The organism is Bdellovibrio sp. (assembly GCF_036384735.1).
In the GTDB taxonomy this organism is placed as follows: Bacteria; Bdellovibrionota; Bdellovibrionia; order Bdellovibrionales; family Bdellovibrionaceae; genus Bdellovibrio.
The window spans coordinates 1-57,671 of record NZ_DASVLT010000047.1 but is presented as its reverse complement, the minus strand read 5'-3'; the positions used below and the strand labels follow the sequence as shown (position 1 = coordinate 57,671).

General features: G+C 44.9%; 62 protein-coding genes and 5 tRNA genes (1 of these 67 running past the window's edge). 2 read left to right on the top strand and 65 right to left on the bottom strand.

Going from position 1 to position 57,671, the window contains the following annotated elements; translation table 11 throughout:
- The 54 genes from rpsD to purF form a co-directional block, all read right to left on the bottom strand.
- On the bottom strand, positions 1-404 hold the 5' portion of the coding sequence (gene rpsD / locus VF412_RS13475; protein WP_331339766.1) for a 30S ribosomal protein S4. The gene continues 223 nt to the left of window position 1, outside the view; the window shows 404 of its 627 coding nt (coding positions 1-404); the start codon lies at positions 402-404; its stop codon lies beyond the left edge, outside the window.
- Positions 405-414: 10 nt separating this feature from the next.
- Positions 415-813, bottom strand: coding sequence for a 30S ribosomal protein S11 (rpsK, locus tag VF412_RS13470; protein WP_331339765.1), 399 nt, complete (start codon positions 811-813; stop codon positions 415-417).
- A gap of 16 nt (positions 814-829) precedes the next feature.
- The gene (gene rpsM, locus VF412_RS13465; protein WP_331339764.1) at positions 830-1,204 is read right to left on the bottom strand and encodes a 30S ribosomal protein S13; all 375 of its coding nucleotides are present in this window, start codon (positions 1,202-1,204) and stop codon (positions 830-832) included.
- A gap of 2 nt (positions 1,205-1,206) precedes the next feature.
- Positions 1,207-1,320: a 50S ribosomal protein L36 gene (gene rpmJ, locus VF412_RS13460; RefSeq protein ID WP_011165332.1), complete on the bottom strand. Its 114-nt coding sequence runs from the start codon at positions 1,318-1,320 to the stop codon at positions 1,207-1,209.
- 128 nt (positions 1,321-1,448) lie between these two features.
- Positions 1,449-2,084 carry an adenylate kinase gene (locus tag VF412_RS13455; RefSeq protein WP_331339763.1) on the bottom strand — a complete coding sequence of 212 codons (636 nt, stop codon included), beginning with the start codon at positions 2,082-2,084 and terminating at the stop codon, positions 1,449-1,451.
- Entirely contained in the window at positions 2,084-3,412 is a 1,329-nt protein-coding gene (gene secY, locus VF412_RS13450) for a preprotein translocase subunit SecY (protein WP_331339762.1), read from the bottom strand. The genes VF412_RS13455 and secY overlap by 1 nt, the downstream gene beginning before the upstream one ends.
- Positions 3,412-3,849 (bottom strand): 50S ribosomal protein L15, encoded by a 438-nt coding sequence (gene rplO / locus VF412_RS13445; RefSeq protein WP_331339761.1) that lies wholly within the window; start codon positions 3,847-3,849, stop codon positions 3,412-3,414. The genes secY and rplO overlap by 1 nt, the downstream gene beginning before the upstream one ends.
- A gap of 3 nt (positions 3,850-3,852) precedes the next feature.
- Complete coding sequence (gene rpmD / locus VF412_RS13440; RefSeq protein ID WP_331339760.1) at positions 3,853-4,038, bottom strand: 50S ribosomal protein L30; 186 nt, start codon at positions 4,036-4,038, stop codon at positions 3,853-3,855.
- A gap of 12 nt (positions 4,039-4,050) precedes the next feature.
- On the bottom strand, positions 4,051-4,512 hold the full coding sequence (gene rpsE, locus VF412_RS13435) for a 30S ribosomal protein S5 (RefSeq protein WP_142697338.1): 462 nt from the start codon (positions 4,510-4,512) through the stop codon (positions 4,051-4,053).
- 10 nt (positions 4,513-4,522) lie between these two features.
- Positions 4,523-4,888, bottom strand: coding sequence for a 50S ribosomal protein L18 (rplR, locus tag VF412_RS13430; protein ID WP_331339759.1), 366 nt, complete (start codon positions 4,886-4,888; stop codon positions 4,523-4,525).
- 9 nt (positions 4,889-4,897) lie between these two features.
- Complete coding sequence (rplF, locus tag VF412_RS13425) at positions 4,898-5,440, bottom strand: 50S ribosomal protein L6 (RefSeq protein ID WP_331339758.1); 543 nt, start codon at positions 5,438-5,440, stop codon at positions 4,898-4,900.
- 7 nt (positions 5,441-5,447) lie between these two features.
- Positions 5,448-5,837 (bottom strand): 30S ribosomal protein S8, encoded by a 390-nt coding sequence (rpsH, locus tag VF412_RS13420; RefSeq protein ID WP_331339757.1) that lies wholly within the window; start codon positions 5,835-5,837, stop codon positions 5,448-5,450.
- 10 nt (positions 5,838-5,847) lie between these two features.
- The gene (rpsN, locus tag VF412_RS13415) at positions 5,848-6,153 is read right to left on the bottom strand and encodes a 30S ribosomal protein S14 (protein ID WP_331339756.1); all 306 of its coding nucleotides are present in this window, start codon (positions 6,151-6,153) and stop codon (positions 5,848-5,850) included.
- 8 nt (positions 6,154-6,161) lie between these two features.
- Complete coding sequence (gene rplE, locus VF412_RS13410) at positions 6,162-6,701, bottom strand: 50S ribosomal protein L5 (RefSeq protein WP_331339755.1); 540 nt, start codon at positions 6,699-6,701, stop codon at positions 6,162-6,164.
- Between the two features lie 12 nt (positions 6,702-6,713).
- On the bottom strand, positions 6,714-7,082 hold the full coding sequence (rplN, locus tag VF412_RS13405; RefSeq protein ID WP_063204852.1) for a 50S ribosomal protein L14: 369 nt from the start codon (positions 7,080-7,082) through the stop codon (positions 6,714-6,716).
- A gap of 10 nt (positions 7,083-7,092) precedes the next feature.
- Positions 7,093-7,365: a 30S ribosomal protein S17 gene (gene rpsQ, locus VF412_RS13400; protein ID WP_331339754.1), complete on the bottom strand. Its 273-nt coding sequence runs from the start codon at positions 7,363-7,365 to the stop codon at positions 7,093-7,095.
- Between the two features lie 4 nt (positions 7,366-7,369).
- Complete coding sequence (gene rpmC, locus VF412_RS13395; protein ID WP_331339753.1) at positions 7,370-7,561, bottom strand: 50S ribosomal protein L29; 192 nt, start codon at positions 7,559-7,561, stop codon at positions 7,370-7,372.
- A gap of 2 nt (positions 7,562-7,563) precedes the next feature.
- Positions 7,564-7,971 (bottom strand): 50S ribosomal protein L16, encoded by a 408-nt coding sequence (gene rplP, locus VF412_RS13390; RefSeq protein ID WP_041577922.1) that lies wholly within the window; start codon positions 7,969-7,971, stop codon positions 7,564-7,566.
- On the bottom strand, positions 7,958-8,623 hold the full coding sequence (gene rpsC / locus VF412_RS13385) for a 30S ribosomal protein S3 (protein WP_331339752.1): 666 nt from the start codon (positions 8,621-8,623) through the stop codon (positions 7,958-7,960). Before rpsC ends, rplP begins: the two co-directional genes overlap by 14 nt.
- A gap of 2 nt (positions 8,624-8,625) precedes the next feature.
- On the bottom strand, positions 8,626-8,958 hold the full coding sequence (gene rplV / locus VF412_RS13380) for a 50S ribosomal protein L22 (RefSeq protein WP_331339751.1): 333 nt from the start codon (positions 8,956-8,958) through the stop codon (positions 8,626-8,628).
- A 12-nt stretch (positions 8,959-8,970) separates the two neighbouring features.
- Complete coding sequence (rpsS, locus tag VF412_RS13375) at positions 8,971-9,261, bottom strand: 30S ribosomal protein S19 (protein ID WP_142697349.1); 291 nt, start codon at positions 9,259-9,261, stop codon at positions 8,971-8,973.
- A 9-nt stretch (positions 9,262-9,270) separates the two neighbouring features.
- Positions 9,271-10,089, bottom strand: coding sequence for a 50S ribosomal protein L2 (rplB, locus tag VF412_RS13370; protein WP_331339750.1), 819 nt, complete (start codon positions 10,087-10,089; stop codon positions 9,271-9,273).
- Between the two features lie 2 nt (positions 10,090-10,091).
- Positions 10,092-10,370 carry a 50S ribosomal protein L23 gene (gene rplW, locus VF412_RS13365; RefSeq protein ID WP_331339749.1) on the bottom strand — a complete coding sequence of 93 codons (279 nt, stop codon included), beginning with the start codon at positions 10,368-10,370 and terminating at the stop codon, positions 10,092-10,094.
- Between the two features lies 1 nt (position 10,371).
- Positions 10,372-11,001, bottom strand: coding sequence for a 50S ribosomal protein L4 (gene rplD, locus VF412_RS13360; RefSeq protein WP_331339748.1), 630 nt, complete (start codon positions 10,999-11,001; stop codon positions 10,372-10,374).
- 1 nt (position 11,002) lies between these two features.
- Positions 11,003-11,665, bottom strand: a complete 663-nt coding sequence (rplC, locus tag VF412_RS13355; protein ID WP_142697353.1) for a 50S ribosomal protein L3 — start codon at positions 11,663-11,665, stop codon at positions 11,003-11,005.
- A gap of 9 nt (positions 11,666-11,674) precedes the next feature.
- Positions 11,675-11,992 (bottom strand): 30S ribosomal protein S10, encoded by a 318-nt coding sequence (gene rpsJ / locus VF412_RS13350; RefSeq protein ID WP_025308875.1) that lies wholly within the window; start codon positions 11,990-11,992, stop codon positions 11,675-11,677.
- 209 nt (positions 11,993-12,201) lie between these two features.
- A complete protein-coding gene (gene fusA, locus VF412_RS13345) occupies positions 12,202-14,307 on the bottom strand; it encodes an elongation factor G (RefSeq protein ID WP_331339747.1) in 2,106 nt (701 codons plus the stop codon).
- Positions 14,308-14,316: 9 nt separating this feature from the next.
- A complete protein-coding gene (rpsG, locus tag VF412_RS13340) occupies positions 14,317-14,790 on the bottom strand; it encodes a 30S ribosomal protein S7 (protein WP_331339746.1) in 474 nt (157 codons plus the stop codon).
- Between the two features lie 10 nt (positions 14,791-14,800).
- The gene (gene rpsL / locus VF412_RS13335) at positions 14,801-15,175 is read right to left on the bottom strand and encodes a 30S ribosomal protein S12 (RefSeq protein WP_331339745.1); all 375 of its coding nucleotides are present in this window, start codon (positions 15,173-15,175) and stop codon (positions 14,801-14,803) included.
- A 279-nt stretch (positions 15,176-15,454) separates the two neighbouring features.
- Positions 15,455-19,585 carry a DNA-directed RNA polymerase subunit beta' gene (gene rpoC, locus VF412_RS13330; protein ID WP_331339744.1) on the bottom strand — a complete coding sequence of 1,377 codons (4,131 nt, stop codon included), beginning with the start codon at positions 19,583-19,585 and terminating at the stop codon, positions 15,455-15,457.
- Between the two features lie 27 nt (positions 19,586-19,612).
- Positions 19,613-23,821 carry a DNA-directed RNA polymerase subunit beta gene (gene rpoB, locus VF412_RS13325; protein WP_331339743.1) on the bottom strand — a complete coding sequence of 1,403 codons (4,209 nt, stop codon included), beginning with the start codon at positions 23,819-23,821 and terminating at the stop codon, positions 19,613-19,615.
- Between the two features lie 871 nt (positions 23,822-24,692).
- Entirely contained in the window at positions 24,693-25,061 is a 369-nt protein-coding gene (gene rplL / locus VF412_RS13320; RefSeq protein WP_331339742.1) for a 50S ribosomal protein L7/L12, read from the bottom strand.
- Between the two features lie 82 nt (positions 25,062-25,143).
- A complete protein-coding gene (gene rplJ / locus VF412_RS13315) occupies positions 25,144-25,671 on the bottom strand; it encodes a 50S ribosomal protein L10 (protein WP_331339741.1) in 528 nt (175 codons plus the stop codon).
- A gap of 291 nt (positions 25,672-25,962) precedes the next feature.
- Positions 25,963-26,673, bottom strand: coding sequence for a 50S ribosomal protein L1 (gene rplA / locus VF412_RS13310; RefSeq protein ID WP_331339740.1), 711 nt, complete (start codon positions 26,671-26,673; stop codon positions 25,963-25,965).
- 12 nt (positions 26,674-26,685) lie between these two features.
- Positions 26,686-27,111: a 50S ribosomal protein L11 gene (gene rplK, locus VF412_RS13305; protein WP_142697360.1), complete on the bottom strand. Its 426-nt coding sequence runs from the start codon at positions 27,109-27,111 to the stop codon at positions 26,686-26,688.
- A gap of 63 nt (positions 27,112-27,174) precedes the next feature.
- The gene (gene nusG, locus VF412_RS13300; RefSeq protein WP_331339739.1) at positions 27,175-27,708 is read right to left on the bottom strand and encodes a transcription termination/antitermination protein NusG; all 534 of its coding nucleotides are present in this window, start codon (positions 27,706-27,708) and stop codon (positions 27,175-27,177) included.
- 10 nt (positions 27,709-27,718) lie between these two features.
- Positions 27,719-28,096, bottom strand: coding sequence for a preprotein translocase subunit SecE (gene secE, locus VF412_RS13295; RefSeq protein ID WP_331339738.1), 378 nt, complete (start codon positions 28,094-28,096; stop codon positions 27,719-27,721).
- Between the two features lie 31 nt (positions 28,097-28,127).
- A tRNA-Trp gene (locus VF412_RS13290) sits at positions 28,128-28,203 on the bottom strand.
- 293 nt (positions 28,204-28,496) lie between these two features.
- The gene (gene tuf / locus VF412_RS13285) at positions 28,497-29,687 is read right to left on the bottom strand and encodes an elongation factor Tu (RefSeq protein WP_331339737.1); all 1,191 of its coding nucleotides are present in this window, start codon (positions 29,685-29,687) and stop codon (positions 28,497-28,499) included.
- A 76-nt stretch (positions 29,688-29,763) separates the two neighbouring features.
- Positions 29,764-29,838, bottom strand: a tRNA-Thr gene (locus VF412_RS13280).
- A gap of 28 nt (positions 29,839-29,866) precedes the next feature.
- A tRNA-Gly gene (locus VF412_RS13275) sits at positions 29,867-29,943 on the bottom strand.
- A 47-nt stretch (positions 29,944-29,990) separates the two neighbouring features.
- A tRNA-Tyr gene (locus VF412_RS13270) sits at positions 29,991-30,076 on the bottom strand.
- A gap of 28 nt (positions 30,077-30,104) precedes the next feature.
- Positions 30,105-30,180, bottom strand: a tRNA-Thr gene (locus tag VF412_RS13265).
- A gap of 56 nt (positions 30,181-30,236) precedes the next feature.
- Positions 30,237-31,127 carry a 23S rRNA (guanosine(2251)-2'-O)-methyltransferase RlmB gene (gene rlmB / locus VF412_RS13260; RefSeq protein ID WP_331339736.1) on the bottom strand — a complete coding sequence of 297 codons (891 nt, stop codon included), beginning with the start codon at positions 31,125-31,127 and terminating at the stop codon, positions 30,237-30,239.
- Positions 31,114-31,833, bottom strand: coding sequence for an orotidine-5'-phosphate decarboxylase (gene pyrF / locus VF412_RS13255; protein WP_331339735.1), 720 nt, complete (start codon positions 31,831-31,833; stop codon positions 31,114-31,116). The genes rlmB and pyrF overlap by 14 nt, the downstream gene beginning before the upstream one ends.
- Before the next feature lie 70 nt (positions 31,834-31,903).
- Positions 31,904-32,899, bottom strand: a complete 996-nt coding sequence (gene purM / locus VF412_RS13250) for a phosphoribosylformylglycinamidine cyclo-ligase (protein ID WP_331339734.1) — start codon at positions 32,897-32,899, stop codon at positions 31,904-31,906.
- 137 nt (positions 32,900-33,036) lie between these two features.
- Positions 33,037-34,560, bottom strand: coding sequence for a bifunctional phosphoribosylaminoimidazolecarboxamide formyltransferase/IMP cyclohydrolase (purH, locus tag VF412_RS13245; protein ID WP_331339733.1), 1,524 nt, complete (start codon positions 34,558-34,560; stop codon positions 33,037-33,039).
- Positions 34,557-35,291 (bottom strand): phosphoribosylformylglycinamidine synthase subunit PurQ, encoded by a 735-nt coding sequence (locus tag VF412_RS13240; protein ID WP_331339732.1) that lies wholly within the window; start codon positions 35,289-35,291, stop codon positions 34,557-34,559. Before VF412_RS13240 ends, purH begins: the two co-directional genes overlap by 4 nt.
- A complete protein-coding gene (locus VF412_RS13235; RefSeq protein WP_331339731.1) occupies positions 35,275-38,310 on the bottom strand; it encodes a phosphoribosylformylglycinamidine synthase subunit PurL in 3,036 nt (1,011 codons plus the stop codon). Before VF412_RS13235 ends, VF412_RS13240 begins: the two co-directional genes overlap by 17 nt.
- Complete coding sequence (locus VF412_RS13230; RefSeq protein ID WP_331339730.1) at positions 38,304-38,921, bottom strand: formyltransferase family protein; 618 nt, start codon at positions 38,919-38,921, stop codon at positions 38,304-38,306. The genes VF412_RS13235 and VF412_RS13230 overlap by 7 nt, the downstream gene beginning before the upstream one ends.
- Positions 38,918-40,156, bottom strand: a complete 1,239-nt coding sequence (purD, locus tag VF412_RS13225; RefSeq protein WP_331339729.1) for a phosphoribosylamine--glycine ligase — start codon at positions 40,154-40,156, stop codon at positions 38,918-38,920. Before purD ends, VF412_RS13230 begins: the two co-directional genes overlap by 4 nt.
- A complete protein-coding gene (locus tag VF412_RS13220; protein WP_331339728.1) occupies positions 40,138-41,166 on the bottom strand; it encodes a phosphoribosylaminoimidazolesuccinocarboxamide synthase in 1,029 nt (342 codons plus the stop codon). Before VF412_RS13220 ends, purD begins: the two co-directional genes overlap by 19 nt.
- Positions 41,163-41,870, bottom strand: coding sequence for an AIR carboxylase family protein (locus tag VF412_RS13215; protein WP_331339727.1), 708 nt, complete (start codon positions 41,868-41,870; stop codon positions 41,163-41,165). Before VF412_RS13215 ends, VF412_RS13220 begins: the two co-directional genes overlap by 4 nt.
- The gene (gene purF / locus VF412_RS13210) at positions 41,867-43,342 is read right to left on the bottom strand and encodes an amidophosphoribosyltransferase (protein ID WP_331339726.1); all 1,476 of its coding nucleotides are present in this window, start codon (positions 43,340-43,342) and stop codon (positions 41,867-41,869) included. Before purF ends, VF412_RS13215 begins: the two co-directional genes overlap by 4 nt.
- A 398-nt stretch (positions 43,343-43,740) precedes the next feature.
- Here purF and VF412_RS13205 point away from each other — a divergent pair, with 398 nt between their 5' ends.
- Complete coding sequence (locus VF412_RS13205) at positions 43,741-45,015, top strand: hypothetical protein (RefSeq protein ID WP_331339725.1); 1,275 nt, start codon at positions 43,741-43,743, stop codon at positions 45,013-45,015.
- 252 nt (positions 45,016-45,267) lie between these two features.
- Here VF412_RS13205 and VF412_RS13200 read toward each other — a convergent pair whose 3' ends face one another.
- The 10 genes from VF412_RS13200 to VF412_RS13155 all read right to left on the bottom strand — a co-directional run bounded on the left by VF412_RS13200 (position 45,268) and on the right by VF412_RS13155 (position 56,644).
- Complete coding sequence (locus tag VF412_RS13200) at positions 45,268-46,065, bottom strand: substrate-binding periplasmic protein (protein WP_331339844.1); 798 nt, start codon at positions 46,063-46,065, stop codon at positions 45,268-45,270.
- A gap of 83 nt (positions 46,066-46,148) precedes the next feature.
- Positions 46,149-46,841 (bottom strand): L,D-transpeptidase, encoded by a 693-nt coding sequence (locus VF412_RS13195; protein ID WP_331339724.1) that lies wholly within the window; start codon positions 46,839-46,841, stop codon positions 46,149-46,151.
- Positions 46,842-47,016: 175 nt separating this feature from the next.
- Positions 47,017-48,516, bottom strand: coding sequence for a proline--tRNA ligase (gene proS, locus VF412_RS13190; RefSeq protein WP_331339723.1), 1,500 nt, complete (start codon positions 48,514-48,516; stop codon positions 47,017-47,019).
- Between the two features lie 12 nt (positions 48,517-48,528).
- A complete protein-coding gene (locus VF412_RS13185; protein ID WP_331339722.1) occupies positions 48,529-49,905 on the bottom strand; it encodes a sigma-54 dependent transcriptional regulator in 1,377 nt (458 codons plus the stop codon).
- Between the two features lie 39 nt (positions 49,906-49,944).
- Positions 49,945-52,155 carry a sensor histidine kinase gene (locus tag VF412_RS13180; protein ID WP_331339721.1) on the bottom strand — a complete coding sequence of 737 codons (2,211 nt, stop codon included), beginning with the start codon at positions 52,153-52,155 and terminating at the stop codon, positions 49,945-49,947.
- Positions 52,156-52,244: 89 nt separating this feature from the next.
- Entirely contained in the window at positions 52,245-52,793 is a 549-nt protein-coding gene (gene ribH / locus VF412_RS13175; protein WP_331339720.1) for a 6,7-dimethyl-8-ribityllumazine synthase, read from the bottom strand.
- A complete protein-coding gene (gene ribB, locus VF412_RS13170; RefSeq protein WP_331339719.1) occupies positions 52,793-53,923 on the bottom strand; it encodes a 3,4-dihydroxy-2-butanone-4-phosphate synthase in 1,131 nt (376 codons plus the stop codon). Before ribB ends, ribH begins: the two co-directional genes overlap by 1 nt.
- Before the next feature lies 1 nt (position 53,924).
- Positions 53,925-54,524, bottom strand: a complete 600-nt coding sequence (locus VF412_RS13165) for a riboflavin synthase (protein ID WP_331339718.1) — start codon at positions 54,522-54,524, stop codon at positions 53,925-53,927.
- A gap of 128 nt (positions 54,525-54,652) precedes the next feature.
- Positions 54,653-55,822: a hypothetical protein gene (locus tag VF412_RS13160; RefSeq protein ID WP_331339717.1), complete on the bottom strand. Its 1,170-nt coding sequence runs from the start codon at positions 55,820-55,822 to the stop codon at positions 54,653-54,655.
- Between the two features lie 297 nt (positions 55,823-56,119).
- Positions 56,120-56,644, bottom strand: coding sequence for a hypothetical protein (locus VF412_RS13155; RefSeq protein WP_331339716.1), 525 nt, complete (start codon positions 56,642-56,644; stop codon positions 56,120-56,122).
- Between the two features lie 174 nt (positions 56,645-56,818).
- On the opposite strand from VF412_RS13155, the gene VF412_RS13150 reads away from it, so the two are divergent.
- The gene (locus VF412_RS13150; RefSeq protein WP_331339715.1) at positions 56,819-57,367 is read left to right on the top strand and encodes an OmpA family protein; all 549 of its coding nucleotides are present in this window, start codon (positions 56,819-56,821) and stop codon (positions 57,365-57,367) included.
- On the opposite strand, the gene VF412_RS13145 is transcribed toward VF412_RS13150, so the two are convergent.
- Positions 57,348-57,671 (bottom strand): helix-turn-helix domain-containing protein (locus tag VF412_RS13145; RefSeq protein ID WP_331339714.1); only part of this gene is annotated, 324 nt, incomplete at its 5' end. The genes VF412_RS13150 and VF412_RS13145 overlap by 20 nt on opposite strands.

Below are 57,671 nucleotides of genomic sequence, written 5' to 3'. Positions count from 1 at the left end.
GGAATGTTAGCTCTCTTACCATTCAACAAGAAATGGTTATGCTTAACAAGCTGTCTTGCTTCGCGGCGAGAGTTAGCAAATCCCAAAGAGTAGACAACGTTATCAAGTCTCATCTCAAGATTTTTAAGAAGCTCAGTACCAGTCAATCCTTTTGAACGGTTCGCTTCTTGTACATATTTTACGAATTGTTTCTCGGAAACACCGTAATATCTTTTAGTTTTTTGTTTTTCACGCAATTGAAGTGCAAATTCAGAGAACTTCAAACGAGATTGACCGTGTTGTCCTGGAGGATAAGGTCTTCTTTCGAAAGAACACTTATCTGTGTAACAACGATCACCCTTCAAGAAAAGTTTCACGTTTTCGCGACGGCAAAGCTTACAAACGCTTTCGTTAATGCAGCTCACGATATACTCCTTAGATTCTTCTACGCTTAGGTGGACGGCAACCGTTATGTGGAACTGGTGTGATATCTTTAAGAGTCAAGATTCTCATGCCAGTAGCAGCCAACGCACGGATAGCTGGTTCACGACCAGCGCCTGGTCCTTTAAGATAAACGTCCACAGATTTCATACCTGCTTCCATAGCTTTTTTTGCAGCGTCTTCTGCCGCGACTTGAGCTGCAAATGGAGTTCCCTTACGAGAACCTTTGAAACCAAGGTGACCAGCAGAGGACCAAGACACCGTAGCTCCATTCGGATCTGTCATCGTTACGATAACATTGCCGAAACCAGCTGAGATATAGCAGTTTCCTTGAGGAACGTTTCTTTTAACTTTTTTCTTAGCAACTGTTTTTGCTTTATTTTCAGTATTCATCGCTAATTCCCTTTAACTACACGGCTTTTTTCTTGTTAGCTACCGTCTTCTTAGGACCTTTACGAGTGCGTGCATTAGAACGAGTGTTCTGACCACGAACTGGCAAGCCTTTACGATGGCGGATACCACGATAGCAGTTAAGGTCCATCAAACGTTTGATAGACAAACCGATTTCACGACGCAAATCACCTTCTACTTTGAAGTTTGATTCGATGATAGAGCGGATTTTAGCGATGTGCTCGTCTGTTAGACCTTCAGTTCTCAAAGATGAAGGAATACCAACTTGCTTCACAATCATAGCCGCACGAGGACGTCCAATGCCATAGATGTATGTCAACGCGATTTCAACGCGCTTATTTCTAGGTAAGTCGACACCAAGAATACGTGCCATGATTAACCCTGCCTTTGCTTATGTTTAGGGTTTTCGCAGATAACGCGAATAACGCCTTTTCTTTTAATAACTTTACACTTGTTACAAATTGCTTTTACTGATGGTCTTACTTTCATAATGTCTTCCCATACTTGCTAATATTCCGACTCAAAAATAAGTCGTAAATCCCAGCAAAAATACAAACGCGGTTCGGCACGCTAACACCAAGAACCATTGAAGTCTAGAGATAAAATAATACAGCAGCCTACTTTATTACTTTTTCGATCTCTTTATAAACTTCCTCGGTGTTTCTATTACCGTCCACTTCGATGTATTTTCCTGACGTTTTATAAAATTCTTTAAGTGGGCTTGTGAATTCCTGATAGGTCTTTAAGCGTGTCTCGATGACATCCGCTTTATCGTCATTACGTTGAATGACTTCCCCGCCGCAGTTATCACATACGCCTTCAACTTTTGAAGGCTTACTGACGATGTGGTAGACAGCCCCGCAATTTTTACAAACGCGTCTACCCGTCAAACGATCCATTAATATACTCATTGGAACTTCTAAAAAGATCGCTTTTCCAATGGAAAGATTCATTTTACTAAGTAAAGCATCCAATGCTTCTGCCTGGGCTACCGTTCTTGGAAAGCCGTCTAGGATAAAGTTCTTAACACCTTTAAGAAGAACTTCCTCAACCATACCGATAACGATGCTATCCGGCACAAGTTGACCTTTATCCATATATTCTTGAGCTTTTTTGCCGAGATCAGTCTGACCCTTGATCGCAGCTCTGAATAGATCGCCAGTGCTGATCTGTGTCATAGCGTGGCGTTTAATCAAAAGCTCAGACTGCGTACCTTTACCGGCCCCTGGGGCTCCAAACAGGATCAAGTTCATTAAAATTGAACCCTTCTGCTACGGACTTTAGCACCCTTCATGAAGCCTTCGTATTTTTGAGTGATAATGTGAGATTGGATTTGCTGAGCAGTATCCAAAGCAACACCTACCAAGATCAAAAGACTTGTTCCACCGAAATAGAACGGAACGTTCAATTGGCTCGCCAAAATACCCGGCAAAATACAGATAGTAGATAAGTATACACAACCAAGGACATTTACACGCTCAAGAACTTTCTGGATATAGTCAGAAGTACTCTTACCAGCGCGAACACCTGGGATAAAGCCACCGTACTTTTTCAAGTTGTCAGCAACTTCAGTTGGATTGAACACGATCTCTGTATAAAAGAACGAGAAGAACACGATCAATGCAACAAACATGATATTAAAGATCGTACCTGACGGATTCAAAGACTCTTGAAGAGCTTTCAACCAAGGAACATGTACGAATTGAGCCATTGTCGCAGGGAACATCAACAAAGAGCTCGCAAAGATTGGCGGAATAACGCCCGAGAAATTAATTTTAATTGGCAAATGGCTTGTCGGAGTTTGCATAGATTGCATTCCGCCGCCACCAGCACGTTGAGAGTACTGAACTGTGATCTTACGTTGAGCAACTTCCATATAAATAACAGCAGCGATGATCGCCACCATGAAAGCCAACAACACAAGGATCAAAGCAAATTTCATCTCACCAGATCTAACTAGTTCGAAAAGACGTTGCGCACCTGCAGGAATTGCGGCCGCGATGCCAGTGAAGATGATCAAAGAAGAACCGTTACCGATGCCTCTTTCAGTGATTTGTTCACCCAACCACATGATAAAACAAGTACCAGCAGTCAAAGTGATGATAGTCATGATTTGGAAAGGCATAAACGCCACAACTGGAGCAATCACAAGAGGACGTCCATCTGGGCTTGTAGAATTCATCAACCAGCTGCTGATACCGTAACCTTGAACCACGGCAAGAGCTACAGTCGCATAGCGAGTGTATTGATTGATCTTACGACGTCCCTGCTCCCCTTCCTTCTTAAGGCCTTCTAGAACTGGAACAGCAGAAGTCAAAAGTTGGAAAATGATAGAAGCAGAGATGTAAGGCATGATTCCCAATGCAAAAACACTGAATTGGGAAAGAGCACCACCTGTGAAGGTGTTAAAGAGTCCGAAGATCCCGCGGCTTTGTGCTTGGAAGAACGAAAGGACTGCAGTTCCATCCACACCTGGTGTTGGAACGTGCACGCCGATTCTGTAAATCGCTAACATAGCTAACGTGAAGAAAATACGTTTACGAAGATCCGAATTCTTTGCGATGCTCTCTAGTGCAGACACTACTTAATTACCTCGACTTTGCCGCCAGCAGCTTCAATAGCTTTCTTAGCGCTTTCTGAAAATTTGTGAGCTTTAACAGTCAAAGCTGTTTTTAGCTCGCCATTTCCCAAAATCTTAACCGCGCCGCCATTTACTAGGCCTGCTTGGTGAAGAGTTTCAGGATTTACCTCTCCAGAAAATTTAGCAAGTTGTCCGATATTGACAATCTCAAAGTTGTTAGCAAATGCGACGTTGCTAAAACCAAATTTAGGCAAACGACGATGCATAGGTGTTTGACCACCTTCGAAACCACGACGCACTTTGCCACCAGTACGAGCCAATTGACCCTTGTGACCTTTAGTAGACGTGCCGCCCATACCAGAACCGATACCACGACCGATTCTTTTTGGAGCGTGTTTTGATCCAGCTTTAGGAGCTAGTTGATTAAGCAAGCTCATGGATTACCCCTTAACTTCAACATTTACTAAATGTTGAACTTTCATGATCTGACCACGGTTTGCAGGAGTATCATTCACTTCAGCAGTTGAATGAAGCTTCTTCAAACCAAGGCAACGAACTGCATCTTTTTGTTCTTGAGTGCAGCCGATAGTCGATTTTTTCAATGTAACAACAAATTTCTTAGCCATTTTTGCCTCCGACTATTTGCTCAACTGCTTAAGTTGATTCAAACCATCGATTGTTGCTCTTACCGCGTTGTGAGGGTTACGAGTACCAACACATTTAGTAAGAATATCTTTAACGCCAACTGACTCAAGAACGGCACGAACTGCACCACCCGCGATTACACCAGTACCTGGAGCTGCCGGTTTCATAATAACCTTTGCAGCGCCGAATTTACCGATAACTTCGTGAGGAATTGTACGACCTTCTTTAAGAGTCACAGATTTAGCTGATTTCTTAGCAGATCTGCTAGCTTTGCCGATAGCTTCAGGAACTTCGCCTGCTTTACCAGAACCAAAACCAACATCACCAGCTTTGTTACCAACAACTACTAGAGCTGCGAAAGAGAAGCGACGACCACCCTTAACAACTTTTGTTACGCGGTTGATCGCTACTACACGCTCTTCTAATTCAGCTGCTTGAGCTTGAACTTTCTCCACACTTCACTCCTTAGAAATTGAGGCCGCCCTCACGAGCGCCATCAGCTAGAGATTTAACACGGCCATGGTACAAGTAACCGTTACGGTCAAATACCACGCTCTTAATGTTTTTAGCGTTAGCAGCTTTCGCCACTTCCATACCAACAAGCTTAGCCATCTCAACACCAGACTTATCTTCTTTACCAAGAGAAGAAACTGAAACAACAGTGTGTCCAGTTACGTCATTGATAATTTGCGCGTACATATGCTTACCGCTTCTGTATACGCAAAGACGAGGTCTTTCTTCAGTTCCGTTAACAGTTTTACGGATTCTGATTTTCTTTTTGAGGCGATTTACTTTTCTATCACTTGTATGCTTAGACATTTTTAATTTCATACATTACCTCTATTTACCAGCTGACTTACCGGCTTTACGACGGATGTGCTCACCAGCGTAACGAACACCTTTACCCAAGTATGGCTCTGGTGGACGGAATGAACGGATTTTAGCAGCTACTTGACCAACAAGTTCTCTGCTAGCGCCAGTGATAGACAAGCTAGTTTGTTTTTCAACTTTAATTTCGATGCCTTCTGGGATGTCGAAAATCACAGGGTGAGAGAAGCCCAAAGAAAGCTCCAATTTTTTACCTGCAACGTTCGCACGATAACCGACACCTTGAAGTTCAAGACCTTTAGTGAAGCCTTTAGTAACGCCTACTACAGCGTTTTGAACTAGAGCTCTGTAAAGACCGTGCAATGCACGTGATTCTTTAGAGTCGTCTTTGCGAGTCAAGACAACTTTGTTGCCTTCAACTTTAGCTGTAACTTCAGGCTTCATACCAATCTTCAAAGAAGATTTAGCGCCTTTGATCACAACTTCGTTAGCAGGTGTAACATCTACTTTTACTGTGTTATCAAAAATAACGGGTGCTTTACCAATACGTGACATGTTTCACCTACCAAAGAGTCGCAAGCAATTCGCCGCCGAGATTTTGCTCAGCTGCTTGCTTACCGCTCATGATGCCCTTGCTTGTGCTGATGATGGACATACCCATACCAGAACGAACTTGAGGAATTTTATCGGATTTAACATAAACGCGACGGCCTGGACGGCTTACTTTGTCGATAGAGTTGATCACGTGGTGACCAGCTTCATCGTATTTCAAGTAAACGCGCATGATGCCTTGCTTGCTGTCTTTCGCAACTTTGAAGCTACGGATCAAACCTTCGTTAACAAGGATTTGAGCGATGCCCGCGCGAACTTTAGAAGCAGGAAGATCCACTTTTTCGTGTTTCGCTGCGCCTGCGTTTCTAATGATTGTAAGGAATTGAGAAATTGTATCCATAGTTTTCCTCTTACCAGCTAGCTTTCGTTACGCCTGGCAATTTACCGTCAAGCGCAAGTTGTCTGAAGGCGATACGAGACAAACCGAATTTTCTGTAGTTACCACGAGGGCGACCAGAAAGTTCACAACGCGTGATAACACGGTTGATGTTTGTGTTCTTAGGAAGAGCTTGAAGCTTCTTGCGAGCTTCGCCTCTTTCTTCTTCAGAAAGTTTCATGTCAACGGCTTTTGCTCTAAGCTCTGCTCTGTAAGCAGTGTAGCGCTTAGCAATTTCTTTTCTCTTGTTGTTTTTAACAATACTTGCTTTACGTGCCATTGTTCATCCTACTTTCTGAAAGGCATGCCAAGTGCTTCAAGAAGCGCTCTGCCTTCAGCGTCGTTTTTAGCAGTTGTACAGATTGTGATGTTCATACCACGAGTTTTATCAACTTTATCGAAGTTGATCTCTGGGAACACGATTTGTTCCTTAAGACCCATGTTGTAGTTACCACGGCCGTCGAAACCTTTGTTTGGCAAACCACGGAAGTCACGTACGCGTGGAAGAGCCAAAGTGTTCAAACGGTCAAGGAATGACCACATTCTTTCTCTTCTCAAAGTTACGCGAACACCCAATGGGATGCCTGCACGTAATTTGAAGTTAGAGATAGCTTTTTTAGCTTTAGTGATCACGGCTTTTTGACCAGTGATCGCTGTGATTTCATCAACAACAGTGTTCAAAATTTTTGGATTTTGAACAGCTTCGCTCAAGCACACGCTTAGAGTGATTTTCTCTAGGCGAGGTACTTGCATTACGTTCTTAACTCCCAATTGCTTTTGAAGAGCGGGAGAGATCTCTTTTTGATATTTTGCTTGTAAGCGATTCATCTCACACCCCAATTAAAGAACTTCAGGAGCCAAAGATACGATCTTAACGAACGACTTTGCTCTGAGCTCTCTTGCTACTGGTCCAAAGATACGAGTTCCGATTGGCTCTTTAGAAGCGTTGATCAAAACTGCAGAGTTATCATCGAAACGGATGTAAGATCCATCTGGACGACGAAGTTTTTGCACAGTTCTAACAACAACAGCTTTAGCCACGTCACCTTTTTTAACTTTAGCATTTGGCAAAGCTTCTTTGATAGAAACAACGATAACATCACCAATAGATGCTACACGACGTTTAGAACCACCAAGAACCTTTACGCACATAACTTCTTTTGCGCCAGAGTTATCAGCTACGTTTAGTCTAGTTTGCATTTGAATCATGGTGTGCCCCTTACGCTTTCGCAGCTTCAACGATTTCCGCTAAAGCCCAACGTTTAGTTTTGCTAAGAGGACGAGTTTCACGAATTTTAACGATGTCGCCAATTTTCGCTTCATTTTTCTCGTCGTGCGCTTTGAAAACAGAAGTTTTCTTAACGTACTTACCATACTTAGCGTGTTTCACCATGCGGTAGATTAGGACAGAGATAGTTTTATCCATCTTGTCGCTGATAACCTCACCAACTACTTCGATTTTACGACCACGAGTATTTGTTTCAGTTGTCATTTAACTACCTCGCTACTTTCTTTACGATTGCTGTATTGATTCTCGCAATGTTTTTGCGAAGATCACGAATTTCAATTGGGTTAGAAAGTTGACCAATTGAATTCTTGATACGAGCTTGGAACAACTCTTCAGAAAGAGCTGCTCTTTTCTTTTTCAATTCAGTTACAGAAAGATCTTTAATCTCTACGAACTTCATAACTACTCCCTAACCAAGAAACGAGTTTTGAAAGGAAGTTTGTGAGCTGCACGTTCGAAAGCTTCTTTAGCTTGCTCACGAGTCACACCGTTCATTTCGAAAAGAACTTTTCCAGGAAGAACACGGGCAACCCACAATTCTGGGTTACCTTTACCGCTACCCATACGAGTTTCAGCTGGCTTTTTTGTTACAGGAATATTTGGGAACACACGGCACCAAATTTTACCACCACGCTTAACTGAACGAGAGATAGCAATACGACCAGCTTCCAATTGACGAGCAGTCAAGCGGCCTTCCTCGATTGCTTGAAGACCGTAGTCTCCGAAATCAAGGTTAGCACCTCTTACTGCAAAGCCAGTTGCGCGGCCTACAAATTGTTTACGCCATTTTACTCTTTTAGGACTTAACACGACCTGCCTCCTCAACTTCGCGAGCAGATAAGATATCGCCTTTATAGATCCATACTTTCAATCCAATGATACCGTATGCTGTCGAAGCTTCTGCAGTACCGTAATCGATATCTGCACGCAATGTGTGAAGAGGAACACTCTTCTCATTGTACCACTCTGAACGAGCAATCTCTGCACCATCAAGACGTCCCGAAACACGGATCTTGATACCTCTCACGCCGCCTTTGATCGCAGCTGCAATAGATTTTTTAAGAGCTCTTCTCCAAGAGATACGTTTCTCAAGTTGTTGAGCAATGCTCTCAGCGACGAGCTGAGCATCGAGGTCTGGCTTGCGCACTTCTTGGATGCTCAAGAAAACTTCGTTGGGTGTAAGTTTTTGAACTTCCGCTTTAAGAGCGTCGATACCAGTACCTTTTTTACCAATGACAACACCTGGGCGAGCAGTCGAGATGATGATTTTGATCTTCTTCGCTGCACGTTCCATTTCGATCTTCGCAACACCCGCGTGCTTCAACTTGTTTTTCAAGTATTTGCGCAAACGGATATCTTCATGAAGATTTTCGAAATATTGGTTACCCTTCGCATACCAGCGAGAGTCCCAAGTTCTAATAACACCAACGCGTAAACCAATTGGATTAACCTTTTGTCCCACGATTATTTCTCCTCAAGTACTACGTTGATGTGGCTTGTTTTCTTACGAACACCGAACGCACGGCCTTGAGCGCGAGGACGGAATCTTTTAAGCACAGGACCTTGATCAACCCAGATAGATTTAACAACCAAGTTATCTACATCCATAACTTTTTTGTATTCAGCGTTAGCTACTGCTGATTCGATCAATTTCTTAACCATACCTGCAGTTTTTTTGTTCAAGAAAGTAAGAGTTTTGATTGCTTCATTCACGTCTTTACCGCGAACCAAATCAACAACAAGTCTTGCTTTTTGAGCACCTACTCTTGCGTATTTTAGACTAGCTTTAACTTCCATTATCAACCTCTACTACTTCTTAGCAGCAGCTGGAGCTGCAGCTTTCTTCTCAGCATGGCCTTGGAAAGTTCTTGTTGGCGCAAACTCACCGAGTTTGTGACCAATCATGTTCTCAGTGATGTACACTGGAACAAACTTACGACCGTTGTGTACGGCGAAAGTAAGACCGATAGCCTCAGGAAGGATTGTTGAGCGACGAGACCAAGTTTTAATAACTTTTTTGTCATTTTTTTCGATCGCATGATCAATCTTCTTTTGTACATGAAGATCAACGAATGGACCTTTTTTAATTGAGCGTGCCACGTGCTACTCCTACTTACGTCTCTTGATGATTGACGAGTTAGTTCTCTTGTTATGTCTCGTTTTGTAACCTTTGCATGGTTGACCCCATGGAGTTACAGGATGGTGACCTTTACCCACGCCTTCACCACCACCTAGTGGATGGTCAACTGGGTTCATCGCCATACCGCGAACAGTTGGACGGATACCTCTCCAACGAGAACGACCCGCTTTACCAAGAGCGATATTTTCATTGTCAGTGTTACCTACTTGGCCGATTGAAGCGCGGCATACAGAAAGAACCTGCTTCAATTCACCAGATGGCATACGAACTTGGCAGTACTTATCACCTTTACCAGCCAAAGTCGCGCTTGCACCTGCACCTCTGCAAATTTGACCACCTTTACCTGGGCGCAATTCGATATTGTGAATTACTGTACCAACAGGGATAGCAGACAAAGACAAAGCGTTACCAGGTTTGATGTCCGCTTTCTCAGAAGACAACACAGTATCGCCAACATTCAAGCCCACTGGAGCAATGATGTAAGCTTTCTCGCCGTCAGCATAAGAAAGAAGAGCAATACGAGAAGTTCTATTTGGATCGTACTCGATTGATACGACTTTTGCTGGAACTTCAAGTTTAGTACGTTTGAAATCAATCAAACGGTATTTACGTTTGTGTCCGCCACCTTGGTGACGAATAGTAATTTGACCGTGATTGTTACGAGCGCCTTTTTTAGTAAGAGGAGCTAGCAAAGACTTCTCTGGAGAAGTTTTTGTGATTTCAGAGAAATCAAAACCAGTCATTCCTCTACGACCATGAGAGCGTGGGGCGAAATTTCTGATACCCATCTTTATACTCCCTCAAATAGAGCGATTTTCTCACCTTCAGCAAGCTTTACGAAAGCTTTCTTCCAGTAAGGAACCTTTGTTAATCCAAATTTAGTGTACTTAGAGTGGCCGCGGCAGATGTTAGTTCTTACGCCAGCAACTTTAACTTTGAAGTTTTTCTCAACAGCAGCTTTGATCTCTGTTTTAGAAGCTTTCAAGTCTACTTCGAACACATAAACACCAGCAGCGTTATGATAAGTATTCTTCTCTGTAACTAGAGGAGCTTTAATTACTTGTTTCATGTTACGCCTTCTCCAATGAGCAACGATCTACGATCTTTGCAACAGATTCTTTAGTGATAACTGCCGCATCGTATTTCAATAGATCGAATACGTTCAAACCTTCAACTGGGAAGTATTTGAATGATTCAAGATTTTTAGAAGCACGGTTGAATTTGTCATCAACATTAGCATCCACCAATACAGCTTTTTTCAAACCAAACGCTTTAAGACGTTTGCTCAATTCAGCTGTTTTACCTTCAGATTGCATGCTGTCTACTACGAACAACTTGCCTTCTTTTTGAAGGTGAGAAAGAGCCATGCTCAAACCTAAGCGACGAACTTTTTTAGGAAGAACGAACGCGTAGCTGCGAGGTTGAGGACCGAAAGCAGTACCACCACCAGGCATCAAGATAGAACGGCTAGAACCTTGACGAGCTCCACCAGTACCTTTTTGTTTGAAAGGCTTCTTACCACCACCGCTCACAAGACCTTTTGTTTTAGTCATGTGAGTACCTTGGCGACGGCTAGCCAATTGCCATTGAACTACAGTGTGCAAAACTTCCTTTTTAACAGGAGTTTCGAAAACATCAGCTGCAAGATCAACAGATCCTACTTTTTCTTTTTTCCAGTTTAATACATTAACTGTAGCCATATTACTTCACCAACTTAACCAAAGTGTTTTTAGCACCTGGAACTGGACCCTTAACCAAAACAACGTTTTCAGCGTGGATGATCTCTACGATTTCAACGTTCTTTACAGTTACTGTTTCGTTACCCAAGTGACCTGGGAATTTCTTACCTGGCATAACACGGCCTGGCCATGTTCTGTTACCAGAAGAACCCGGACGACGGTGGAATTTAGAACCGTGGGCATCAGGACCACCGGCAAAGTTCCAACGTTTCATAACGCCCGCAAAACCTTTACCTTTAGACTTAGAAGTCATCTTAACGATGTCACCTTTAGCCAAAGAATCGATTGATACTTGCGCGCCAACAGTAAGACCTTCTGGAAGAGCTTGACGAATTTCTTTTACGAATTTCGCGCCATTCTCGAAACCAGCACCTTTAAGGTGGCCTTGTTCTGCTTTGTTTGAATTTTTAGCTTTTTTAGGTTCGCAAGCTACTTGAATAGCTTCGTAACCGTCAGCTTCGTTCGTTTTGATTTGAGATACAAACCAAGGCTCATAACGAAGAACTGTTACTGGAACCGCTTCACCTTGTTCATTGTAGATTGTAGCCATACCTTCTTTGAAGGCGAACAAGCCGTTCAGCTTTAGACCTGTAGACGTTTGTGTGTTTTCTTGTGTTTCGCTCACGTCTTACTCCTAGATTGCTGACAATTTGATTTCAACGTCAACACCAGCAGAAAGGTCCAACTTCATCAATTGGTCTACTGTTTGTTGAGTAGGTTCAAGGATATCAAGCATACGCTTGTGAGTTCTAACTTCGAATTGCTCACGAGATTTTTTATCTACGTGTGGAGAGCGAAGTACTGTGTAGCGATTGATGCGAGTAGGCAAGGGAATTGGACCCGCAACTTTTGCGCCTGTACGACGAGCAGTCTCAACGATTTCTTTCGTCGACTGATCAAGTAATTTGTGATCGAACGCCTTTAGGCGAATTCTAATCTTTTGACTTTGCATAAGGACACTTCTCTTCTTTATAAGGTAGCGTAATTACTAGCAAATTTGTTAATAACCGAACACCCAATCCCATCGAAAACTTGCCCCGAATTAGCCCTTGCGGCCTAGATAGTCCACCAAACGCGGGGGGTTTTTTGTAAATTTAGATGTCACGAGTGCGCGAGTATGCGCACATAAAAAATAATTGTCAAAGGGAAAAAATTAAATTTTTAGTATCTTCCCATTTTATGAAGAATTTCCGTTTTAGCCTTCACTGGGACAATTGCGTACTCCAGGAATTCCATCGAGAAACTTGCTCTCCCCTGGCTTAAACTGCGCACATCAGTCGCATAACCAAATAGAGAGGCCAACGGAGCTTCTGCAGAGATAACCTGCCCGCCCCCTTGCTTCACGTTCATTGTGAGGATTTTTCCACGACGTGAATTCAAATCACCCACAATATTGCCCACAAATTCATCAGGGCAAGTCACTTCAAGCTTAAAGATAGGCTCCATAAGCTCAACTTGCGCCTGTTTTACAGCATCTCTGAAGGCCAAAGACGCCGCAGCCTTGAATGCCATTTCAGTTGAAGCCTCTGGACGAACTTCAACCGCAGTCAAAGTGCCCTTAATACCCAACATTGAGTAGCTCGCCAAAGGCCCCACTTCAGCAGCTTCGCGAAAGCCACTTTCGATCGCCTTTAAAAACGGAGCCGTAAATTCTTTAGAAAGAGAAACTTTGTTAACGAACTGAATATGGTCGGCCTGATTGATCGGCTCAATCGTCAAAGAAACTGAGGCAAAATTTTGCTCGCCTGCGATTTCACGTTCATAGACATGAGTCGCACTTGCAGCTGCCGTGATAGTTTCTCTGTATGATACTTGTGGCTTACCGACGTTCGCCTGAACTTTATGTTCACGAAGAAGACGGTCCACCAAAATATCAAGATGAAGCTCACCCATACCAGACAATAGGATTTGTCCTGTTTCAGGATCCGTTCTTAATTTAGAAGAAGGATCTTCCTTCTGAAGCTTTTCCAAACCTTGAAGCATTTTTTCTTGGTCTGCCGAAGACTTCGCTTCGATAGCTACAGAGATAACAGGCTCTGGGAAAGTAATAGATTCAAGAACAACTGGATGAGACGTTTCGCAAAGAGTATCACCTGTACCTGTGAATTTCAGACCAATCACGGCACCGATATCACCGGCTTTAAGATGAGGAACTTCTTCACGAGAGTTCGCATGCATTTTCACAAGCTTTTGAATGCGCTCTTTTTTCTGAGTACGTGGATTCAAAAGTTGATCACCGACTTTTACTTCGCCCGAATAAACACGGATATAAGTCAAAGTGCCGGCAAATGGATCATTGGCAATTTTGAATGCCAAAGCTGCTACGTGAGCATCGAAATCAGTTTTACAAATGATCTCTTTATCTTCACGTTCAGGGTCATGACCTACAATATCTGGAACTTCGATTGGTGAAGGTAGATAGTCGATCACGCCATCAAGCAAAGGCTGAATACCTTTATTTTTAAAAGCGGCGCCACAGAATACTGGGAAGGCTTTCAATTCAAGAGTTCCTTTACGAAGAGCTGCTTTCAGCTCTGCGACGGAAACCTCTTCGCCATTGAGATATTTTTCTAATAGCGCATCGTCGAATTCAACGATCTTCTCAACGATTTCAGTGCGGAAGCGATTTACTTCCTCTTTCATGTCGTTAGGAACATCGGTAGTTTCGAAGTTGTCACCCATACCTGACGTCGTCCAGATATAAGCGCGGTTTTCAAGAAGGTCGACAACGCCACGGAAGGAATCTTCCATGCCGATTGGAACTTGAACTGGGATTGGATTCGCTAGCAAGCGATCTTTGATTGTCCCGTAAGACATCACAAAGTCAGCGCCTACGCGGTCCATTTTATTGATGAAGCAAATTCTTGGAACTTTATACTTGTCCGCTTGCTTCCAAACAGTTTCAGACTGAGGCTCAACACCGTTCACCCCGTCAAACACAGCTACAGCACCATCAAGAACGCGCAAAGAACGTTCAACCTCAATAGTGAAGTCAACGTGCCCCGGAGTATCGATGATGTTGATTCTGTGATCTTTCCAGAACGCCATAGTGGCAGCAGACGTGATAGTAATACCACGCTCTTGTTCTTGAACCATCCAGTCCATAGTGGCCTGGCCGTCGTGAACTTCACCAATTTTATGACTTTTTCCAGTGTAGTATAAGATACGTTCGGTGGTCGTCGTTTTACCGGCATCAATGTGAGCCATGATGCCGATATTACGAGTATACTTGAGATCAGCTACAACTTTAGGATCTTTAGCTGACATGAATACAGATTACCAATTGTAGTGAGAGAAAGCCTTATTCGCTTCAGCCATACGGTGAACGTCGTCTTTCTTCTTGATCGCGTTTCCACGATTGTTGTAAGCGTCGATGAACTCGCCAGCCAAACGCTTAGAGTAGTCTTTCTCACCGCGCTCGCGAGAGTATTCTACCAACCAACGCATAGCCAAAGCCAAACGACGAGAAGGACGAACATCTACTGGAACTTGGTAAGTAGCACCACCAACACGGCGTGAGCGTACTTCGATAGAAGGCTTAACGTTTTCCAAAGCTTTCTTGAAAACTGCCATTGGCTCTTCGCCTTGGATTTTTCCTTCAAGCTCTTTCAATGCTCCGTAAAAAAGCTTCTGTGCAGTAGCTTTTTTACCTTGGATCATCATTTTGTTCACGAATTTAGCAATAACAAGATCTTTGAAAACTGGATCTGGAATTACTTCTCTTTTAAAGGTCTTTTTACGACGTGACATCTCTCAATCCTTATTTCTTAGGTCTCTTAGTACCGTATTTAGAACGACCACGAAGACGGCCATTCACACCTTGAAGATCCAATACACCGCGAACGATGTGGTAACGAACACCCGGCAAGTCTTTAACACGACCGCCACGGATCAAGACAACGCTATGCTCTTGAAGGTTATGACCGATACCTGGGATGTAAGAGATAACTTCAAAACCATTAGAAAGACGTACTTTTGCTACTTTACGAAGAGCAGAGTTCGGTTTCTTTGGAGTTGTTGTATAAACACGAGTACAAACACCACGACGCTGAGGGCATGAAGCCAAAGCTGGTGATTTTGTTTGGTTCTTTTGAACTTTACGCTCACTTTTGATGAGCTGGTTAATTGTAGGCACTTTTAAAACCCCTTAAACAATTTATTCGAATCTTCGAACTCAGGACGCTGGAAATTACATTCCGAATCCGCCCTGGTCAAGACTTTGTTGTTAATTTTCTAAGCTAAAAAGAGGCGTGAGTTCCACTTTTTGAGCTTTTTACATCTTTTCGATGCATTCTCTCGTTAGCCAGCAGACAGAATAAGCGATCAACCTGTGAAGCTGATCGCTTTCTTGTTAGCTAGCACCGGTTTCCCGGCGCATTCAGAACTACTTCAGCGAGCTGAAGTGTAGACAAGTCTACCCCTGATGAGGCTGGGCCGAACCACCCATGCCTGGCAATGCTACGAAGTTTGTATCGTCGTCCTCAGCTACAGACACTTTCCAGCGTTTGTATGAAGTCAAACCAGTACCAGCAGGGATCAAACGACCCATGATGATGTTCTCTTTCAGGCCACGCAAATGGTCTGTACGAGAGTTGATGGCTGCTTCTGTAAGAACTTTTGTCGTCTCTTGGAAAGACGCTGCTGAAATCCAGCTGTCAGTGCTCAAAGAAACTTTCGTGATACCTAGAAGAAGCGGATTGCATGTAGCAGGTTGTCCGCCTTCACGGTTAATACGAGCATTTTCTTCATCGAAAGCATATCTTTCAACTTGTTCACCAGCCAAGAAACGGCTGTCGCCAGCATCCTTGATTTCCACTTTACGTAGCATTTGGCGAACAATCACTTCGATGTGCTTGTCATTGATACCAACACCTTGAAGTCTGTAAACTTCTTGGATTTCATCTACAAGGTATGCAGAAAGAGCTTTCGCACCCAAAACCGCCAAAATGTCGTGTGGATTTGTTGGGCCATCCATCAACGCTTCACCGGCTCTTACGTACTCACCCTCTCTCACAGCAACGTGTTTACCTTTAGGGATGAGGTATTCTTTTTGCTCACCCACTTCAGGAGTAACGATCACACGTTGTTTACCTTTAACGTCTTTACCGAATGTCACATAACCATCGATCTCAGAGATGATAGCTGCTTCTTTCGGTTTACGAGCTTCAAACAATTCAGCAACGCGCGGAAGACCGCCCGTGATATCCTTCGTTTTCGAAGTCTCACGATGCATTTTCGCGATAACGTCACCGGCGTGAACTTCCTGTTGGTCAGAAACTAGAAGTTGCGCACCCACTGGGATCAAATATCTCGCAGGGATGTCACGACCAGGAAGATTCAATGTTTTGCCAGAGCCATCTACTAGGAACACTGTTGGCTTAATGTCAGAAGATTTAGACTCCATGATAACTTTAGTCGCGAAACCAGTTACCGCGTCGACTTGCTCCTGCATTGTCGAACCTTCTTCGATGTCCTGATATTGGATCTTCGCAGAAACCTCTGCGATGATTGGATTCGAATATGGATCCCACTCAGCTACAGTTTGACCTTTAGTGACTTTGTCACCTTCTTTAAAGTTCAAAACAGCACCGTAAACGAGCTTGAAGTTTTCACGCTCACGACCACCCTCATCGATAACAAGAGCAGATCCGTTACGATTCATCACAGTTAACTTACCGTTACGGTTTGTTACTGCATGAACGTTTTGAAGTTTAATTGTACCGTCATAACGAGTTGTATGAACTGATTGCTCAACCGCACGAGAAGCCGCACCACCCAAGTGGAACGTACGCATCGTCAACTGAGTACCTGGCTCACCGATAGATTGTGCTGCGATGATACCAACTGTTTCACCAAGGTTCACAGTCGCACCACGAGACAAGTCACGGCCGTAACATTTTACGCACACGCCACGTTTAGATTGGCACACAAGAGCAGAACGGATGTCGACTTTGTCGATACCCAAGCTCTCGATAGTTTTAACATCAGTTTCAGTGATCTCTTGGTTTGCTCTAACAACAACGTTGTTAGTTGCAGGATCGACAACATCTTTCAATGCTGTACGGCCCAAGATACGGTCGCCGATGTTTTGGATGATCTCACCAGCTTCGTAAACTGGAGTGATTTCCAAACCGTCTTCGATACCGCAATCGATCTCAGAAACAACTACGTCTTGAGCAACGTCAACTAGACGACGAGTCAAGTAACCAGAGTTCGCAGTTTTCAAAGCTGTATCGGCAAGACCCTTACGAGCACCATGCGTAGAGATAAAGTATTGAATAACTGTCAAACCTTCACGGAAGTTCGCAGTGATCGGAGTTTCGATAATTTCACCAGAAGGTTTCGCCATCAAACCACGCATACCGCCCAACTGACGAATTTGCGCAGCGGAACCACGGGCACCAGAGTCAGCCATGATGTAGATCGGATTGAATGAAGGGCCAACGATTTCTTTGCCGTCGACTACGAACGTTTGTTTTTCAATCGCGTTCATACCTTCTTTAGCAATCTTATCTGCAGTTTGCGCCCAGATATCCACTACTTTATTGTAGCGCTCACCATCTGTGATCAAACCTTCATCGTACTGCTGTTGGATCTCTGTCACTTGTTTTTCAGCGTCAGCGATCATAGTCGCTTTCGCAGCTGGGATAACCATGTCATCGATACCGATAGACATACCTGCCGCAGTTGAATATTTGAAACCAAGTTCCATGATTTTATCAGCCAAGATACAAGTCGCTTTTGCACCAGCAAGACGGAAAGTCTTGTCGATCAAAGCTGCGATTTGTTTCTTATTCATCGGCACGTTCACTTCGTTGAATGGCACTTCTTTAGGAACGCTATCAGACAAGATCGAACGACCTACTGTAGTTTCCTGAACTTTACCATTGATACGAACTTTACAAGCCGCTTGCAAATCTACTAGGCCCGTTTCGTAAGCGTATTGCGCTTCTTGAACGCTAGAGAAGATTTTGCCAGTACCTTTTGCTCCAGGACGCATACGAGTCAACCAGTACAAGCCCAACACGATATCTTGTGATGGATTGATGATTGGTTTACCAGACGCCGGAGAAAGGATGTTGTTCGTAGACATCATCAAGACACGAGCTTCAACTTGAGATTCCACAGAAAGTGGAACGTGAACCGCCATTTGGTCACCGTCGAAGTCGGCATTGAACGCCGTACAAACCAAAGGATGCAATTGGATTGCTTTACCTTCGTGAAGTACCGGTTCGAAAGCTTGGATACCAAGTCTGTGAAGAGTTGGCGCACGATTTAGAAGAACTGGATGTTCTTTAACTACGTCTGCCAAGATATCCCAAACTTCTACTGTCTCTTGATCAACAAGTTTCTTAGCTTGTTTGATTGTCGTAGCTAGGCCTTTTTCTTCCAATTTGTTGTAAACAAATGGTTTGAAAAGTTCCAAAGCCATCTTCTTAGGAAGACCGCATTGGTGAAGTTTCAACGTTGGACCTACAGTGATAACCGAACGACCCGAGTAGTCCACACGTTTACCAAGTAGATTTTGACGGAAACGACCTTGCTTACCTTTCAACATATCAGAAAGAGAGCGAAGTGGACGTTTGTTTGGACCCGTGAACGTTTTACCGCGACGTCCGTTATCCAACAATGCATCAACCGCTTCTTGCAACATACGTTTTTCGTTGCGGATGATGATGTCTGGAGCGTTAAGCTCCTGAAGACGTTTCAAACGGTTGTTACGGTTGATAACACGACGGTAAAGATCATTTAGATCTGAAGTCGCGAAACGACCACCATCAAGTGGTACCAGAGGACGAAGATCAGGAGGCAGCACAGGAAGTGCTTCCAACATCATCCATTCTGGTTTGTTGATAGAGCCTTTGAAAGCTTCAACAACGCGCAAACGTTTAGTCAATTTTTTGATTTGAGCTTCAGATTTTGTATCTTTAACTTCCAAACGAAGTTTGCGAGACAAATATTCTGGGTCAATTTTTCTCAATAGGTCACGAACAGCTTCGCCGCCCATGCCGTATTTGAATGAAGGACCGAATTCGTTCAATGCAGCTTGCAATGCTTCTTCAGTCAATACTTGACCATCTTCCAATGAAGTTTCCATTGGATCGATAACCACGTGTGCTTCACAATACAAAACTTTCTCAACATCCTTAAGTGATAGGTTGAGAAGATTACCAATACGAGAAGGTAGCGAACGCAAGAACCAAATGTGCGCAACTGGAGTTGCAAGCTCAATGTGGCCCAAACGTTCACGACGAACTTTAGTTTGTGTTACTTCAACGCCGCACTTTTCACAGACGACGCCACGGTACTTCATACGTTTATACTTACCGCACAAGCACTCGTAATCCTTGATAGGACCGAAGATTTTCGCACAGAACAAACCATCACGCTCAGGTTTGAATGTACGATAGTTGATAGTCTCAGGCTTCTTAACTTCACCAAACGACCAATCACGAATCATTTCAGGTGACGCCAACGATACTCGTACGGCGTCAAACGAAAGTGGATCTTTTGGTTTATCGAAAAAATTCAACAAGTCTCTCAAAGAACACCCCTGTTGTTAAAGTATTAATTAGTGTTGGCCTGGCTCTGTTGGAGCCGAACCACCAGTTGTTTCACCACCCTCGATCACTTCGTCATCACCAAAATCTTCATCTTGGTCACGAAGGATATCGGACTCCATAAGCTCAACGTTCAAGGCAAGAGATTGAAGCTCTTTCACCAATACGTTGAATGACTCAGGAAGACCCGGTTCAAGGATGTTTTCACCTTTCACGATGCTTTCGTACATGCGTGTTCTACCTGCTACGTCATCTGACTTAACAGTTAGGAACTCTTGCAATGAGTAAGCGGCACCGTAGGCCTCGATCGCCCAAACTTCCATCTCCCCTAGACGCTGACCACCGAATTGAGCTTTACCGCCCAAAGGTTGCTGCGACACGAGAGAGTAAGGTCCGATAGAACGAGCGTGGATCTTCTCTTCCACGAGATGGTGAAGTTTCAACATGTACATGATACCCACAGTAACTGGGTTCGTGAACGGCTCACCAGTACGTCCGTCGAATAGGATAGACTTACCAGTCAAAGGAACTTGCGCTTTATCTAACAAGCCTTTTACGTCTGATTCACGAGCACCGTCGAAGACTGGCGTACCCACGTGGATACCGTTCTTCATACGAGTTACCATTGATTTCAATGAAGCTTCGTCTGCGCCATCAAGTTTCGCGCTGATATCAGAATCATTGAAGATGTCTTTCATTTCTTTACGAGCATTTTCTGCGTTCCACTTTTGCAAGTGTTCGCCAAGTTGTTTACCCAAGTTATGAGCAGCCCAACCCAAATGCACCTCAAGGATCTGACCGATATTCATACGAGAAGGAACGCCCAGTGGATTCAAAACCATGTCTACTGGAGTACCGTCTGCAAGATATGGCATATCTTCAAGAGGCAATACTTTAGAAACGACACCCTTATTACCGTGGCGGCCCGCGAATTTATCGCCGACTTGCATTTTACGTTTGATAGCAACGTAAACCTTAACCATTTTGATTACGCCAGGAGGCAATTCGTCACCTTTGCGCAAGCGATCGATCTTCTCATTGAAGACCAATTTAACTGCGTCAAGTTGGTTACGAGCATTGTCGATAATTTTATTAACTTGGAACTCAAGATCTTGCTCAAGAGGGATATAGTTCAACAACTCGAATGGAATTGTTTCGATATCCGCCACAGTGATGTTTTGACCTTTGTTCAATAGCTTTTGAGAACCGTCTTCGTTCAACAATACGCCAGTAGTGATTTTACCTACTAGGATGTCACGAAGCTTACCGATAGCGTTATTTTTGATAACGTTTTGCTCAACAGCCAAGTCTTTTTCTAGCTTACGTTTTTTCTCTTCGATGATTGAAGACAAACGCTCATCGCGGTCTGCGCCTTCACGAGAGTAAACTTGAGCATCGATAACTGTACCGTAAACGCCGGATGGAGCGCGAAGTGATGTATCACGTACGTCACCCGCTTTTTCACCGAAGATAGCTCTCAAAAGTTTTTCTTCAGGAGAAAGTTGCGTTTCACCTTTAGGAGTTACTTTACCAACCAAGATGAAGCCAGGGCGAACTTCCGCACCAATGCGAACGATACCAGAGCTGTCCAGGTCTTTAAGCGCTTCTTCGCCGACATTGGCGATATCGCGAGTGATCTCTTCTTTACCCAATTTTGTATCACGCGCTACGCACTCGAATTCTTCGATGTGGATAGATGTGTAAACGTCGTCTTTCAACAAACGTTCAGAGATCAAGATAGAATCCTCGAAGTTGTAACCTTGCCAAGGAGTGAACGCTACTAGGATGTTCTGACCTAGAGCCAACTCACCAAGCTCAGTTGAAGGACCATCGGCAACGATGTCGCCTTTAGAAACCTTATCACCAACTGTTACGATTGGCTTTTGATTGAAGCATGTGTTTTGGTTCGTACGTTGGTACTTAGTCAAATTGTAGATATCAACGTTCGCACCCAACTCGCCGCCTTTAGCGAAACGACGGATAACGATACGAGATGCATCGACTTCTTCAACGATACCGTCGTTTTGAACAACGACAGATGTACCAGAGTCACGAGCAACCAAACGCTCTACGCCTGTACCAACTAGTGGTGCGCGAGAACGCAACAATGGAACCGCTTGACGTTGCATGTTCGACCCCATCAAGGCACGGTTGGCGTCATCGTGCTCTAGGAATGGAATCAATGAAGCAGCGATAGAAACCAATTGCGATGGAGAAACGTCCATCAAAGCAACTTTATCTTTATCCACGATCTCGTACTCACCATCACGACGAGTGATAGTAGTAGCCGTTTGGATAGATTTGTTTCCAGCTTCGTCACGAGCCGCAGGAGCGATGTGGTGACCAGCTTCTTCCAATGCTGACAAGTAGTTGATGTCTTTCGAAACTTGACCTTGCTCAACTTTACGATACGGAGTCTCGATGAAACCGTAGTTGTTGATACGAGCGTAAGTCGCAAGAGAGGCGATCAAACCGATGTTTGGTCCCTCTGGAGTTTCGATTGGGCAGATACGACCGTAGTGCGTAGGATGTACGTCACGTACTTCGAAACCTGCACGGTCACGAGTCAAACCGCCGGGGCCAAGAGCTGACAAACGACGTTTGTGAGTGATCTCAGACAATGGATTTGTTTGGTCCATGAATTGTGACAATTGAGAAGAACCGAAGAATTCTTTAACAACCGCGTTCACTGGTTTCGCATTTACTAGATCGTGAGGCATCATTGTCTCAACATCTTGAAGAGACATACGTTCACGAATTGCGCGCTCCATACGAACTAGACCGATACGGTATTGGTTCTCAAGCAACTCACCAACTGAACGAACACGACGGTTACCCAAGTGATCGATATCGTCGATAACACCACGACCATTTTTCAAGTCGATCAAAGTTTTGATAGTGCTCAAGATATCTTTGTGAGTCAGTGTTCTGTGAGACGGCGGGCACTCTTCCATAGAGATACCGAATCTGTGATTGATCTTAATACGACCCACTTCAGACAAATCGTAAGTTTCTGGATCAAAGAACAAACGACCGAAGAATGTCGTAGCAGCTTCCAAAGTTGGAGGCTCACCAGGACGAAGACGTTTGTAGATCTCTACAAGAGATTCTTCTTTGTTAGAAACTTTATCTACCAACAATGTGTTGCGAAGGTAAGGACCTACAGTCAAACCGTCGAAGAAGATCATGAAGAAAGAATCAATACCAGCTTCAATCGCACGACGGATGATTGCAGAGTTCAACTCGGCGTTCGCATCAGCAATGATCTCACCAGTAGATTCGTCGATAAGTGGCTTAGCCAAAACTTTGCCATCAAGATCGTTCGGCTCAACTTCAAGCTCAGTGATATTAAGATCTTTAATTTTCTTAACGATCGCACGAGTGATACGACGACCCGATTTAACCAAAGCTTCGCCAGATTTTGGATCAACGATATCAGTCAATGCTCTTTGACCTGACATGCGCTCGATATCCAACTTACGGAATAGTTTTCCGCCTTTTACGTAAACTTCGTCTAGGTCGTAGAAGTATTCAAGAAGTTGCTCAGAGTTGTAACCCAAAGCCTTCAACAAGATTGTCACTGGGAACTTACGACGACGGTCGATACGTACGTGGATAAGATCTTTTTGGTCAAACTCAGCATCCAACCAAGAACCACGGTAAGGAATCACACGTGCAGAGTAAATCAATTTACCAGAAGCATTGTTCTTACCACCATCGTGATCGAAGAACACACCTGGAGAACGATGTAACTGAGATACAACAACACGCTCAGTACCGTTGATGATGAAAGAACCATTAGCAGTCATCAATGGGATTTCGCCCAAGTAAACTTCTTGTTCTTTTACGTCACGGATAGAACGTGCTTCTGTTTCTTCATCAACATCGAAAACGATCAAACGAAGAGTGACCTTGATAGGCGCAGCGAAAGTCATACCACGTTGACGGCACTCGTCTACGTCGTATTTTGCTGGCTCAAGCGTATAGCTCACGAACTCAAGACTTGCAGTATTGTTGAAGTCTGTGATCGGGAACACAGATTTGAAAACGCCATTAAGACCCGCATCGCCACGGCGATCTGGATCCATATCCTTTTGAATGAAAGCTTCGTAAGAAGACTTCTGAAGTTCAATCAAATTTGGGATATCAATGACTTGCTTATTTTTCGCGAAAGACTTTCTAACTCGAATGTTAGAAGCCGTAACTGGAGTTTTTTCCAATGTACTCTCCGTGATAAGAAAATCGAAACTTCGCTTCGGGCGGAAGTATCAAGAACCACATTAAATAAAAAGGCAAGCATCTCAAATTACTCTAAGTTCTGAAGAAAGCAAGTGATTATAGTACTTTTGCCTTGCTTCGTTCCCTTTTTCCAAACGTCGTTGATTGCTTCGATCGAGCGCATTTTAGAGGGGGATAAGGGCTCTATATTTTCAGACACGGGCGTCCAGCCCTCACCGCCCTTGGGTACCGCATCGTGCGGGGGCGGAGGTCTGAAAATATAGAGCCCTTATCCCCCTCTAAAATGCTCGTTCTCCGATTAACGACGATTGGAAAAAGTAGGCATTACGATCTAAATTTTTATATTTATTTGTGCGTCAAGGTTATAGAAATACTGAGATATTTGAGAACTATTTATGTGGACACAGCTTGAACTGCGCATTGGGTAACTGTTTTTTGAGGTTGCTTCAACTTTTAAAGTTAGATGAAAATTTGGGCTGAAAAATATTTTTCGAAAAATAAATTTATCGCGGTCAAGTGGCTTTGTGATTTGCCAACAGATCAATCCACGAAAAAAACGTTACTATCAAGAGTTTTCCTCGATTTATTTTCTATCGCCCCCCCCTACATACAGCTTTTTCTATTTCCGCTTCCTTTAGCTATGAGCTTGAAGAGGGTAAGGGGCTTTGCTTTTTTCAGACCTCCGCCGCCGCAGGATGCGGTATTACCCGGCGGTGAGCGCCGGATGCGCGCGTCTGAAAAAAGCAAAGCCCCTTACCCTCTTCAAGCGGTCATCGCTACAACGACGTCCGAAATAAAAAAGCCCCGTGTTTCCACGAGGCTTCGTAAGACAAATCAATGTCCGTACAAAAACTACTTAACAGTAACTTTTGCGCCGGCTGCTTCAAGAGCCTTTTTGATTTTTTCAGCGTCTTCTTTAGTCGCGCCTTCTTTAACTGCTTTGCCACCAGCTTCAACAAGAGCTTTAGCTTCAGCAAGACCCAAACCAGTCAAACCACGTACTTCTTTGATTACGTTGATTTTGTTCGCGCCAGCATCAACCAAGATAACGTCGAATGCAGTTTTTTCTTCAACAGCAGCAGCAGGACCCGCGCCAGCAGCAGCTACAGGAGCAGCAGCAGAAACGCCCCATTTTTCTTCAAGCATTTTTACAAGTTCAGCGATTTCAAGAACTGTTTTCGCAGACAATGCGTCAACTAGTTGATCGTTAGTAAGAGACATTTTAATCCTCCAGGGATTTAAAAAAATTATTTAAAAATTCAACTGAGCACCAATGTTCCGAACAACCGGAACTTCAAGCTAATTACGCTTGTGGAGCTTCTTCGGTAGCAACTGCGCCACCATTCATTTTCTCTGCGTATGCGTTCAAGCAACGAGCAAGTGCTGATCCAGCACCAAGCAACGTACCCAAGAACATAGCGCGAAGTTGGTCTTTACCAGGAAGAGTCGCCAAGAATTTAATTTTAGCGTCGTCCAAAGCTTCACCATCCATAACACCAGTTTTGATTTGAAGGATTTCAACATCCTTAGCAAAATCAGCAAGTGCTTTGGCAGTCGCGTTCACTTCACCGTAAGAGAATACGATGGCGTTAGTACCCTTCATTGAAGTCGTAAATGCTTTTTCAATAGCTGGGTGATCTTTGAACGCTCTTTTTGCAAGAGTATTGCGTACTACTTTCATCTCTGAATCAGCAGTATTCAAAGCTTTGCGAAGTCTTGTAACTTGCTCAACTTTGATACCTTTGAAGTCAACGATGAAAGCTCCTTTAGCTTTACCGAATTTCTCAGTGATAAGCTTAATCTCTTGCTCTTTATCTGCGCGAGTGATCATAAATGAGCCTCCTTTCGTTAGAATTCTGCTTCGTTTAACCGAAACAGTCTGTGCGAGTCAGGTATGGTTTGGAGGCATTTTTTGAAGACTGAAGCGATTGCTTCAATCATTTTAGAAAAACCTTTTAGCCTTATCTCGGCAGGCCCTCCTATTTCACATCTCCGGTTAAGTGGAGCTGCATCGTCGAAGGATTAAATCTCGTGAAAGAAACCTACTGTCTCTGATCGCTTAAAAAACTACTCGGCTTTAGCTACCCAAAGCCGAGTTTTAAATCAAATAAATTCTGTACGACTACGTTGTAGCCGCGCCAGCTGCAGCTGCTGCCGCATTTGGCTCGATCTTAACACCAGGGCCCATAGTAGAAGCCACAGCGATAGAACGAAGGTAGATACCTTTAGAAGATGCTGGTTTCGCTTTAACGATCGCGCCCAAAAGGGTCATGAAGTTATCACGAAGTTTAGCATCGCCCATAGATTTCTTACCGATACCAGCATGTACGATACCAGCTTTATCAACGCGGAAATCCAACTTACCTTTTTTCTCGGCAGTTACGGCTTCGCCAACGTTCATAGTTACTGTACCGATTTTTGGATTCGGCATCAAACCACGAGGCCCCAAAATCTTAGCAACTTTAGAAACAGTCGCCATCATATCTGGAGTCGCGATACATTTATCGAAATCTAACCAGCCACCTTGGATTTTAGCCACAAGGTCGTCAGCGCCAACAAAGTCAGCACCAGCAGCTTTCGCTTCAGCCTCTTTAGGACCTTTTGCGAAAACAACTACTTTAACGTCTTTACCCAAACCGTGAGGCAATGCAATTGCGCCACGAACTTGTTGGTCAGATTGTTTTGGGTCAATACCCAAACGAAGAGCAACGTCGATTGATTCATCAAATTTAGCTGGAGCTGTCTCAACAACTAGTTTGAATGCTTCATCAACAGTGTATTTTTTTGCAGAATCAACCTTCTTAGAGGCTGCTGCGAACTTTTTACCTGCCATTTTTCAATTCTCCTAGTCAGCTAGCTCGATGCCCATGCTCTTAGCTGTACCTGCAACTTGTGACATTGCTGATTCAACTTTCAAGCAGTTCAAATCAGGCAACTTCGTTGTAGCGATAGTTTTGATTTGATCTTGTTTAATTTTTCCAACTTTGTCTTTTTGAGGCATTTTTGAACCTGATTCCAGTTTCAACGCCTTTTTGATCAAAGAAGACACCGGTGGTGTTTTTGTGATGAAAGTAAACGATCTGTCTTGGTAAACAGTGATGATGATAGGGATGATGCTATCACCCAACGCTTGTGTACGAGCGTTGAACTGCTTACAGAATTCCATGATGTTTACCCCGTGCTGTCCAAGTGCCGGTCCAACGGGTGGAGCTGGATTAGCTTTCCCTGCCGGTATTTGCAGCTTGATCATTCCTGTAACTTTTTTTGCCATGACCCACTCCTGCAAGAGGTGTTAGTTAAATTCCTTAGTCCGCCCTATGCGGCTTCGGATTAATTATTGTTTTTCAACTTGAATGTAGTCCAACTCTACGGGAGTTGGTCTACCGAAGATGCTCACAAGAACTTTAAGCTTCGCTTTGTCCTCGTTCACTTCTTCTACTGTCCCTTGGAAGTTGCTGAATGGACCGTCGATAACAGTCACATTCTCACCCACAGAGAACTTCACGCGTGGTTTTGGTTTTTCTGCAACGCCAGCCATTTGCTGAGTTACGCGTAAAACCTCAGCTTCCGGAACTTCCGGAGGACGAGTTTTCGTTCCACCCACGAAGCCAGTCACCTTAGACGAATTTCTCACCAAATGCCAAGTCTCATCATTCAAAAACATCTGAACGAAGATATAACCCGGGAAAAATTTACGTGATTTAGTTTGCTTTTGACCTTTTACGAGCTCCACTACGCTTTCCGCAGGGATCAAGATCTCGCCAAAATACTCTTCCATCTTAGAAGTTTTGATTTTTTCTTCGATGGCTTTTTTTGCTGTATTTTCACAGCTCGTCTGAACGTTAACGATGTACCACTTTTTTTCCATGGTCCGTTCCTTACTTCATGAGGTAGTTGATAAAGAAGCCAGAGATCAAATCAAATGTACTGATGATCACGCTCGAAACAAGAACCATTACGATACAAACGATTGTCATTGCCGTTGTGTCTTTACGTGAAGGCCATACAACCTTACGAATTTCAGTCACAACCTCTTCACCCCAAGCCTTGACAGCTGGGTTGAATTGAAGAGCAGCGAAAACAACAAGACCTACTGCCACTGGAAGACCGTGTCTTACCAAGTCAGAATCAGAGAATCTAGCAACCACACCAAATGCACCAGCAAATGCCTTAAGCAATAGATGCGTCGTCAAACCGATAAGAGCACCAGCTACAGCGAAACTGAGGGTCAAAATCTTCGAGTTGGTTTTTTCCATTGTTCCTCATTCCTTGATGTCAAAACAAAGTTGGCAGGGGCGGAGGGATTCGAACCCACGACCTAACGATTTGGAGTCGTTCGCTCTACCACTGGAGCTACACCCCTGCACGATCTTATTGAAGACAACCGGCCGCTCGACTGCGTTGCTTCGTCGGCGCTGTACATTTATGTACAGCTTTCTCCTCGCGCCTTGCGATCGACCGCTTCTCTTCAATAAGCTCAGTTTTTTTAACTCGCTACTGAACATTGCGAGACTGTCCGGGTTTTGAATCATGGAAAGTGATGATTGTTCGCCAAAATTTTTTGGTTTTGGAGATTGCCAAGAAACACCGAGGGGGACCCTTTTGTCAAGGAGTCCCCCGGGTGATTTTAACTTAGCCTATGCTGCGTTAAAAATCCTACTCAAGGATTTCTACAACTACGCCGGCGCCTACTGTACGGCCACCTTCGCGGATTGCGAAACGCAATTCTTTTTCCATAGCGATTGGAGCGATCAACTCAACTGCCAATTCAACACGGTCACCAGGCATAACCATTTCAGTTCCAGCTTTCAAAGTACAAACACCAGTTACGTCAGTTGTACGGAAGTAGAACTGAGGACGGTAACCATTGAAGAATGGAGTGTGACGTCCGCCTTCTTCTTTAGTAAGGATGTACGCTTCAGCTTTGAATTTTTTGTGAGGTTTAACTGAACCTGGTTTAGCCAAAACTTGACCACGTTCAACTTCTTCTTTTTTAGTACCACGAAGAAGAACACCACAGTTATCGCCCGCTTGACCTTCATCAAGAAGTTTACGGAACATTTCGATACCTGTAACTGTTGTTTTTTGAGTTGGACGGATACCGATGATTTCGATCTCGTCACCAACTTTAACGATACCACGCTCAACACGGCCAGTAACAACTGTACCACGACCAGAGATAGAGAACACGTCCTCTACTGGCATCAAGAAAGTTTTGTCAGTTGCACGAACTGGTTCTGGAATATAAGCGTCACAAGCATCCATCAATTTCATGATAGCTGGACGACCGATTTCAGATTGATCGCCTTCAAGAGCTTTCAATGCAGAACCTTTAACCACTGGGATTTCGTCGCCAGGGAATTCGTATTTAGAAAGAAGTTCGCGAACTTCAAGCTCAACTAGCTCAAGAAGTTCTTTATCGTCAACCATGTCTACTTTGTTCATGAAAACAACTAGAGCAGGTACACCTACTTGGCGAGCAAGAAGGATATGCTCACGAGTTTGTGGCATAGGACCGTCAGCTGAAGATACAACTAGGATAGCGCCGTCCATTTGAGCAGCACCAGTGATCATGTTTTTTACGTAGTCGGCATGGCCTGGGCAGTCAACGTGAGCGTAGTGACGTTTGTCAGTTTCGTACTCAACGTGAGTTGTAGAGATAGTGATACCACGTTCTCTCTCTTCAGGAGACTTATCGATTTGATCGTAAGACATTGCCTGAGCTTTACCAGCTGCTGCAAGAGTAGTAGTGATAGCAGCAGTCAAAGTTGTTTTACCATGGTCGACGTGACCGATTGTGCCGATGTTTACGTGCGGCTTCGAGCGGTTAAATTTCTCTTTAGACATTATTCCTCCTGCAGAGAAGTTCTATTAATTACTTAAAAAATCCAAAAAACAATTCAAATATAAAATCAGGACTAAGTGGAGCCCATGATCGGAGCCGAACCGACGACCTCACCCTTACCAAGGGTGTGCTCTACCACTGAGCTACATGGGCGTCAGCGGATTTCGCTTCTCTGATTATTTGGAGCGGGAGACGGGTCTCGAACCCGCAACCCTCTGCTTGGAAGGCAGATACTCTAGCCAATTGAGCTACTCCCGCCCATCAGATGCCCTAAGTTCCAAATTTATCCGATTAAACATTCAAAATGGTGGGCAGGGAAGGATTCGAACCTTCGTAGACGTAAGCCAGCGGATTTACAGTCCGCCCCCTTTAGCCACTCGGGCACCTACCCAGATTGTGAATGCTTACTCAGAGAAATTTGGAGCTGGTTATGGGACTCGAACCCGCAACCTGCTGATTACAAATCAGCTGCTCTACCAATTGAGCTAAACCAGCTTACCTGAGATAACCGAAACTTTATATTGGATAAAATCTACATTCGTCAAAGATAATTATTCGTCCGACTGTGATTTTTTACGATTGCCGCGCGGCGCGTGCTGCCTCAATGTCTCGGTTAAAGCCATTGCGGTGGCCACCGATGCATTATAGGAAGCCGATGCACTCGACTGCGGAATGAAGACCAATTCATCACACAATCTTTCTGTTGTCACTCTCAAACCTTTATCTTCAGCTCCAATAGCCCAAACAACTTTTGCTGGAAGATCTAATTCAAAAATAGATCGCTTTCCACGCGGACTGAGGCCGAAGATCCAATAGCCTTTTTTCTTGAGCTCTTCCGCATAGTTGGCGAAATTAGTCGTCTCTTCAACAGGCACATGCTCGGCTCCGCCACAGGCAACTTTATGTACTGTTGGGGTTAGACCCACCGCGCGGTCTTCCGGGATTAAAACACCGTGAGCACCTGTTAACCATGAAGTTCTGAGAATCGCTCCAAGGTTGTGTGGATCTTCGATTCCGTCCAACATCAAAACAACAGATTGATCGAAATTTTCTAGCGCATTCATGTCTAATTCCGGAGCGCCATCGACGAACAGTGCTGCCCCTTGATGAGACGAACCGAATTTATCAATTACGGACTCTTGTCGAGTGTCCACCTGCACTTTGTTTTTACGAGCAAGCTCTTCAAGCTCGCGAAGATCGACAGAGTTTTCCCATCCGTTCTTAAGCCAGAAACCTTTTACTTGTTTTGGACGAACGAGCAACGCTTCTTTGATTGCGTGATTACCAACGATCACACGCCAGTCGCGAGGAATTGAATTTTCAGAGTGACGTTGTTGTCCCTGGGGAGCTCGTTGCTGGTTATTTGGACGACCTTGCGAAGGACGAGATTGCGGACGAGAGCCAGAGGATTTTTGCGGAGGACGGGAATTATTTCTCTTCATACACTGCCATTACAAATTCAGTTGCTGCTTGTTTTATATCTTTTGCTTCAAGAATCGGGCGTCCTACAACCAGAGCCGAAGCTCCGAGCTGCAAAGCCTCTTGAGGGCCCATGATGCGTTTTTGATCACCCGAAGCCTGCATACTAGTGCGAATTCCTGGCGTGACAAGATAGAGGCCGCGATTTTGTAAAAGGTCTAATTCATGGGGCGAGCAAACGACGCTTGAAAGGCCTGAATCCTGAACCATACTTGCAAGTGTCGTCACATGTTCTGCCACAGGCATCGGCTTCAAATTCACCGGCAAAGAGTTTTGATCCCAAGAAGTTAAGATCGTCACAGCTAAAATGCGAAAAGGTCTTTGCTGATTCAATTCCCTTTCGACTTCAGCCATTTTTCTTAACGCCTCTGCCCCACTCAGCGCGTGAACTGTAACAAGCGAAGCACCCGCTTCAAAGCTTGCCCTGACAGCGGCCTCCATTGTTGAGGGAATATCGAAGTGTTTATTATCTAGAAAAATAGGACCGCGCTCGCCCATCTCTTTCACGAAATCCATTCCGTAACGCAGGCATAAGCGAGGACCTAATTTAAAGCCACCAACAATATCCGACAAATCATCAGCGATTCGCAAAGCTTGATCGCGTGTATCCACATCAAGAGCCAAAATGATAGGATTTTTCATGGGACTGGCTTTTAGGTTTCGATTCATGGAGGACCTCGCTTGGATTTTTTAGATCTTAGCGAGGTTTTCTTCCAAGGGCAAAGCCTGCCCCTGTGCTTCATGAGACAAATTGAATGTGGCCCTGGCCTTTTCTAACGTGTCCCAAGATCCATGCTTTTTCTTTATGCTCTTTAAGGTGAGTCATCACGGCCTCGGCCTGGGCTTTTTTTACTAATATAACGAGCCCGATGCCCATATTAAATGTTTTGAAGAGTTCAGCTTGGCTGAGAGTGGTCCTTTCGATGACCGGTTGAAACACAGAAGCCACTTCATTCAAAGTTGGCCAGTATTTAAGATCGTAATCGAATTTTTCACTCATGCGCGGGATGTTGTGAATTCCGCCGCCTGTGATGTGAGCCATCGCTAGAACTGCCGTTGGCATTTTCTTTCTGAGCGTCGTTACAGTTTGAACGTAGATTTTTGTAGGTTCTAGAAGCTGCTCAACAAGGGCTGCCTCAGATGGCTTTACCAGTTGGCGCACCAGAGAATAGCCATTCGAGTGAAAACCACTTGAGGCAAGGCCGATCATCACATCGCCCTCTTCGATGTTTTCTTCTTTAAACACTTCTTGTGGGGAAAGATCACCGACGCTAAAGCCCGCTAGATCATATTCATCAGCTTGATAAAAACCTGGCATTTCGGCAGTTTCTCCGCCGATGAGGGCCATGCCTGATTGTTTGCAGCCATCAACCATGCCGGCAAGAAGCTCTTCACTGATCTGGGTGTTGAGTTTTCCGAAGGCCATATAATCCAGGAAAAAAAGTGGTTTTGCACCAACACAGAGAAGATCATTCACGCACATGGCGACAAGATCGATTCCGACTCCATAGTGTTTGTTCATTTGCTGTGCGAGTTTTAACTTAGTGCCGACACCATCTGTACATGAGGCAAGCAAGCGGTCATTTGAAAGTTGATACAAAGCTGCGAATCCGCCGATTCCCTGAATCACATTTTGATTGTGTGTTGAGGGCACCAGGGCTTTGATTTTTTCTACAAAGGCGTCAGCTTTTTGAATATCGACGCCGGCCTTTTGATAATCTACAACTTCTGACATTTTGCGATCCTTTCGGTATTAATAATCATATCAAGTGCTTGTCTAAAAAGGTCAGCTGCAAGGCGCGAGGAGGAAGCTGTGCTTCCTGTACCGCGACCACGAAAACGCAGTCAGCTGGCCGTTTTAGTCGAATTCGCTTAGTGAAGAAAGTGTCTTTGTCCTGTGAAGATCATCGCCATTTCACGGCGGTTGGCTTCAGCGATGACTTCGTTGTCTTTAATAGAGCCTCCAGGCTGCACGATGTATTTTACGCCGACTTTGCTTGCGATCTCGATCGAATCCGCGAATGGAAAAAAGGCATCCGATGCCAAGACCATTTCAGAGGCGTTTTGCACGCCTTTATCTTTCAATCTTGGAATCACAAGTTTTTCGATGCAATCCACGCGGTTAGTTTGCCCCGAACCTAAAGTTACCATCTCGAATTCGTTATTCTTCTGTGCGCAGACGGCGATGGCGTTACTTTTTAAGTTTTTCACACACAAGAACGCGAAAGCCGCTAATTTTTCTTTTTCTTTCGGGAGTGTTCTTTCTGTCACTGTTTTAAAATGCTCTGTCGAGAACGTATCTTGTTGCTGAAGAAGAGCACCACCTTCAATGGTGCGAACTTGCCATGTGCTTTGCTTTTTCAGATCAACTTCAACCAGACGGCAGTTCTTCTTGAGCATTCCTTGCGCTTCTTCTGTAAACGACGGAGCTAAAATGACTTCGACAAATTTATCCTGGAAGAACGTGGCGATTTCTTTTGTAATCGGAAAGCTCAGAGCAAGAACCCCGCCGAACGAACTTTTTTCGTCGCCTTTCCAAGCCATTTCAAGAGCACGCAATGGCGTCTCGGCAATAGCCATTCCGCAAGGCGTGTTATGTTTCACAACCACAGCCGAAGGATGAGCGTACTCCCCTTGCCAATTCCAAAGATCTTTCAAGGCTTGAACAGCGAAGTCGGCGTCGAGGAAGTTATTGTAGGACATCTCTTTCCCTTGCAGGGATTTTTTGTGAGCTAAGCCCTGCTGGAAGGGGTCCTCAAGAAGGACCGCCTCTTGATGTGGGTTTTCACCATAGCGAAGTTGCTTCCCAGAATTTTGAGTCATATAGCCTGCGATGGCCATGTCATAGAAAGCCGTCATTGTGAAAACTTTTGCGGCACACTCGCGGCGGAAGTCCTCTGAAGTGCTTCCTTGATGGGCTTGATAGTTCTCTAAAAATGATGGGTACTGAGAGGGCTCGCACAGAACCGTCACGGATTCGTGGTTTTTTGCGGCGGCTCGTAACATTGTTGGACCACCGATATCGATGTTTTCGACACACTCTGCGAAAGAGGCGCCCTTATTGCGTGTTTCGTGGAATGGGTAAAGATTTACGACAACCAAATCGATTGGCGCGATATTCATCGACTCGGCTGTTTGGACGTCGCTTGTGTCGTTACGACGAAATAAAAGCGCTGACGAAATTTCAAAGCTCAAGGTTTTCATTCGACCTTGGAAAGCCTCGGCTTTGCCGCTGAGCTTTTCTACTAAAGTAACTGGCAATCCTGCTTGTTCAAGAGCTTTGGCGGTTCCTCCGCTGGCGATCAGTTCCACGTTGTTTTTGTGAAGAGCCGTTGCAAGCTCGACCAGACCAGTTTTATCCGAGACACTTAGAAGGGCACGTTGGATCTTTCTCATGACTGTCCTTTCAGGAATTGCAAAGCACTTTTAAAAAACTCTAAGCCCCAAGCCTGCCCTTCGAATGGCAAATGCCAGTCGTGGACAGCAGCTTCTGGGTGAGGCATCAGGGCGAAAATCAAACCACTGGAATCACAAACACCGGCAATGCGATCTGTGGCCCCGTTGAAATTTTCTTTATAGCGAAGGGCGATTTGGTTTTTCTCTTGAAGGCCTTTTAAGACCTCATCACTTTCGCAGATGAAGCGACCTTCCCCATGACGGGCTGGCAGAACGAAATTTTCTGGCAGATTTTTCGTCCACACACATGGAGAGGACTGATTTTTTTCGAGTTCAACCCATTTGTTTTCGAAATGACCTTGTTCGTTTTTAATCAATGAACAAGTCTTTTTGAAGTTGGCGTCCGGAAGAAGCCCCAAGCGCACGAGCGTTTGAAATCCATTACAAATACCCATCACTGGGTATTCTTTAACAAAAGCTTCTAATTCTGTTTTTGCGAAGCGCTCTAACTTGAGTGCCAGGATCTGCCCACTGCCTAGGTGATCCCCGAATGAAAAACCACCAGGAATGATCAGGCCTTGGAAATTTCTTAGCAGCGAAGGAGTTTCAACTAGTTCATTGATATGAATCTTTGTGGCCCTCCCGCCGGCTAATTCAACGGCTTTCGCTGTTTCATTTTCGCAGTTGATTCCGTCGCCCCAAAGTACCATGAAATTAGGAGTTATAGACATTGAGGACCCCTTGTGACCAAGCTGTGTGAAGATCTGCTAAATCGGCTTGCGCTTCTTGGTTTGCAAAATTCCATTTTAGCAAACTTGAATCTGTGACTTTTCCTAGAGGGAAAGCCCATTGACTGAAGTATTCAGCGAAAAGCTTTTCTTTTTCTGGAGAAACGCTGACTACGAACTGCGAGCCGGCTTCAGACCATAAATTTTCCCAAGTCAGTTTATTCAGATCAAGATCAGCGCCGAATTCATTACCAAAGCAGGCTTCTGTCACCGCTGATAGAAGACCGCCGTCAGAAACGTCATGACAGGATTGAATCAGACCGTATTGAATCGCTCCGTAAATGAGCTGATACAATTCGCGGTTTTTTTCAAGGTTTGGATATTCGGGTTGATCTTTTTCCGTCTTAAATTCTTGAGAGTAAACCGAGGCCGTCAAACTTTTTGTCGGCGTCCCTAAAAGATAGATCTTATCACCAGAATTTGCGAAGAATCCCACCACTGTTTTTGTCGCGTCAGGAATTTGCCCGATCGCGGTCATCAACAATGTCGGAGGGACAGAGATTTTTACCGTTTCACCAGATTTCGTCTTTCCGATGAAGTCGTTTTTCATACTGTCTTTGCCGCTGACAAGTGGCGCTTTGTAAGCAAGAGCTGCCTCGTAAAGACCAGCACAAGCACGAACAAGCTGAGCCATCTTGTGTTCTGCATCGACATTTGATTTTTTCGGCGTGGGATCTGGCCAGCAGAAATTATCAACCAAGGCGATCTTGTCCGGATTTACTCCCGTTGCGATCAGATTTCTGACGGATTCATCGACAGCTTTTTGAGCCATCAAATAAGTGTCATAGTAAGAAACCTGTGGGCACAGGCCATTTGAAACCGCGACGGCGTTATTCTTTTCACCACCGTGCATAGAAAGATCGATGACTCCGGCATTGTTGGCACCTTGTTGAGTTCTGCCTCCGTAAGGTTTGACTCGCGTGGCGCCTTGAACTTCGTGATCATAGTATCTGACCAATGGTTCGCGAGACGCGACGTTTGGTGATGCTAAGACTGTCTTTAAAACAGTTCCGATATTTTGTGATGATATTTTAAGAGTCTGCTTTTCATTCGCGCGATGGTATTCGTGATATTCCTGAGGACCTGCAAAGTGAGCCTTCAATTTCATGCGGCTTAAACCTTCATGAAGAAAATGTAAATCCAATTTCGCTAGTGGTTTGTTGTTATAGACAACTTCGAAAAATCCTGAGGAAGTGAACTCCCCCAGGCAAGAGGCTTCTACACCCATTTGTGTTGCGAGTTTTAAGAAAGCTGGAAGTTTTTCCTCTGTCACCGCATAGGACATACGTTCCTGAGATTCACTGACGAGCATCTCCCAAAACTCCAGACCTACATATTTTACCGGATGCTTTGAAAGATCCATTCGTGCACCGCCAGAAAACTGCGCCATCTCACCAATGGAGGAGCTCACTCCCCCTGCACCGTTATCCGTAATTGCCTGAATCAAACCTTGATCGCGGGCTTTCAAAGTAAAATCCAGCAACCGTTTTTGTGTGATGCTGTCACCGATTTGAACAACATTGGAAGCGATTTTATCTTTTAGCTCAAGGGAGCTGAACGTCGCCCCATGAACGCCGTCTTTTCCAAGGCGGCCCCCCGCGACGACGATTTTATCACCAGGCCTGATGGATTTTTGTTCGCTTGGATTATTTTGTACTGATTTTGGCATCACTCCCACAGAGCCGACAAAGATCAAAGGCTTTGCTGCGAACTCGCTGGCGAAATGGAAGCTGCCGTTGATTGTTGGAATGCCGCTTTGGTTTCCTCCCTCTTCAACGCCCTGGTGGACGCCGCGAAAGATAACCGCTGGGTCTTTTAAAAGTTCTGGACGTTTTTTATCGTCAGCTTTCGGGAAGAGATCTGGATGGGATAGACAGAAAACATTCATGTTCGCGACAGGCTTTGCACCGACCCCGCAACCTAGGATATCGCGATTTACTCCAAGGATTCCTGTGATCGCCCCACCGAATGGATCGAGTGCAGAGGGACTATTATGAGTCTCTACTTTCACACAAACATTTAGATTCTTATCGAAATCTACGATGCCTGCATTGTCTTTAAAGACCGAAATAAGATAACCGCAGTCTTCGAGTTTCTTTGTCGCCGCTTGAATGTAGGACTTATAAAGACTTGTGATATTTTTCGAGCCAAGTGCAGGGAACGCACCTGTGGTTTCGGTGTATTCGACTTCTGCTGCAAAGATTTTATGTTTGCAGTGCTCACTCCACGTTTGAGCTAAGCATTCTAGTTCGACTTCTGTGATCTTGCCATCCCAACCGTGATCTTTACGGGACTCGATTTCAACCGACGACATAAAATGCGCGATGATAGTGTCAATTTCTTGATCGTTGAGAGCCAAGCCACGCTCTTCGTTGACACATTGAAGAACCGATTTTTCCAGAGGGAAAAGCTTCAACTCGGGAGTATAGGAAGCATTCACTTTCCAATGATTATGATACGAATTCAAATGATTCCTCAGTAGCAAATCTTCGCCGCGATGAATTTCGATTTTATTTAAAAGAGGATTCGCTAAGGTTTGAAAAAGAACTTTTTCGATATGTTCCCGACCAAGATCCCCGTCAATTTCAATTTGCCATCCGCTATGCACTTCAATGTCAAAGTCTTGCCAAGTGTGTTGCGCATTATTTGACACCAAGGCCAGTGCTTCTGTGGCTGAGCGCGCCCAGTTGTCAGTGACTCCACCGAGGAAGCGGATTTCAACATAGATTTTTGACGGTGTGAAAGTTGGAAAACCAACAGAAAGATCTTCAGTGACTCTATCATAGAAAACACGATGCATGTCTTGAGTACTTGCAAAGGCCTGAGCTTTTTTCTCGAGAAGCCAAAACAATCTAGAAAGTTTTACTTCTTGCACTTGACCGTGTTGGGAAAAGGTTTTTTTTAGGTTTTGTTCCCCTGAAAGATCAATGCGACTGCGAACGGTTATACGTTGACTTAGCATGGAGCACTTTCCTTATATGTTTGTGTCGGAATTTTACCCAACACAATATTCTCAAGAAGTTCGCCGTACATGGCGTGTTCAAGCGCATGCATGCGCATTTTAAAGTCCGAAAAAGCTTCAAACTGATGAAGTGTTAGCTTTTGTTGAGACAGAACAAGGCCTGTATCCATTCCTTCATCCACTAAATGAAGAGTCACTCCACTTTCAGAGACCTGATCAGCGAAAGCTCGTTCAAGAGCTTTCGCCCCAGGATACTGCGGTAGCAACGATGGATGGACGTTCACGATTTGTGTTTGCCCTTGGTGACGCAGGGATAACTCCTCAAGAAGATGTCCCGAGATCAAGCGCATGTATCCGGCAAGCAAAACCCAGTCAATTTTGTGGCGATCGACAAGTTTTAGGATTTCATTTTCGTGATCTATACGTTCAGCCGTTTTTTCCACAAGGTATGTGGTCACTCCTTGGCGCATGGCTTTTTCTAGGACTCCAGCATCGCTACGATCCGATAGAACGAATTCGATCTTGCCACCTAAGGCCTTCATTTTAACAATGAGTGATTCAGCATTCGATCCTGTTCCTGACGCAAAAATTGCAATGCGCGGCTTTCTCATCGAGCAATGTCCTCTCTGAAATAAAGTCCTTTGAACTGCACTTTTCTGATTTCACTGTAGGCTGTCTCACGAGCCTCTTCACGAGTTTTCGCCAAAGCTGTGATTCCTAAAACGCGGCCACCGCTATTCACCAGTTTATTGTTCTTCGCAGCAACCCCAGCGTAAAAAATTTGTGATCCCTCTGCGATTTGCACGGGAACCTCGATGGCATTTCCTAATTCCATTTGATGGGTCGGATAGCCCGCGCTGACTGCTACAACATGCACAGAGGCATGATCTAGAAATTCCGTTTTTAAACCTTTGAGACGGCCTTGCAGTGACTTCACTATAAGATCCAAGAGATCACTTTCAATTCTTGGCAACAGGGCCTGAGTTTCCGGATCACCAAGACGCACATTGAACTCTAGGACATAAATTCCCTGTTCAGTCTTCATAAGACCCGCGAAAAGAAATCCCGTGAAAGGAGTATTCATTTTCTTCATGACTTTTAAGGACTTTTTGAAGATCTCTGAAATTTCAGTTTGATCTGCTTCATCGATAAAATCACAAGGACTGTAGGCCCCCATGCCGCCGGTGTTGGCACTAAACGGATCTGGCGTGATTCGTTTGTAATCACACGCCGTTCCTAACAGAATAAAATCTTCGCCATCACATAAAGCAAAAGCGGAAAGTTCTTGCCCGACTAAATATTCTTCAACAATCAGTGGATAGCCATAAGCTTGAGTCAGGTCCGCAGCTGACAGCAAAGCGCGCTCTTGAGATTCACAGACATGAACGCCTTTGCCTTGCGCCAAGCCGTCAGCCTTTAAAACCAAAGGCTTTGTGAAGTCATGACGAGAAATCAAATCTTGAACTTGATCCCAGTTACGAGCAAGTTCACTGCCGGCGGTTTTCACTTGTGCATTTAATAGCACTCTTTTGCAGAAAGCCTTTGAGGCTTCGAGTTGAGCTGCCTCTACTGTCGGAGCCAGACAAGAAATTCCATTTTTCTCTAAAGACTCTTTAAGATCAGATAAAATCGCAGTCTCGGGACCAAATACTACAAGATCCACAAGATAAGATTTGCAGAAGGAAACAACATCCTCGGTTGTCTCGACAGCAACACACTCTAATCCCATCTTCTGCATCCCGGGATTACCTGGCGCAACCCAGACTTTCTCTAGTTGCTTTGATTCAGAAATCTTTTTTGCGAGGGCGTGTTCACGCCCCCCTTTTCCTATAATAAGGACCCGCATTTTTGTCTCCAGATTTTCAGATTCGCTTCTTTTTCAAATGGAGTCGGGCGATGCATGGCCATAGCAACCTCATTCGCCAAAGCCTTGTACAACAACGAAGCCATTTCAATTTGTTCGCGATTGAGTTCTTGAGGCACCTCTTTCAATTCCGAAGCACAGATTTCTTTCCAGTTATTTGTGCCACGCTCCTTCGCCAAGTCCTTGGCTTGAGCAACAGCTTTGTACCAAGATGTGGGCGCATAAATCTGACGAAGAAATTCCTTTGATAAAGGGGCGCCTTCATATGTCAAACGCAACTCATCCGGGCCGATGGAATCCACCAAGAACAAAGACCTCAATCCACTATTTTGTTTTGCACCAAAGGCGAATTCGAACTTCCCGTCCCATAATTTAACTCCGAAAGAAGACATCAATCTTTCCAAATGCAAAGCGATGTCCTGTGTGAGTCTGCGAACTTGTTCTAACTCCGCCTCATGAATGATCGACATTTCACGGATTTCTTCACGAGTGAGATAACGATCCGTCGTTTCCAGTTTCGTTGAACACTCTACCAAAGGAGGACGAAATTCAATGGAAGAGTCCGGAATTTTCGATAAGCCAAGCTCGGTCAAATAAGTCGGATTTTTCTTAAGACGCCCCTCTAAGGAATTCCCTTTCCCCAGTAGAATTCTAAAGATCACTTCCAGTGGGACCAGACAGTTTGTCGGCTGGTCGCCATAAACTGAATAGTCATAAACTCCATTTTCCCAATGCGGTCTTAGTACCGACACTTCACGTACTGTGATCGCATCTTTCTCTGTTTGCTTTATGTAGTGGGAATCCACTCCTTGCTCTTTCAGGTAATCAAAGAACAATCCTGCCAAGGCCGCCAGGGCTTCGCCTTTTTGTGGAATCTCGTTGGGCATTTCCCCCCAATCGAAAACGGAGTAGCGATTGCTATACTTAAATAGCAAATCATCGCCATCTTTATATATGTCTTTCACCGAGCCACGATACAGAGGAGTCATCATTGGACAAACTCCTTCATTTTTTTAAGCTGAAGAACAAAGTTAGTCACGTTATTCACTCCCACCCAGAAACCAGCTCTTTGCGCTTCTGTGAAGAATTGCGCTGCCATCATGGGGCTTTGCAGATTTTCTTTTTCGCAAATATAAAGGCAAAGTCCTTGGCCCTGTGGTTTTTCACCGGCCAGAACGATTTCGCCCTGACATTGCGGATGAGTCGGCTCGATCCACTCAACAACCAGACCACTTTTCTCGCGAAGATCTTGTAGCGTCTTTGCAAGCAGAGGATGTTCACTGCGATACGGGTTCCAGGAAATTTGCAGAATGTTCTTACTAAAACTTTTTGCACGAGAAAGATATTTCGCGATGGTCTCTGACTGATTTTCCATCACGCCCGCTACCGGAATATCTTTTGGCATTTGCGCGATCGATAAAAACGCATCCATTCCCGCGAAAGCTCCGTTCACTGCGACACCGAAAACGGGCTTTGATGTTAACGATGCGACCACACCGGGCAAATGAGCCGCTAAGCCCGCTCCCGCTACGAAAACATCCGCATCGGACTGCGTGACAAGCTCGCGCACTCTGGCCGGATGACGATGAGCCGAAGCCACTTCCATGCGAACTTCACCTAAGCTTTCCAAAGAGCGACAAAGAGGACCATACACGCGCTCATCACTTTGACTGCCGAAAATCACTTGAATCTTCATACATTCACCTCATTTTTTCCACCGCCACCAATGTTGCGGTTTCTTGTGTCTAGAAATTCGTTTTTAGAAACTTTGACTGGATAATCGCCATCAAGGCAGGCACTGCATAGGCTGTCTAAACCGATGGCCTCTTTCAAACGACTGAGTGGCAAATAAATCAAGGCATCAACGCCTAAAAACCGGGCCACTTGATCTTCTGTCTTTTCAAAAGCAACTAACGATTCCCCTTCCGGAAAATCAATGCCATAGAAACATGGATAGCGGATCGGAGGACAAGTACTTGCTAAATAAACTTTTTCAGCGCCCGCTTCACGAAGAAGTTGAATGATCCGCGCTGAAGTTGTTCCGCGCACAATGCTGTCATCGACTAAAAGGATTTTCTTTCCGCGAATTTCACTTTCGACAGGCAAAAGTTTTAAATTCACCATGGCTTTACGCATTTCAGGTTCATTCACTATAAATGAACGTTGCACATAGCGATTCTTAATTAAAACCTCACGATAAGGTTTTTCTAAAACTTCAGCGAGTCTTAAAGCAGCGGCTCTGGATGTATCAGGCACTGGCGCCACGACATCTACATCAAACACTTCTAATTTCATTTTACGTGCGGCTTCGGCGGCAAGGATTTCACCCAGACGCAGACGCACCTCATAGACGGGTCTGTGATGCCATTCGGTTTCGGCTCCGGCAAAGTAAATCCATTCAAACATACAAGGACGTGCTATTTTTTCTGCTAGTGGGAATGAAAAGAAATTTTGCTCTTGATCGATAAAGACAAATTCGCCTGCGCGCAGATCGCGCCAGTATTCATAACCAAGCCCGAAGAACACCTGCTTTTCAGAAGAGAAGCAGTATTTATAGCGCCCCTCTTCTAATTTTCGACCAATTAATAACGGTCTGATTCCTTGAGGATCGCAGAAGGCAAACATTCCCAAATTTGCCATCATGCCGACGATGCTATAAGCTCCTTTGACCTGTTCCACAACCAAGCGGGCCGCTTTTGCCAAGACTTCGGCGTTAAGATTCGCACCCTCTTCCAATTGATCGGAAACACCGATGGACATCATATGCAGAAGAATTTCTAAGTCATTGCGAGTGAACGTCCAACGACTGCGACGTTTACGAACGTAATCGAGAATTTCAGAGTAATTTGTGACGTTACCGTTATGGACCATTCCAAGCCCATTGGGATAACTTAAAACCAGGGGTTGAAGATCTTCCTTCTCAACTGTACCGATTGTAGAATAACGAGTGTGCCCCAAGGCCATCGATCCCTGCAACCGTGCAAGCCTTTCCAAAGGAAATACTTGCGAAACAAGTCCCAGATCCTTTTCTAATTGAAAGTGCCCGCGCTGAAAATCGAAGCTAAGAATTCCGGCGGCGTCTTGGCCACGATGCTGAAGTGCGAACAGGGCTGGGAAGAGTTTTTCTCCGGCTTTGTTTTCCCCGATCAGTCCAACAACACCACACATGGTTACGCTCCCTCGGAAAATAAAAAAGGCGTCTCGAGGACGCCTTTTAGTAATTTGATATTTGAATTTGCAGACACGGATTTATTTTGAAGACACTGAGGGTGGGAAGACACACGACTGGCTGGCTTACACTCTGGCTTCGCCAGAGCAGGCACACGCGTGGCCCCTGGACGGGATTTCTTTCCCGAGGGCCAACTTCCCGGCGAGACACCGAGCAACTGATAAGTCCTTTGTGGTCTTCTTTTCAGCATTCTGTTTCCTTGAAGAATAAGAATGCCAAGACGCTATCGAGTTCGACAGAGTTCGGTCAATGGCCCTAACACAAACCTAACAATTCGACACGCCTTGTTGGGCAGTTTCCATTGACCCCATTTTTTAGGAACACCTATTATCCGGCCATGCTACTTCTTCTACTTATATTAAAGTTTTGGCCGGTTGAAGCGTCTCCTGCATTCCATGCTCATTTTCACGGGATGCCAGATTTGGAAGCGCACTCTTATGAATACCCCATGCACTTGCATGATCCACAAAATTTGGCCGGAGAAGCTCCCCAAGCTTGGCAAAATGTATTGACCGTTGGTCCACGCAATTTGCAGTGGCTGAATCTTTTGAATGCACATCGCAAACCCGAAGACAAAATTGATCTTTCAAATCCAGGAGCATCTCAAGGGATTCCGATGGAAAGTCCTTTACGCTACAACGATCCATTATTGAACGAGCGTTGGAATCAAATCGAAGCAGATATGCCAATCGAGCTGAAAACAGTTTTACTTGGAACGGCTTCATTGCCGACAGAGCTTCCTGTCGATTTGCAAACGTATCGCACCTGGGCCCGTAAGATTGATGTTTTGTATTCGCACTCTTTGCGTTGGCAAGGAATGAAGCAGAACATACCTTACTTCCGCACTTTGAAAGTTTTCGACTTTCGGGGCTTACGATTCTTAAGCCAGTCCGGTGATGCGGCCTTAAAGGCAGAGCTTGATAACTACAAAAGTTTGACAGCAGATCGTCAGAAGCAATTGAAAGGTTGGGTTTGGGATGTCTGCTTTAATGCTCAGAAAATTGAAACTCCTTGTGACACTCTGATTGAAAAAGCTGTTCGTGATAATTCTTTGTTCGACATGTTCAAAAAGTATCAAGCAGCAGCCCGGGCAAGTTACGAAACTTTCTTTGTAGTGCAAGTGCCTCGCAAAGATGTTCGTGGTGCACAAAACAGCCTTCTCATGCCTTTCAGACCAAGCGGCATCGCCGCTATTGATCAGTTCGTGAAAGTGAATGTCGAAGACGAATGGAAATGGCTTGCTGGAAAATTGAACCTGAATTTCGACAGCTCAGCAGCCGCCAACATTCGCTTTGTTCCAGGCACAGTGGCTTATGTTGATTCTGTCGGCGGCGACACCATCACAATGGACTCGCAAGTTGCCATTGATGCGTGGGACTCAAAGTGGACTATCCGTCATGAGTACGGTCATGTTCTTGGCTTCCCCGACTGCTATATCGAATTCTGGGATGACACGGAACAAGCCTTTGTGTCTTATCAATTCGATCTGGACAATTTAATGTGCAGCCGCGCTGGCAAGTTTAATGAACGTAATAAATCTGAATTATTTAAAGCATATATGGCGCCGAAGTTACAGAATTCTCATAATCATTGGCCTTCGTCGCATCAATGATCGTGATGTAATCCGAACTCTACCACTGAAGAGTTTCTTTTCTGCGAAACTCTGGTGAAGATAATGGCTGACCGAGGAGGCCAGCCATGACCTTAAAAGCAATCTCTCCAGTGTTGATCTGTCTCTTGCTTTTTTTCTCTAGCTTTATCTTTTCTCGAGGTCACGAACCTAAGCCCACCTCGAAAAGTTCTCTTTCTTCGAGCCGATAATTTATTTTTAAAAGACACCTCTCTTTCACGGAGGTGATTGGAGCTAGTTATTATATTTGCTTCTTTCGACAACTCTTTGAATCAGGTTGCGTCTTTCGACTTTGCGATAAGCCGCTTCAAAGCGAGCCATCAATTCTGGGTTCGAGTTAATAGCAAATCCGAATGTGCGTGATCCATTTGTATTTAGTGGAAATACTTTTTGAAACTGATATTTGCGAATCTCGGGGTCATCTTTACTCATCAATTTCAAAGTATAGTTTAAAACCAATTCGTCCATGGCGATATAGGACATGCGATTGCCAATAATCTTACGAATCAAAGTGCGATCGTCGACGGCTTCATCAGGAATAGCTCCTAAGTCCACAACGTCTTTTTCCCAAGAATAACCCCGAGTGATACCAACTAACTGTTCTTTAAAATCTTCTTTCTTCATGCTGTTGGGTTTACGATTGGATTTCAGAGCATAAATCCAAATGTTGCGGCTCATCTGAGGTCCCACCCACTTCAAAAGCTTTTCACGTTCGGGACTGATGCCCACGGGATATAGCAAAACATTTTTCCCCTCGGTCGCCATTTTAAAAGCGCGCTTCCAGGGAAAATACTCGATCTTTACATTAGCCAAAGATGGAGAGCGACCGTCCCTTGCGAGCTCCTTTAAAACCTCTCGCATGATATCAGTCATGACACCTGAAGGTCTTCCATCTAATTGATAGCTACAAGGGGGAAAATCAGCGGTGACGATTTGTAAAGGAGGATCTGATATAGGAATAGCATGGGACTCACCACAAATCCCTAAACACACAAATGACAGAATAAAGAAATACCGGAAAAGCCCCTGCATATTGCGCAGTAGTAGCGGAACTTCGCCAGACCTGCAATCACACTTTGACAAAATCGCTCTACGAACACTTTTGAATTTCGGATCTACTTGCCATCAACAATGATAAGTGTATTCCATCCCATCACACGAATGGGATTTCCATTTAAATCCCTCGCCACGCGGCCATTTGCCGCAAATAAAGGGACCAACGCCTGTGGCTGTGCTGAAATTTTTTCCCAGATAACTTGCGCATTATCTTTACGAAGTCGTACACAACCGCCGGAGGCCCTTTGCCCTAGCTGTTTGTAATGATCGGGAGTTGTCGCATGCACCGCTACTCCACCTATAAAGAAGGCGGCGTACTCCATGTGCGCATCCCACGTTGATGAGTAGTGATCCCGTTCCAATTTATAAGGGCTAAACGTTCCCGCGGGGGTTACGGTCCAATACCAGCGACCACTCTTTGCTTTTTCATATTGTTCCCGCCCTGTTGAAATAGGCCAATCGTATGTCTGATTACCGCCTTCGAAAACTTGCATATGTTGAGCCCCTGGCCCCAAAGCGCTTTTATTAATGTGAAGAACAATGGCATATTCCTTATAGATATCGATACCATCATGTTCAGCAATGGACTCAGGTGAGATCACGGGATGCATTTCTGTACGAGGTGGCTTCGCCACTTCATAGGCCAATTCATCCAGAGTCATCAGATCATCCAACTCTGGTGAGGTATTTGGTGCCGCTTTGACTGACAATGCCGAAACGACCAACAACAAGAAAAGAAGTGACGCTTTCATAGAAAAAGTCCCCGTAGTTATTGATATAGAATCTTCTTAGAGATGATGTTCAGCGCGAGTTATTTGAGCGTCAAAGCGAAAAGAAAAACGGAGGGTATTTCCCTCCGTTTAACACATTCTACGTTTTCAGTTTTAGAAAGTCGCAATCTTTGCGGACTTAAGACCGTCATCGATCTTAGTAAGATTTTGCAAAAAGAACCCATTTCGTCGCAGGCTTTCCCGAGAAGATGCAATTGCCACTCACAGGGCCTTGCTCTAGAGGAATACAACGTGGAGTTACTTTCAATTGAGCAAGAAGCGCATGGCCCATACCCTCTTCACTCCAAGGAACTTTTGCAAATCCCGGTGCAGAAGACTCGTCACCTTTGAAGTAATTTTCAAACTCAGACAACGAAGTGATTGTTTTGATATTTTCATCACGGAATGCCTTCGCTTTTGCGAATAAACCATCTTGAATTTCTTGAAGAAGGCCTGCGATGTTTTGAACAAAAGCATTGCGTTCGTGACCTGATTTTTCTTTTGGACCTTTATCACGACGACCCACAAAAACTTCGCCCTTTGCCATATCACGAGGGCCCACTTCCACACGCACAGGCACACCTTGTTTAATGTACTGCCATGCTTTGTCACCACCACGGATATCGCGATCATCTACTTTTACGCGCACGTTGCCACCCGCAAAGTTTTGAGCTTTCAAATCCTTCGCTAGGCCATTTACGTACTCTAAAACCTGTTTTTTCTCTTCATCATTGCGATAGATCGGAACGATCACCACATGCAATGGAGCAATCTTCGGAGGAACAACGAAACCGTTGTCATCCGAATGAGTCATGATCAAACCACCAATCAAGCGCGTTGAAACACCCCATGATGTTGTCCATGCCACTTCTTCTTTACCTTCAGCGCTCAAGTATTTGATACCGGAAGCCTTCGCGAAGTTTTGACCCAAGAAATGGGAAGTGCCTGCTTGCAACGCTTTACGATCTTGCATCATCGCTTCGATCGTATAAGTGTCAACGGCGCCTGGGAAACGTTCGTCTGTTGTTTTCATGCCTTTGATCACAGGCATCGCCATATAGTTTTCAGCGAAATCTGCGTAAACGTCCAACATCTGCAAAGTTTCTTCTTGAGCTTCTTTAGCAGTGGCGTGAACTGTATGGCCTTCTTGCCATAGGAATTCTGCGGTACGAAGGAACATGCGCGTGCGCATTTCCCATCTCATCACGTTACACCACTGGTTAATCAAAACAGGAAGATCACGATATGATTTCACCCATTTTGCAAATTGATGACCGATGATTGTTTCTGACGTGGGGCGAATGATAAGTGGTTCTTCCAACTCACCATCCGGAATCAATTTACCGTTGCCATCACCTTTTAAACGGTGATGAGTTACAACCGCACACTCTTTAGCGAAACCTTCCACATGTTCCGCTTCTTTTTCCAAGAACGATAGTGGAATCAACAACGGGAAGTATGCGTTCACGTGCCCAGTGTCTTTGAACTTACGATCCAACACCGCTTGCATGTTTTCCCAAACTGCGTAGCCCCAGGGTTTAATCACCATGCAACCACGAACTGGAGAGTTTTCAGCCATATCAGCTGCTGTGATAACCTGTTGGTACCACTCTGGGTAATTTTCTGAACGTGTTGGAGTAATCGCTGTATCTGCCATGTCGTTTCCCTATTAGTTGTCTTTCGTATCAATACCGTATGCTTTAATTTTGCGGTGAAGGTAGCTGCGCTCCAAACCGATGACTTCGGCTGTGCGGCTGATGTTTCCACCGTTTTCGTTAATTTTGCGAAGAAGATATTCTTTTTCGAATTGAGCACGGGCCTCACGGAACGTTGACAGATCTTGCATATCCATCGCCTTTCCTTCGCCTTGTTCGACCAATCCCGCAAAACGCACGTCATGAAGATCTACAAAATCCCCTGGAGTCAGAATATACACGCGCTCGATGAAATTTTTAAGCTCGCGTACGTTCCCTGGCCATTGGTAAGAGATCATGTGATTCATCGCCTGTTCCGAAAAGGCTTTCTTCGCATAACCGCTCTCGCGAGCGACATTGTCTGCGAAGTAAGAAGTCAGGACTGGAATGTCTTCTGTGTGCTCCTTCAATGAAGGCACGCGGAACGGAATCACGTTCAAGCGGTAATAAAGGTCTTCGCGGAAGCGACCCTCTTTAACTTCTTTATCAAGGTCTTTGCTTGAAGCTGCGATCACACGCACATCGTTTTCGATTTGCTCGTTGCTGCCCACGCGAGTGTATTTCTTTTCATCAAGGAACGCCAAAAGCTTGCCTTGTGTTTCTTTATTCATCGCAGAGATTTCAGCAATAAATAAAGTACCGCCAGAAGCTAGATCTAACTTTCCTTTTTTCGTGCGCTCTACTCCGGGCATAGCACCCTTTTCGATACCAAAGATTTCCGAAGCCAAAAGATCTTCAGGCACGCCACCGCAGTTGATATCAACAAACGGACGGCTGGCACGAGAGCTCATGTAGTGAATATTTTCAGCGACAAGCTTTTTACCTGCACCTGCTTCGCCTTGGATCAAAACCCAAGAGTTCGTCGGCGCCACGCGAGCGATGATTTGTTTGGTCGCCACGATAGCCGGAGCTTCCCCAATCAACGCAATTGATTTTCTCAACTTATTCAAAAGAAGCGCTTTCTCTTCTTTTTGTTGTTGGTAGCTGAGGATATTTGAAATCACGATCAAGATTTTATCCATCGAAAGTGGCTTCTCGATAAAGTCCCAGGCGCCAAGCTTAGTTGCCTTCACAGCTGTTTCGATCGTTCCGTGGCCAGAGATCATCACAAATTCAACGTGAGGGAACTCTTTACGAGCCAATGTCAAAACTTCGATACCGTCGTATTTACCTGGCATCCAGATATCTTGGAAAACAAGGTCTGGCTGAATGTCGCGAATGGCTTGCAAACCTGACTCACCATCGTGAGCCAAAAAGACTTGATAGCCTTCATCCTTCAGCGAGGCTGAAAGCACATCACGAATTGGTGCTTCGTCATCAATAATCAAAATTTTCGTAGATAGAGTCGACATCACGACCTTCTTTCTAATTAACTCATTCAATAAGTGGGTCTATTCTTCTGCAGGCTTCCAAGCCCCAACTTCATTGACTGGCATTTCTATGACCATCTTTGTTCCCTTTGGATCATTCGCAGTGGCGCGAATGAATCCGTTATGGTCTTCGATGATCCTTTTCACAATAGCCAATCCTAATCCAGTTCCGCCCTCTTTTGTAGAGTAGTAAGGCTCAAAAATGCGGTTTCGATCCGCCGCAGGGATTCCTTCACCATTATCAGCCACAGAAAGACGTACAGTTTTGATGTCGTGGTCGTAGCGAGTGATAATTTGCACAGTTGGTTGTGGCTCTTTCGACACAGCAGCAACGGCGTTATCCACCAAGTTGACCAAAACACGCTTGATCTGATCGGGGTCGAACTTAAATTCCGGCAAATCATAATCCTGCGCAAAATCAAAGCTTACGTGTGGATGAGCCTGGCGATAAAGCCCTAAAGACTCTTCCACCACAGCATTCAAGTTCGCAACCACGGGTCGAGCTTGCGGCAAACGCGCAAAGTTCGAAAACTCGTTCACAAGATTTTTCAGACCATCTACTTGCTTCACGATCATTGTCGTACATTCACTGAATGCAGGATCTGTGATCGAAGCGCCGAACTTTCTTTGCAGACGTTCCGCCGACAACTTGATCGGCGTCAGAGGGTTTTTAATTTCATGGGCAATACGACGAGCCACTTCCGTCCAAGCCGCCGCACGCTGGGCATTCACGATCGGAGTCATATCATCGAACACCAGAATCTTACCAACTTCTTCACCCTTTTCATCCTTCAAGATAGAAAGATTCATCAACAAAGGCACAGCTTGACCGTGAACGTTGATGCGCAATTCTTTTTGAATGCTTTCCACCTTGTGGTCCTGCATGGTCTTCAAAAGCTCTGCGAAGGTACGGAAGTATTCCAACGTCAAAAGCTCGCGCACGGAATGACCGATGTACTTCTCTGGATCGATTCTTAGCAACTGAGCCGCGTGGCGATTCACAGTCGTCACATTTCCCGCCTGATCGACCGAAATCACCCCTGTGTTAACATTCTTCAAAACCGTATCTGTATAACGCGCGTGTTGGTCTAACTCTTCCAGAGTTGTCTCCAAGATCACCGTCATTTGATTAAAGCTTGAGATCAAATCATTGATCTCTTCAGAACCGGATTTAATATTCAACGTGGTATAGTCACCGCCAGCAACTCGTCTGGTGGCACGGCCCAACTGCACAATTGGAATCGACAACTGTCTTGCCAAATAGAATCCAAACCAGGTTGCAGCCAATAAGATCACAAAGGTCATCAGGACCAAGATAATCAGGTAAATGGACTTCAGCGGATATTCTAGCGGATTGATATCCCGGAACTCATCATAGGCCGTCGAGATATCATCCATCTTCGACACCAGCGATAACGGTAAAAAACTAGAAACAACGATAGCGCCGCGATCAGCTCCCTCTTTTACCGGCACAATCACCCGCACCAAATTACCATCCCCGAATTGATGGATGATGCTGGCTTCCGCTTGAACCTTGATTCCCTTTTGCAGGAACTCGAGGGACACGGCGGGAACCGTCGGTACTGTGTCATCTTCGGCAGAAACGACAATGCGCTTTCCAAACAAGGATGGATAATATTCCACAGCATCGAGGGCGAACTCTTTACGAAGATGTTCGATTTTATTTTCGATATCCTTTGAATTATGCAAAGGACGAACCGCATCCGCGATTTGATGAGCAAAATGATAGTTCTTCTTTTTCGCATTGAAGTAATAAGCGTTTGTAACCTCGATCGAACTTTTCAAAACCCCAGCCATCTTTGCCGAGAACCATTTATCAAAGCTCGAGTTGATATAGAAAACCGAAATGATGAACATCAAAACAGTTGGAATGAAGCTGAATGCCACGAAAGCCGCGACAAGTTTCGCCTTAAGACTGCTACCAAAAACTTTACCTTGTCGCTCAACGAAGACCTTCACGACGTTTCGGAAGATCATGAACAACAAAAGCAACAAAAGAACGATGTTAAAATTTACGAGACCGAAGAAGAAGATACTGTGTACGAAAGGCAATTGCTGACTTGTCGCGAACAGGCGGATCTCGAACCAAGTAAGAAGGACGAACAAAAGCGACACCAAGACGACAATAAATATTTCTCGTCGACGCTTTCTGAACTCCTGAGGACCAGGAGGAAGGAATTCATCTTTAATAGGGGTATTTTCTGAACTCACATCATTTCCTTGTTCTGGCACCTTGAATCCATGCTCAAGGCACTGGCTTAATCCGGCGTTGCCGGAGTAAGCCACCCCTAAAGCCTAAATTATTTTTTTACTTTTTTCTGCTTTTTTTGTGTTTTCGCTGCTGGTTTTGCGGCTTTCTTAGTGGCTGGTTTCGCAGCTTTTTTCGCAGGAGCCGTTACCAACATCTTCGCCGTTTGCAAAGTCGCAGGAATCTCGTGAGTCAAACCGATCATCTCCATAACGACTTGAGCCGCTTCCGCCCCCTTGTTGCCATGTTCGCCACCGGCGCGAGCATGGGCTTGCTCTTCATTTTCAGTCGTCAACACACCAAAACCGATTGGTTTTTTGTAGTCGAGCATCAAACGAGTCACGCCATCAGTCACAGAATTGCAGACATAATCGTAGTGAGAAGTATCCCCACGAATCACCGCGCCCAAAGCAACCACACCATCACAACCTGCTTCAAAGAAAGCCTGGCAAGCCAAAGGAATTTCCACAGCACCTGGAACCAGAGCCGCAAAGATCTCGACGTCTTCACAAGACTCAAGATAGCTGATCGCCCCTTCCTCTAGTTTTTCAGTGATTTCATTATTCCAGCGTGCAGTTACTACACCGACTTTGATTGCCATTAGTTAGCCCCTTTACAATTTTCAAGCGCTACGATTTCAACGATCTCAATATCAAATGCCTTCAAGCCAACTTTTTTCTCTGGCTTGTTGGTTAATAAACGAATTTTGTTCGCACCGATTTCGCGCAAGATCTGCGCGCCGATACCATAGTCACGTTCATCCATCAACGGAGTCGAAGGACGAATGTCTTCCATACCAATCAAAACTTGCAACTCTTGCGCAAGTCCATGGGTACGATTGTTTCCACGAAGAAGAACAAATGCTCCGCTTTCTTCTTTTTCAATCATCTTAAAACTTTCTACGACAGAAGAAGCTCCTCTTTGCAAAGCCGACATGAAATCACGAGTGAAGTTATCAACGTGAACACGAACCAATGTTGGTTGATCTTTTTTGATTTCGCCTTTTTGAATCACAAGATGCTCAAGACCATCCACTGTGCTGCGGAAAACGCGAGCTTTATAGTTTTCACCGAAAGAAGCTGGCAATGGAATGTTCGCAAGCTCTTCCACCAAGGTTTCGTTAGCCAAACGATAGGCGATCAAATCAACGATCGTTCCGATTTTGATATTGTGTTTTTTGGCGAACTCTTTCAAATCAGGAACGCGGGCCATAGAGCCATCCGGATTCATCACTTCACAAATCACAGCCGCAGCATTCAAACCAGCAAGGCGAGCCAGGTCAACGCTGGCCTCAGTATGACCGGCACGTTTCAACACTCCACCTTGTTGCGCACGAATTGGAAAGATATGACCAGGCATATGAACGTCCGAAGATTTCGCGTGAGGGTGCGCTGCCACTTTACAAGTGTGTGCACGGTCCGCTGCTGAAATCCCCGTGCTGATACCCTCAGCCGCCTCGATACTGACGGTGAACGCCGTTTTGTTCGGAGCATAGTTGTACTCGTCACGAACCATCAACGGCAATTGCAGGCGATCCATTTGCTGTGGAGTCATAGACAGGCACACCAAACCACGAGCTTCAGTGATCATGAAGTTGATCCCCGCTGCTGTGATGTGATCAGTGGCCATAATAAGATCGCCTTCGTTTTCACGATCTTCATCATCGACCAAAATCACCATTTTGCCGGCACGAACATCATCAATAATTTCGGGAATAGAATTGAATTCCATCTTAACCCTTCTGCACTTCTAAAGAGCGTTGGATCGCGCGAGCCATATAGTCAGGTTCGACATTCACAAGGCTTCCCACTTTCAGGTCGCCCAAGTTTGTACGTTTGATTGTTTCAGGAATCAGGCACACAGACACGATGTCATTCGCAAGTTCGTTCACGGTCAGACTCACTCCGTTGAGAGTGATACTGCCCTTTTTCCAGACGAAAGGAAGAATTGTCGGTTGCACTTTCACATCAAGAAAGAACGACTCCCCCTGAAGTTCCGAGCGAGTCACAGATCCTAGGCTGTCCACGTGCCCCGTCACCAAGTGACCATGAATGCGATCGCCGAAACGCAAGGATCTTTCGAGATTCATCTTCTTCCCAAGCCATGTCGTGGGATTCCAATTCAACACTTTGATCGTTTCCGCCGCCAAAGCGAAGGTTATATGCGAATCATCAAAAGCTTCTACGGTCAGGCAAACGCCATCGCAGGCAATACTATCGCCAAGCTTTATATCATTGAATTCACTAGGTTTTTTAACTTTAATACGATAGGCATTTACAAGCTCTTCAGAGCTTGTAATGGGCATCACGGACTCTACGATTCCTGAAAACATAAGGGCCTCTAGCTTGATGGCCGAGACCCTACACCTGAGTGCCTAGAATGGCAAGGAAAGTGGCTGATTTTCTAAGGGAAAACCCCTTACTTGAAGGGGTTCGTTTTCAGTCTAACAAGGCGCAGGATTTAGTGAGCTCCGGTAGCTTTAGAGCTTGTCACTGGTGTCGCGGAAGCCACAGTAGAGCTGGAAGTTGTACCCGTTGCCGGCTGCACCCCTGCTGCTGGCGGAACATAGTTCGCGGCATGGAAGGCGAACAATTTCACTTTTGCACCAACGACGGCGTTGTAGTCATTTTGTTCGATCACTCTGCCGCGAGAAATCTCGTCACCGACATAATCGATTTCGATTTTCGCAACCGCTGCATTCGCAGCAGCGCCACCACCTAGATAATTTGAATTACAGGGTTCGCCATCCCAGTAATAGTCTTCGTTGTACACTAACAATTGGTCGCCAACTTCAAGGCCCACATCTGTACCACCCACGATAATCAGGTGAGTGTCATCATTAGCCATCACGCGTGTGTACCACTCGTCAGATTTCATTTGATCACTTAAAGCGCTAACTGCTTTTTCAAGAGCTGATTTAGAAACATTTGCCAGTGGAGTTGAATAGTAAGCGCTTGGTCCCACACTCCATAGACCGAAGTTCAAGGTGAAGTTCACAGCAGTCTTAGTTTGTTTTGAATCCACGTTCGCCGCACCAACAACAGTATTGCTCAGAGGACGAGTTCCCACCATTGACAGATCAAGTTGTGCAAATTGCAAATTGACTCCGGCAGAAGCCAAACCCGTTGTCGGCAATGCACCCGCCGGATTGAAACCAATAGTGATTCCACCGCCACCCAACATTTCAAAAGAGTTCACCGAACCCGAAAGCTTCACTTGCGGAAGATTGGCCATGCACCAAGCAGTTTGCGAATACTGCACGTCATAGCTGCTTTTCGCAGAATCAACGACCATAGCTTTCATCATCGCTTTATCCGCTTTAGATAGATTGAATAGATTTGTGTCGCCGTCAGCAGTCGTTGTCGCTTTGGAAGGGGCTGTCGCAATTGGTGGATTGTACTTAAATACAAACTCGTCACTATCTTGAAGGACACCATAGATTTGTTGGTTCACAACAAATTGGAAGTCGAATGACCCGTTAGGAAAATTAATTGGACTGGATTTGATGGACCCAAGATCAACAATCTTCTTCAGCGAGCGCGCCGGAGTTGCTTGTTGCTGACACTTTGTATTTCCCATCGTCATTGCAGCACCTGCGACAAGCACTGCGATTTTCCCTAAGGTCTTCATGTTCCCTTCCTCTTCCCTTTAACTGTTGCGGCAGTTCTTGGCTAGTATACGGATTTTGGTCTGGGAACTTAAAGCTAGGCTAACTTTGCGGAAATGTTTGGAATTAGAAAACTAGTTTCATACTGGGACACGATAAGTGTTTGAAATAATTCGCGACTCGAAAAATTAGCATCTTTAAAAAAATTTTCGCTTGTCAAAAGTTTCGACTGTTTGAAAAAAACAAACGCGAAACTTCTTCCGAGCGAAAACTCTAATCGTACAAATCTTTTTCAGAATCCAACGACTTCGTTATGTTACTTAGAAAGTACCGCCGCCGCTTAAGATGATGAAGTATTGAACGGCATCTTGAGGAAGTCTCTCTTGGTTTTTATCTTCACGAGTATCACTATAGTAGTGAGTGAACTGTGCCCCGCCGCCAAGACGCAATCCTGCTAAAGCAAAAATGACTCCGGCTTTTGCGAAGGCACCATTAGAATCCTCATTGGCAAAGCGCAAACCGGGACCGGCGAAAAACTCAATGCCTGCGCCACGACCTGAAGTATAGAAAGAGGTTTGTGCAAGCAGTGCCGTGTCCAAACCATAGACCGTATCGATCGTGCTGCCGAATTGAGTGAACAAAGCGTTGCGCCAGTTCAACCAATCTTGAACAAACCAGTTCAACCCCAAATCAATTTCCGTGTAAGAGTTCTGATTGTAAGATCCCACCCCACCGCTCAAGTCATAAGACAATGCAGGTGAAGAGCCGCGACTTTCACCGTAAGCTGCGAAAGAACAAACTGAAAAAGACAAAACACAAAAAAGAAGCGCAATTGATTTTTTCATATAGCTTTATTCTCAAAATCTTTATTCACAGGGTCAAGGGGCAAATCTCCCACAGGTCTTGAGGCGAAGTTGGACCAAAAGAGAGTTTGGCGCGCCGCTCATGCATTTAAATGACTGGCACCAATTCTGCTTCCTCTCTACAGCACAGCTGATTATCAACTTAGGAGGAAACCGATGTTGTTGAATAAAAAATGCATCCTTACATTGATTGCATCCCTCACTATCTTCAGTGGTCTTGTCGCAAATGCAGCCGTGAACTCTGAAGTCGAAGCTGGCGCAAAAATTCTAGGTGCCAATCTGGTCGATGAAGTGAAATTCGATGAGGGTAAGACTATTTTGTCTGATGCCTCCAAGAAAGATCTGCAAGAAATCGTAAAAAGCGCTCGTGCTAAAGGCGAAATCTCGGAAATCAAAGTTGCTGTTTGGTCTGATAAGGAATATCCAACAGAAGATCAAAAGATGCCAAAGCAAGATGTAACTATGGCAAACGCACGCGCCCAAGCAGTGAAGGACTATCTAACTAAAAATTTGGCAGTGAATGACGTAAACACATACAACATGACAGAACGTCCAAATCCATTGCAAAAATTCTTGAACACATCCTCTTACCAAACGAAGTCAACTCTTGAGGGATCAGGAGCTGCACCGAAAAAAGGGGACGAAGGATTCCTCTTCACCAAAGCACAAAAGGGCAAAGCCTTACTTATGGTTTATCTGCGCTAATGGAACGTAACCGACGGTAAAGAGTTTTTCGATCAATACCCAAATCGCGCGCGGTTTTGTCTTTAGCTCCCTTGTTCACCTCGAGAGCATATTTAATATAAAGCCGCGTCACTACTTCGATGGGCAGGATTTTCCCTGCCTCATCTTTTCTCAAAAACGTAGGTAATCCTAATTCTGAAATTTCCGGGGCATTCTCGTCTTTGGAAATTTTCAAATCCACGGCCTCGATACCCGTTTCACTTAAAATGACCGATCGTTCGATCAGATTTTCTAACTCGCGCACATTGCCTGGCCAGGAATGAGT

Bases quoted from the DNA above. Each gene is read 5' to 3' on its own strand.
- rplE (WP_331339755.1), bottom strand. From the start codon at position 6,701: ATGAATCGCTTACAAGCAAAATATCAAAAAGAGATCTCTCCCGCTCTT.
- rplW (WP_331339749.1), bottom strand. From the start codon at position 10,370: ATGAAACAAGTAATTAAAGCTCCTCTAGTTACAGAGAAGAATACTTAT.
- ribB (WP_331339719.1), bottom strand. From the start codon at position 53,923: ATGGAATTCAATTCTATTCCCGAAATTATTGATGATGTTCGTGCCGGC.
- rplN (WP_063204852.1), bottom strand. From the start codon at position 7,082: ATGATTCAAATGCAAACTAGACTAAACGTAGCTGATAACTCTGGCGCA.
- fusA (WP_331339747.1), bottom strand. From the start codon at position 14,307: ATGTCAGCTAAAGATCCTAAAGTTGTAGCTGATCTCAAGTATACTCGT.
- VF412_RS13455 (WP_331339763.1), bottom strand. From the start codon at position 2,084: ATGAACTTGATCCTGTTTGGAGCCCCAGGGGCCGGTAAAGGTACGCAG.
- secE (WP_331339738.1), bottom strand. From the start codon at position 28,096: ATGGAAAAAACCAACTCGAAGATTTTGACCCTCAGTTTCGCTGTAGCT.
- VF412_RS13220 (WP_331339728.1), bottom strand. From the start codon at position 41,166: ATGATGACTCCTCTGTATCGTGGCTCGGTGAAAGACATATATAAAGAT.
- rpsH (WP_331339757.1), bottom strand. From the start codon at position 5,837: ATGGATACAATTTCTCAATTCCTTACAATCATTAGAAACGCAGGCGCA.
- rplK (WP_142697360.1), bottom strand. From the start codon at position 27,111: ATGGCAAAAAAAGTTACAGGAATGATCAAGCTGCAAATACCGGCAGGG.
- rpsM (WP_331339764.1), bottom strand. From the start codon at position 1,204: ATGGCACGTATTCTTGGTGTCGACTTACCTAGAAATAAGCGCGTTGAA.
- ribH (WP_331339720.1), bottom strand. From the start codon at position 52,793: ATGGCAATCAAAGTCGGTGTAGTAACTGCACGCTGGAATAATGAAATC.
- rpsJ (WP_025308875.1), bottom strand. From the start codon at position 11,992: ATGCAAAGTCAAAAGATTAGAATTCGCCTAAAGGCGTTCGATCACAAA.
- rplR (WP_331339759.1), bottom strand. From the start codon at position 4,888: ATGAAATTAAAAATGTCTAAGCATACAAGTGATAGAAAAGTAAATCGC.
- VF412_RS13200 (WP_331339844.1), bottom strand. From the start codon at position 46,065: ATGCAGGGGCTTTTCCGGTATTTCTTTATTCTGTCATTTGTGTGTTTA.
- pyrF (WP_331339735.1), bottom strand. From the start codon at position 31,833: ATGAATCGAAACCTAAAAGCCAGTCCCATGAAAAATCCTATCATTTTG.
- rplF (WP_331339758.1), bottom strand. From the start codon at position 5,440: ATGTCACGTATTGGTAAAGCACCCGTTATTTTTGATAACACAGTAAAA.
- nusG (WP_331339739.1), bottom strand. From the start codon at position 27,708: ATGGAAAAAAAGTGGTACATCGTTAACGTTCAGACGAGCTGTGAAAAT.
- rpsG (WP_331339746.1), bottom strand. From the start codon at position 14,790: ATGTCACGTCGTAAAAAGACCTTTAAAAGAGAAGTAATTCCAGATCCA.
- purM (WP_331339734.1), bottom strand. From the start codon at position 32,899: ATGTCAGAAGTTGTAGATTATCAAAAGGCCGGCGTCGATATTCAAAAA.
- VF412_RS13235 (WP_331339731.1), bottom strand. From the start codon at position 38,310: ATGCTAAGTCAACGTATAACCGTTCGCAGTCGCATTGATCTTTCAGGG.
- rplA (WP_331339740.1), bottom strand. From the start codon at position 26,673: ATGGCAGGTAAAAAGTTCGCAGCAGCCTCTAAGAAGGTTGATTCTGCA.
- rplV (WP_331339751.1), bottom strand. From the start codon at position 8,958: ATGGAAGTTAAAGCTAGTCTAAAATACGCAAGAGTAGGTGCTCAAAAA.
- VF412_RS13165 (WP_331339718.1), bottom strand. From the start codon at position 54,524: ATGTTTTCAGGAATCGTAGAGTCCGTGATGCCCATTACAAGCTCTGAA.
- purH (WP_331339733.1), bottom strand. From the start codon at position 34,560: ATGAGAAAGATCCAACGTGCCCTTCTAAGTGTCTCGGATAAAACTGGT.
- VF412_RS13205 (WP_331339725.1), top strand. From the start codon at position 43,741: ATGCTACTTCTTCTACTTATATTAAAGTTTTGGCCGGTTGAAGCGTCT.
- rpsN (WP_331339756.1), bottom strand. From the start codon at position 6,153: ATGGCACGTAAAGCAAGTATTGTTAAAAACAACAAGAGAAAAGAAATT.
- VF412_RS13240 (WP_331339732.1), bottom strand. From the start codon at position 35,291: ATGTCTATAACTCCTAATTTCATGGTACTTTGGGGCGACGGAATCAAC.
- tuf (WP_331339737.1), bottom strand. From the start codon at position 29,687: ATGTCTAAAGAGAAATTTAACCGCTCGAAGCCGCACGTAAACATCGGC.
- proS (WP_331339723.1), bottom strand. From the start codon at position 48,516: ATGGCAGATACAGCGATTACTCCAACACGTTCAGAAAATTACCCAGAG.
- rplB (WP_331339750.1), bottom strand. From the start codon at position 10,089: ATGGGTATCAGAAATTTCGCCCCACGCTCTCATGGTCGTAGAGGAATG.
- rplO (WP_331339761.1), bottom strand. From the start codon at position 3,849: ATGAGCTTGCTTAATCAACTAGCTCCTAAAGCTGGATCAAAACACGCT.
- rlmB (WP_331339736.1), bottom strand. From the start codon at position 31,127: ATGAAGAGAAATAATTCCCGTCCTCCGCAAAAATCCTCTGGCTCTCGT.
- VF412_RS13155 (WP_331339716.1), bottom strand. From the start codon at position 56,644: ATGAAAAAATCAATTGCGCTTCTTTTTTGTGTTTTGTCTTTTTCAGTT.
- VF412_RS13195 (WP_331339724.1), bottom strand. From the start codon at position 46,841: ATGAAAGCGTCACTTCTTTTCTTGTTGTTGGTCGTTTCGGCATTGTCA.
- rplL (WP_331339742.1), bottom strand. From the start codon at position 25,061: ATGTCTCTTACTAACGATCAACTAGTTGACGCATTGTCTGCGAAAACA.
- purD (WP_331339729.1), bottom strand. From the start codon at position 40,156: ATGCGGGTCCTTATTATAGGAAAAGGGGGGCGTGAACACGCCCTCGCA.
- VF412_RS13185 (WP_331339722.1), bottom strand. From the start codon at position 49,905: ATGTCGACTCTATCTACGAAAATTTTGATTATTGATGACGAAGCACCA.
- VF412_RS13160 (WP_331339717.1), bottom strand. From the start codon at position 55,822: ATGAAGACCTTAGGGAAAATCGCAGTGCTTGTCGCAGGTGCTGCAATG.
- VF412_RS13215 (WP_331339727.1), bottom strand. From the start codon at position 41,870: ATGAAGATTCAAGTGATTTTCGGCAGTCAAAGTGATGAGCGCGTGTAT.
- rpmC (WP_331339753.1), bottom strand. From the start codon at position 7,561: ATGAAGTTCGTAGAGATTAAAGATCTTTCTGTAACTGAATTGAAAAAG.
- rpsK (WP_331339765.1), bottom strand. From the start codon at position 813: ATGAATACTGAAAATAAAGCAAAAACAGTTGCTAAGAAAAAAGTTAAA.
- VF412_RS13230 (WP_331339730.1), bottom strand. From the start codon at position 38,921: ATGAGAAAGCCGCGCATTGCAATTTTTGCGTCAGGAACAGGATCGAAT.
- rplJ (WP_331339741.1), bottom strand. From the start codon at position 25,671: ATGATCACTCGCGCAGATAAAGAGCAAGAGATTAAGCTTATCACTGAG.
- rpsQ (WP_331339754.1), bottom strand. From the start codon at position 7,365: ATGACAACTGAAACAAATACTCGTGGTCGTAAAATCGAAGTAGTTGGT.
- purF (WP_331339726.1), bottom strand. From the start codon at position 43,342: ATGTGTGGTGTTGTTGGACTGATCGGGGAAAACAAAGCCGGAGAAAAA.
- VF412_RS13150 (WP_331339715.1), top strand. From the start codon at position 56,819: ATGTTGTTGAATAAAAAATGCATCCTTACATTGATTGCATCCCTCACT.
- rpmJ (WP_011165332.1), bottom strand. From the start codon at position 1,320: ATGAAAGTAAGACCATCAGTAAAAGCAATTTGTAACAAGTGTAAAGTT.
- rpmD (WP_331339760.1), bottom strand. From the start codon at position 4,038: ATGGCTAAGAAATTTGTTGTTACATTGAAAAAATCGACTATCGGCTGC.
- rplD (WP_331339748.1), bottom strand. From the start codon at position 11,001: ATGGCTACAGTTAATGTATTAAACTGGAAAAAAGAAAAAGTAGGATCT.